General features: G+C 64.6%; 56 protein-coding genes and 1 tRNA gene (1 of these 57 cut by a window edge). 19 read left to right on the top strand and 38 right to left on the bottom strand.

Annotation, left to right across the window (positions count from 1 at the left end):
• Positions 1 to 119: 119 nt before the first annotated feature.
• From RT131_RS05915 to RT131_RS05925, 3 genes are all read right to left on the bottom strand, one after another.
• Positions 120 to 1,055: an MBL fold metallo-hydrolase gene (locus tag RT131_RS05915; protein WP_313171116.1), complete on the bottom strand. Its 936-nt coding sequence runs from the start codon at positions 1,053 to 1,055 to the stop codon at positions 120 to 122.
• A gap of 85 nt (positions 1,056 to 1,140) precedes the next feature.
• Positions 1,141 to 1,434: a hypothetical protein gene (locus RT131_RS05920; RefSeq protein WP_313171118.1), complete on the bottom strand. Its 294-nt coding sequence runs from the start codon at positions 1,432 to 1,434 to the stop codon at positions 1,141 to 1,143.
• Positions 1,435 to 1,456: 22 nt separating this feature from the next.
• Positions 1,457 to 2,758: a tryptophan--tRNA ligase gene (locus tag RT131_RS05925; RefSeq protein WP_313171120.1), complete on the bottom strand. Its 1,302-nt coding sequence runs from the start codon at positions 2,756 to 2,758 to the stop codon at positions 1,457 to 1,459.
• A gap of 121 nt (positions 2,759 to 2,879) precedes the next feature.
• On the opposite strand from RT131_RS05925, the gene RT131_RS05930 reads away from it, so the two are divergent.
• A complete protein-coding gene (locus RT131_RS05930; RefSeq protein ID WP_313171122.1) occupies positions 2,880 to 3,707 on the top strand; it encodes a hypothetical protein in 828 nt (275 codons plus the stop codon).
• Positions 3,708 to 3,906: 199 nt separating this feature from the next.
• Here RT131_RS05930 and RT131_RS05935 read toward each other — a convergent pair whose 3' ends face one another.
• The 5 genes from RT131_RS05935 to RT131_RS05955 all read right to left on the bottom strand — a co-directional run bounded on the left by RT131_RS05935 (position 3,907) and on the right by RT131_RS05955 (position 7,555).
• Positions 3,907 to 4,128, bottom strand: coding sequence for a CsbD family protein (locus RT131_RS05935; RefSeq protein ID WP_313171124.1), 222 nt, complete (start codon positions 4,126 to 4,128; stop codon positions 3,907 to 3,909).
• 191 nt (positions 4,129 to 4,319) lie between these two features.
• Positions 4,320 to 4,457: an entericidin A/B family lipoprotein gene (locus RT131_RS05940; protein WP_303748520.1), complete on the bottom strand. Its 138-nt coding sequence runs from the start codon at positions 4,455 to 4,457 to the stop codon at positions 4,320 to 4,322.
• A gap of 54 nt (positions 4,458 to 4,511) precedes the next feature.
• Positions 4,512 to 4,667 carry an entericidin A/B family lipoprotein gene (locus RT131_RS05945; protein ID WP_313171127.1) on the bottom strand — a complete coding sequence of 52 codons (156 nt, stop codon included), beginning with the start codon at positions 4,665 to 4,667 and terminating at the stop codon, positions 4,512 to 4,514.
• A gap of 141 nt (positions 4,668 to 4,808) precedes the next feature.
• Positions 4,809 to 5,729, bottom strand: coding sequence for an arginase (gene rocF, locus RT131_RS05950; RefSeq protein WP_313171129.1), 921 nt, complete (start codon positions 5,727 to 5,729; stop codon positions 4,809 to 4,811).
• Between the two features lie 182 nt (positions 5,730 to 5,911).
• The gene (locus RT131_RS05955) at positions 5,912 to 7,555 is read right to left on the bottom strand and encodes a mechanosensitive ion channel family protein (RefSeq protein WP_313171131.1); all 1,644 of its coding nucleotides are present in this window, start codon (positions 7,553 to 7,555) and stop codon (positions 5,912 to 5,914) included.
• Between the two features lie 389 nt (positions 7,556 to 7,944).
• Between RT131_RS05955 and RT131_RS05960 the strand changes: the two genes are divergently transcribed.
• Positions 7,945 to 9,153 carry an NnrS family protein gene (locus RT131_RS05960; RefSeq protein WP_313171133.1) on the top strand — a complete coding sequence of 403 codons (1,209 nt, stop codon included), beginning with the start codon at positions 7,945 to 7,947 and terminating at the stop codon, positions 9,151 to 9,153.
• Positions 9,154 to 9,196: 43 nt separating this feature from the next.
• Here RT131_RS05960 and RT131_RS05965 read toward each other — a convergent pair whose 3' ends face one another.
• The 19 genes from RT131_RS05965 to moaA form a co-directional block, all read right to left on the bottom strand.
• Positions 9,197 to 9,862 carry an ATP-binding cassette domain-containing protein gene (locus RT131_RS05965; RefSeq protein ID WP_313171134.1) on the bottom strand — a complete coding sequence of 222 codons (666 nt, stop codon included), beginning with the start codon at positions 9,860 to 9,862 and terminating at the stop codon, positions 9,197 to 9,199.
• The gene (gene modB, locus RT131_RS05970) at positions 9,852 to 10,535 is read right to left on the bottom strand and encodes a molybdate ABC transporter permease subunit (RefSeq protein WP_312915057.1); all 684 of its coding nucleotides are present in this window, start codon (positions 10,533 to 10,535) and stop codon (positions 9,852 to 9,854) included. Before modB ends, RT131_RS05965 begins: the two co-directional genes overlap by 11 nt.
• A gap of 2 nt (positions 10,536 to 10,537) precedes the next feature.
• Entirely contained in the window at positions 10,538 to 11,278 is a 741-nt protein-coding gene (gene modA / locus RT131_RS05975; RefSeq protein WP_197606660.1) for a molybdate ABC transporter substrate-binding protein, read from the bottom strand.
• A 21-nt stretch (positions 11,279 to 11,299) separates the two neighbouring features.
• Positions 11,300 to 12,076: a helix-turn-helix domain-containing protein gene (locus RT131_RS05980; RefSeq protein WP_197606663.1), complete on the bottom strand. Its 777-nt coding sequence runs from the start codon at positions 12,074 to 12,076 to the stop codon at positions 11,300 to 11,302.
• Between the two features lie 7 nt (positions 12,077 to 12,083).
• Positions 12,084 to 13,295, bottom strand: a complete 1,212-nt coding sequence (locus RT131_RS05985; RefSeq protein WP_313171136.1) for a coproporphyrinogen III oxidase — start codon at positions 13,293 to 13,295, stop codon at positions 12,084 to 12,086.
• 44 nt (positions 13,296 to 13,339) lie between these two features.
• A complete protein-coding gene (locus tag RT131_RS05990) occupies positions 13,340 to 14,671 on the bottom strand; it encodes a nitrate/nitrite transporter (RefSeq protein ID WP_313171138.1) in 1,332 nt (443 codons plus the stop codon).
• A 22-nt stretch (positions 14,672 to 14,693) separates the two neighbouring features.
• Positions 14,694 to 15,584, bottom strand: a complete 891-nt coding sequence (locus tag RT131_RS05995) for a peptidylprolyl isomerase (protein WP_313171140.1) — start codon at positions 15,582 to 15,584, stop codon at positions 14,694 to 14,696.
• Positions 15,585 to 15,587: 3 nt separating this feature from the next.
• Entirely contained in the window at positions 15,588 to 16,292 is a 705-nt protein-coding gene (narI, locus tag RT131_RS06000) for a respiratory nitrate reductase subunit gamma (protein WP_004146540.1), read from the bottom strand.
• Entirely contained in the window at positions 16,289 to 16,969 is a 681-nt protein-coding gene (narJ, locus tag RT131_RS06005) for a nitrate reductase molybdenum cofactor assembly chaperone (protein WP_099475674.1), read from the bottom strand. Before narJ ends, narI begins: the two co-directional genes overlap by 4 nt.
• Positions 16,966 to 18,510, bottom strand: coding sequence for a nitrate reductase subunit beta (gene narH / locus RT131_RS06010; RefSeq protein ID WP_253133744.1), 1,545 nt, complete (start codon positions 18,508 to 18,510; stop codon positions 16,966 to 16,968). Before narH ends, narJ begins: the two co-directional genes overlap by 4 nt.
• Positions 18,510 to 22,265, bottom strand: coding sequence for a nitrate reductase subunit alpha (locus tag RT131_RS06015; RefSeq protein ID WP_313171144.1), 3,756 nt, complete (start codon positions 22,263 to 22,265; stop codon positions 18,510 to 18,512). The genes narH and RT131_RS06015 overlap by 1 nt, the downstream gene beginning before the upstream one ends.
• Before the next feature lie 69 nt (positions 22,266 to 22,334).
• Positions 22,335 to 23,753: a NarK family nitrate/nitrite MFS transporter gene (locus tag RT131_RS06020; protein ID WP_313171146.1), complete on the bottom strand. Its 1,419-nt coding sequence runs from the start codon at positions 23,751 to 23,753 to the stop codon at positions 22,335 to 22,337.
• Between the two features lie 148 nt (positions 23,754 to 23,901).
• Entirely contained in the window at positions 23,902 to 24,273 is a 372-nt protein-coding gene (locus tag RT131_RS06025; protein WP_313171148.1) for a hypothetical protein, read from the bottom strand.
• Positions 24,270 to 24,842: a molybdenum cofactor guanylyltransferase gene (locus RT131_RS06030; protein ID WP_313171150.1), complete on the bottom strand. Its 573-nt coding sequence runs from the start codon at positions 24,840 to 24,842 to the stop codon at positions 24,270 to 24,272. Before RT131_RS06030 ends, RT131_RS06025 begins: the two co-directional genes overlap by 4 nt.
• The gene (locus RT131_RS06035; RefSeq protein WP_313171151.1) at positions 24,814 to 25,314 is read right to left on the bottom strand and encodes a molybdenum cofactor biosynthesis protein MoaE; all 501 of its coding nucleotides are present in this window, start codon (positions 25,312 to 25,314) and stop codon (positions 24,814 to 24,816) included. The genes RT131_RS06030 and RT131_RS06035 overlap by 29 nt, the downstream gene beginning before the upstream one ends.
• A gap of 1 nt (position 25,315) precedes the next feature.
• A complete protein-coding gene (locus RT131_RS06040; RefSeq protein ID WP_313171153.1) occupies positions 25,316 to 25,576 on the bottom strand; it encodes a MoaD/ThiS family protein in 261 nt (86 codons plus the stop codon).
• The gene (gene glp / locus RT131_RS06045) at positions 25,573 to 26,835 is read right to left on the bottom strand and encodes a gephyrin-like molybdotransferase Glp (protein WP_313171155.1); all 1,263 of its coding nucleotides are present in this window, start codon (positions 26,833 to 26,835) and stop codon (positions 25,573 to 25,575) included. Before glp ends, RT131_RS06040 begins: the two co-directional genes overlap by 4 nt.
• Positions 26,832 to 27,830: a bifunctional molybdenum cofactor biosynthesis protein MoaC/MoaB gene (gene moaCB, locus RT131_RS06050; RefSeq protein WP_313171157.1), complete on the bottom strand. Its 999-nt coding sequence runs from the start codon at positions 27,828 to 27,830 to the stop codon at positions 26,832 to 26,834. Before moaCB ends, glp begins: the two co-directional genes overlap by 4 nt.
• A gap of 8 nt (positions 27,831 to 27,838) precedes the next feature.
• The gene (moaA, locus tag RT131_RS06055; protein ID WP_313171159.1) at positions 27,839 to 28,819 is read right to left on the bottom strand and encodes a GTP 3',8-cyclase MoaA; all 981 of its coding nucleotides are present in this window, start codon (positions 28,817 to 28,819) and stop codon (positions 27,839 to 27,841) included.
• Between the two features lie 195 nt (positions 28,820 to 29,014).
• Between moaA and RT131_RS06060 the strand changes: the two genes are divergently transcribed.
• Positions 29,015 to 29,419 carry a ribonucleotide reductase subunit alpha gene (locus tag RT131_RS06060; RefSeq protein WP_313171356.1) on the top strand — a complete coding sequence of 135 codons (405 nt, stop codon included), beginning with the start codon at positions 29,015 to 29,017 and terminating at the stop codon, positions 29,417 to 29,419.
• Here the strand turns inward: RT131_RS06060 and RT131_RS06065 are convergent.
• Positions 29,416 to 29,742: a hypothetical protein gene (locus RT131_RS06065; RefSeq protein ID WP_313171161.1), complete on the bottom strand. Its 327-nt coding sequence runs from the start codon at positions 29,740 to 29,742 to the stop codon at positions 29,416 to 29,418. The two genes, RT131_RS06060 and RT131_RS06065, sit on opposite strands and share 4 nt — an antisense overlap.
• A 561-nt stretch (positions 29,743 to 30,303) precedes the next feature.
• Between RT131_RS06065 and RT131_RS06070 the strand changes: the two genes are divergently transcribed.
• On the top strand, positions 30,304 to 31,743 hold the full coding sequence (locus tag RT131_RS06070; protein ID WP_313171163.1) for an aldehyde dehydrogenase family protein: 1,440 nt from the start codon (positions 30,304 to 30,306) through the stop codon (positions 31,741 to 31,743).
• Positions 31,744 to 31,806: 63 nt separating this feature from the next.
• Here RT131_RS06070 and RT131_RS06075 read toward each other — a convergent pair whose 3' ends face one another.
• Complete coding sequence (locus tag RT131_RS06075; RefSeq protein ID WP_313171165.1) at positions 31,807 to 32,427, bottom strand: TetR/AcrR family transcriptional regulator; 621 nt, start codon at positions 32,425 to 32,427, stop codon at positions 31,807 to 31,809.
• 149 nt (positions 32,428 to 32,576) lie between these two features.
• On the opposite strand from RT131_RS06075, the gene RT131_RS06080 reads away from it, so the two are divergent.
• A complete protein-coding gene (locus RT131_RS06080) occupies positions 32,577 to 33,422 on the top strand; it encodes a universal stress protein (protein WP_313171167.1) in 846 nt (281 codons plus the stop codon).
• A 443-nt stretch (positions 33,423 to 33,865) separates the two neighbouring features.
• Positions 33,866 to 34,297: a CBS domain-containing protein gene (locus RT131_RS06085; RefSeq protein ID WP_313171168.1), complete on the top strand. Its 432-nt coding sequence runs from the start codon at positions 33,866 to 33,868 to the stop codon at positions 34,295 to 34,297.
• 56 nt (positions 34,298 to 34,353) lie between these two features.
• On the opposite strand, the gene RT131_RS06090 is transcribed toward RT131_RS06085, so the two are convergent.
• Together RT131_RS06090 and RT131_RS06095 are read right to left on the bottom strand one after the other, a co-directional pair.
• Positions 34,354 to 34,476 carry a hypothetical protein gene (locus RT131_RS06090; RefSeq protein ID WP_313171170.1) on the bottom strand — a complete coding sequence of 41 codons (123 nt, stop codon included), beginning with the start codon at positions 34,474 to 34,476 and terminating at the stop codon, positions 34,354 to 34,356.
• Positions 34,477 to 34,575: 99 nt separating this feature from the next.
• Positions 34,576 to 35,850 (bottom strand): glutamate carboxypeptidase, encoded by a 1,275-nt coding sequence (locus RT131_RS06095; RefSeq protein ID WP_313171172.1) that lies wholly within the window; start codon positions 35,848 to 35,850, stop codon positions 34,576 to 34,578.
• 615 nt (positions 35,851 to 36,465) lie between these two features.
• Between RT131_RS06095 and RT131_RS06100 the strand changes: the two genes are divergently transcribed.
• Together RT131_RS06100 and RT131_RS06105 are read left to right on the top strand one after the other, a co-directional pair.
• Positions 36,466 to 40,962, top strand: a complete 4,497-nt coding sequence (locus RT131_RS06100) for a PAS domain S-box protein (protein WP_313171173.1) — start codon at positions 36,466 to 36,468, stop codon at positions 40,960 to 40,962.
• A 5-nt stretch (positions 40,963 to 40,967) separates the two neighbouring features.
• On the top strand, positions 40,968 to 41,987 hold the full coding sequence (locus RT131_RS06105) for an HD domain-containing phosphohydrolase (protein WP_313171175.1): 1,020 nt from the start codon (positions 40,968 to 40,970) through the stop codon (positions 41,985 to 41,987).
• Positions 41,988 to 42,295: 308 nt separating this feature from the next.
• On the opposite strand, the gene RT131_RS06110 is transcribed toward RT131_RS06105, so the two are convergent.
• Positions 42,296 to 42,658, bottom strand: a complete 363-nt coding sequence (locus RT131_RS06110; RefSeq protein WP_313171177.1) for a hypothetical protein — start codon at positions 42,656 to 42,658, stop codon at positions 42,296 to 42,298.
• An 81-nt stretch (positions 42,659 to 42,739) separates the two neighbouring features.
• Between RT131_RS06110 and RT131_RS06115 the strand changes: the two genes are divergently transcribed.
• Positions 42,740 to 43,225, top strand: coding sequence for a TspO/MBR family protein (locus RT131_RS06115; RefSeq protein ID WP_313171179.1), 486 nt, complete (start codon positions 42,740 to 42,742; stop codon positions 43,223 to 43,225).
• Between the two features lie 41 nt (positions 43,226 to 43,266).
• Here RT131_RS06115 and RT131_RS06120 read toward each other — a convergent pair whose 3' ends face one another.
• Genes RT131_RS06120 through RT131_RS06130 form a run of 3 tightly spaced genes read right to left on the bottom strand, consistent with a single transcriptional unit; the run spans position 43,267 to position 45,265 of the window.
• A complete protein-coding gene (locus RT131_RS06120) occupies positions 43,267 to 43,953 on the bottom strand; it encodes an oxidoreductase (protein ID WP_313171181.1) in 687 nt (228 codons plus the stop codon).
• A 17-nt stretch (positions 43,954 to 43,970) separates the two neighbouring features.
• Complete coding sequence (locus tag RT131_RS06125) at positions 43,971 to 44,645, bottom strand: ChrR family anti-sigma-E factor (RefSeq protein WP_313171183.1); 675 nt, start codon at positions 44,643 to 44,645, stop codon at positions 43,971 to 43,973.
• Positions 44,642 to 45,265, bottom strand: a complete 624-nt coding sequence (locus tag RT131_RS06130; RefSeq protein WP_313171185.1) for a sigma-70 family RNA polymerase sigma factor — start codon at positions 45,263 to 45,265, stop codon at positions 44,642 to 44,644. Before RT131_RS06130 ends, RT131_RS06125 begins: the two co-directional genes overlap by 4 nt.
• 132 nt (positions 45,266 to 45,397) lie before the next feature.
• On the opposite strand from RT131_RS06130, the gene RT131_RS06135 reads away from it, so the two are divergent.
• The 9 genes from RT131_RS06135 to RT131_RS06175 all read left to right on the top strand — a co-directional run bounded on the left by RT131_RS06135 (position 45,398) and on the right by RT131_RS06175 (position 53,457).
• Positions 45,398 to 46,165, top strand: a complete 768-nt coding sequence (locus RT131_RS06135) for a hypothetical protein (protein ID WP_313171187.1) — start codon at positions 45,398 to 45,400, stop codon at positions 46,163 to 46,165.
• 83 nt (positions 46,166 to 46,248) lie between these two features.
• Positions 46,249 to 47,205 carry an acyl-CoA desaturase gene (locus RT131_RS06140; RefSeq protein ID WP_313171188.1) on the top strand — a complete coding sequence of 319 codons (957 nt, stop codon included), beginning with the start codon at positions 46,249 to 46,251 and terminating at the stop codon, positions 47,203 to 47,205.
• Position 47,206: 1 nt separating this feature from the next.
• Positions 47,207 to 48,484, top strand: coding sequence for an FAD-dependent oxidoreductase (locus RT131_RS06145; RefSeq protein WP_313171190.1), 1,278 nt, complete (start codon positions 47,207 to 47,209; stop codon positions 48,482 to 48,484).
• Complete coding sequence (locus tag RT131_RS06150) at positions 48,481 to 49,248, top strand: DUF1365 domain-containing protein (RefSeq protein WP_313171192.1); 768 nt, start codon at positions 48,481 to 48,483, stop codon at positions 49,246 to 49,248. Before RT131_RS06145 ends, RT131_RS06150 begins: the two co-directional genes overlap by 4 nt.
• The gene (locus tag RT131_RS06155) at positions 49,245 to 50,504 is read left to right on the top strand and encodes a cyclopropane-fatty-acyl-phospholipid synthase family protein (protein WP_313171194.1); all 1,260 of its coding nucleotides are present in this window, start codon (positions 49,245 to 49,247) and stop codon (positions 50,502 to 50,504) included. The genes RT131_RS06150 and RT131_RS06155 overlap by 4 nt, the downstream gene beginning before the upstream one ends.
• Position 50,505: 1 nt before the next feature.
• Complete coding sequence (locus RT131_RS06160) at positions 50,506 to 51,054, top strand: DUF2878 domain-containing protein (protein WP_313171196.1); 549 nt, start codon at positions 50,506 to 50,508, stop codon at positions 51,052 to 51,054.
• Positions 51,051 to 51,836 (top strand): DUF1295 domain-containing protein, encoded by a 786-nt coding sequence (locus RT131_RS06165; RefSeq protein WP_313171198.1) that lies wholly within the window; start codon positions 51,051 to 51,053, stop codon positions 51,834 to 51,836. The genes RT131_RS06160 and RT131_RS06165 overlap by 4 nt, the downstream gene beginning before the upstream one ends.
• Positions 51,833 to 52,909, top strand: coding sequence for a class I SAM-dependent methyltransferase (locus RT131_RS06170; protein ID WP_313171200.1), 1,077 nt, complete (start codon positions 51,833 to 51,835; stop codon positions 52,907 to 52,909). The genes RT131_RS06165 and RT131_RS06170 overlap by 4 nt, the downstream gene beginning before the upstream one ends.
• Positions 52,910 to 52,923: 14 nt before the next feature.
• Entirely contained in the window at positions 52,924 to 53,457 is a 534-nt protein-coding gene (locus RT131_RS06175) for a lipocalin family protein (RefSeq protein ID WP_313171202.1), read from the top strand.
• Positions 53,458 to 53,561: 104 nt separating this feature from the next.
• Here RT131_RS06175 and RT131_RS06180 read toward each other — a convergent pair whose 3' ends face one another.
• Entirely contained in the window at positions 53,562 to 54,032 is a 471-nt protein-coding gene (locus tag RT131_RS06180; protein ID WP_313171204.1) for a hypothetical protein, read from the bottom strand.
• Between the two features lie 240 nt (positions 54,033 to 54,272).
• Between RT131_RS06180 and RT131_RS06185 the strand changes: the two genes are divergently transcribed.
• Entirely contained in the window at positions 54,273 to 54,713 is a 441-nt protein-coding gene (locus RT131_RS06185; protein ID WP_313171206.1) for a GNAT family N-acetyltransferase, read from the top strand.
• 142 nt (positions 54,714 to 54,855) lie between these two features.
• Here RT131_RS06185 and RT131_RS06190 read toward each other — a convergent pair.
• Positions 54,856 to 54,931 (bottom strand) — tRNA-Thr (locus tag RT131_RS06190).
• Positions 54,932 to 55,038: 107 nt separating this feature from the next.
• Positions 55,039 to 55,736 carry the 3' portion of an SPOR domain-containing protein gene (locus RT131_RS06195; protein ID WP_313171208.1) on the bottom strand. Its footprint extends 118 nt past the window's final position, so the window shows 698 of its 816 coding nt (coding positions 119–816); its start codon lies off the right edge, out of view — the gene reads right to left on this strand; the stop codon is at positions 55,039 to 55,041.

Genomic DNA, 55,736 nt, shown 5'->3' on the forward strand with positions numbered 1-55,736 from the left:
GAGGGTTGGGGAGGGGTTGGCTTCACCGCCTCTGCTCTGGTCGTGGCTTCGCGGCTGACGCCGCTCCTGCATTGATCTTCGGCATTGTCGGGAAAGCCTCTGCCGAGCATGGCTCGGCACTACCGGCGTTTTTCGCGATCCAGCCAACAGGCCAGGCCTTGCGCGTTGAGCTCGATATCCATTGCCAGTACCCGCAGCACTTCAGATGCGTCCAGCGGGCTGCCCTGCAATCTCAAGCGCGCTACATACAGCGCACCCAGCGCATCCACCAGCAGTCGATGGCGCTCCGGTTCGCCGTTGCAGCGCTGTGCGATCGCCACCATTGCGTCGATCTGCGCGTGCAGTTCCTGCGCCAACCGCGCCGTGCCTTCGACCCGGCCGTAATGGGTCAGGTACATCCCCTCCGGTGACTCCTGCATCAAGCGCAGGATCGAGGCATGCATCGCCTCCGGCTCGAACTGCACCGGTGAGGAGGTGGGAATGATGAAAGCACCACCAGCGTGGTCCAGCTCGCGATACGACAGGCCAAAGGTGTCGCCGGTGAACCAGCTGCGACTGGCCGCATCCCACACGCAGAAGTGATGCCGTGCATGTCCCGGCGTATCCACGCAGACCAGCTCGCGACCCGCCAACAAAACCCGATGCCCGTCCTCGGCAACCACCACGCGCTCGGCCGGTACCGGCACGATCTGGCCGTAGCTGCGCGCCATCTCGGCTTCGCCATACACCGCCGTTGCACCGGCGATCAGCCGGGTGGGGTCGATCATGTGCTGGGCGCCACGCGGGTGCACGACCAAGCGCGCATTGGGCAGCTGCTGCATCAGCGCACCGGCACCGCCGGCATGATCCAGATGCACATGGGTGACGATCAGCCAGTCGATATCCGCAGGCGTCAGCCCCGCCTGGGCAACGCAGGCCAGCAGATTCGGCAGCGAATGTGTGGTGCCGCAATCGACAAACGCGCCGCGTCCATCCTGCACGATCAGGTAGGCCGCATCGAAGTGATCGCGCTGGAACGCGGTATCGATGGTGTGGATGCCATGGGCAAGGGACATGCGGCAACTCCGGCAGAAACTGGCTTCGATCCTGCCAGTCGCTGCTGCGTCACTCAACCCGGACTTTTGTCGCAGCCGCGTCAGCTCAGCGCTGCAGTACGCGCGGACGCAGCAACAATGCCAGCACCATTACCGCCAGAAAGCCGCCGTAGGCATACAGCACGGCCAGGATCTGCTTCCACAGGCCTTCGGCCACCTCGGTGGCGCCCACGTGGTAACCCCACAGCATGAAGCCGATGCTGGCCACCAGGGCCAGCACCAGCATCGCTGCATCAAACAAGGTGCGTGTGCGTGTGCGCGGCTGGCGCGGGAACCACCAGTACAGCGCCCCCATCACGCAGAACCAGGGGAGAAACAACAACAACGACAACCAGGCCATCGACGTGCTCCTCCGCAGGTGTTTACTCCTTCGCTGCAGCCTCGCGCAGTTCGCGCAACGCCGCCAGCACCGGCTCCACTTCCACTTCGACCTTGAACAACTCGCTCTGCAGCGCATCGCCCTGCTCGGCCTGCTTGAGCACGGCGATCAACTGGCCGGCATCGCGCGGCGAGTCAAAGCCCTCGCTCTGGATCAGCAGCGTGCCTTCGCCATCAAGCAGCTTGAAATAGAAGCGGCCGTCCTTCTCACGGTACTGCTTGAACAGCGGCAACGCCGCCTTGGCAGCGGCCGCCGCCTTGGGCTTGTCACCGGCGGCGGACAGGTCACGCAGGCCGACGGCGTGGCGCAGCTCCTTCAGCAGCGGGATGGCGAACTGCTCGCGCAGCTGCTGGCCACGCTTGCGCAGGATGGCTTCGATCTTCTCGGGCTCGGCCATCAAGGCGTTGTAGCGCTCGCGCAGCGGCGACAGCTCGGCGTCGATGCGCTCGAACAGCTGCTGCTTGGCGTCGCCCCAGCTGATGCCGTCGGCAAAGGCCTTGGCAAAGGCAGCGGTCTGCTCCGGGCTGGCGAAGGCCTGGTACATCTGGAACAGCGCCGAGCCCTCGGTGTCCTTGGGCTCGCCGGGCAGGCGCGAGTCGGTGAGGATGGAGAACACCAGCTTCTTCAGCTCCTCGCGCGGCACGAACAGCGGGATGGTGTTGCTGTAACTCTTGCTCATCTTGCGGCCGTCCAGGCCGGCCAGGGTGGCCACCTGTTCGTCGATGATCACTTCCGGCAGGGCAAAGTATTCCTTGCCGTAGACGTGGTTGAAGCGCTGGGCGAAATCGCGCGCCATCTCGATGTGCTGGATCTGGTCACGACCCACCGGCACCTTGTTGGCGTTGAAGATCAGGATGTCGGCGGCCATCAGCACCGGGTACATGAACAGGCCGGCGCTGACGCCTGCGTCGTCGTCCAGCTGCTCCTCGCGGTTCTTGTCCACCGCCGCCTTGTAGGCATGGGCGCGGTTGAGGATGCCCTTGCTGGCGACCACGGTGAGGAACCACATCAGCTCGGTGGTTTCCGGGATGTCGCTCTGCCGGTAGAACCACACCTTGTCCGGGTCCAGGCCGCAGGCCAGCCAGCTGGCCGCGATCTCCAGGGTCGAACGCTGGGTGCGCTCGGGCTCCTGCGCCTTGATCAGGCTGTGCAGGTCGGCCAGGAAGAAGAAGCTCTCGATATCCGAGGCCTGGCTGGCGGCAATGGCCGGGCGGATCGCGCCGACGTAGTTGCCGAGATGGGGAGTGCCGGAGGGGGTGATGCCGGTGAGGACGCGGGTAGTCATGTAAACCAAGCTGACGAGCGGATGAACCGGGCCAGTGTAACCGCCCCAGCCTGTCCCCGCCCTCAACCCCATTGCCCGCACCCGGCCGTTTGAGGTCATGTACCCCGCCAAGGAGCCTGCCATGTACCGTTTTCTAGCCAGTGTGTTGTCGGTTGTCGCGCTATGCGGGTTCAGCCCGGTACGGCCAGCAGATGATGGCCCGGTGCTGCTGTCGGTGATCGACCGTGACGACGGACGGGAGCTGGACCTGTACCCGCACCGCGGCCAGCAATGGGTGGCCGGCAGCCCGGGTCACCGCTACAGCGTGCGCATGCAGAACCGCAGCGGCGAGCGCGTGCTGGTGGTGCTGTCGGTGGATGGGGTGAATGCCATCACCGGCCAGACCGCCTCACCCAGCCAGTCCGGCTATGTGCTGGAGCCCTGGCAGAGCAGCGAGATCACCGGCTGGCGCAAGTCCAATGCCGAGGTCGCGCAGTTCGTGTTCACCGCCTCCAGCGACAGCTATGCCAGCCGCACCGGCCGCCCGGCCAATGTCGGGGTGATCGGCATCGCCGTGTTCAACGAGGCGCGCCGGCCGGTGTATGACGTGCGCCCACTGCCAGCGCCAAGGCCCATGCCGCGACCGATGCCGCAGTACGAGGACCGCGCCGAGGCAAGTGCCAATGCCAGCGGACGCGCCGCCGAAGCCGCTGCGCCCAGCGCGATGGCCAAGAGCGAATCGCGGCAGCGCCTGGGTACCGGCCACGGTGAGCGTGAGTGGTCAAGTTCGTCATTGACCAGCTTCGAGCGTGCCAGCCGCAATCCGATACAGGTCAGCGAGGTGCGTTATGACTCGCGGCAGCGGCTGGTGGCGATGGGCATCCTGCCGCGCGGTTATCGTCACGTGGACAACTCGCCACAGGCGTTCCCCAGTGGTTTCGTGCCGGATCCGCCGGCGCGTGGCCGCTGAGCGAGAAACCAGACAGCCATTGATTTGTGGGAGCGGCGTAAGCCGCGAAGCTGACGCTGCTCAAGCTCTCAACAACCATGTCATCTGATGATGCCCTTGCTTCGCGGCTTACGCCGCTCCCACAAAGGCAAAAAAAGAAACCGATGCCAGAGGCATCGGTTTCTTGTTGAGGCAAGTAGCTTCTCTCAATCACCCCACATCAGTGGTAATCCGGGTATTCCTTGTGCAGCGCCTTCTGGAAGTCGCGCACTTCGGTTTCGGCGCGGTCCTTGGCCCAGCCGTAGCGTTCCTGCAGGCGACCTGCGAGGTATTCGGCGTTGCCTTCGGCCACCTTCATGTCGTCGTCGGTGATGTCGCCCCACTTGGCCTGCACCTTGCCCTTGAGCTGGGTCCACTTGCCGGAAATGATGTCTTTATTCATTACGCTGCTCCTTTCGGGGGATACGCGGTTGATTCGCGTGGGACCACTTTCGTCGACCCCCCGTTGGCGTCAGGTCCAAGTTTCGTTGTGCGTTGCTGACCTTGGTGAACGTCGCTTCAGCTAACGGATTACGAGCATGAAAAAGGCCGGCATTGCCGGCCTCCTTCATTCATCTGCAGGACCCTGCCGGATCAATGACCCTTGGCAGCATCCTCGACCTTTTCACCGGCCTTCTGGACGTCCTTGCCTGCGCCGGCAACGGTATTGCAACCAGCCAGCACTGCGACCGAGAACAGCGACAACATCATCAGGGCAACCAAACGCTTCATGTGTTTCTCCTGTGGTGGTTCCATCGGTGCGGTCCACAGCGGACCGCGTGTTCATCAGCACTTGCCGTCTTTGCAATCCTGCGCCTTGTCTTCGACCTTCTCACCGGCCTTCTGCATGTCCTTGCCAGCGCCCGCCACGGTATTGCAGCCGCTGAGCATGCCAACCGAGAACGCGCCCACCAGGGCCAACATCAACAGTCGCTTCGTCATTCGTCTCCTCCTCCCTTTCAAGGCCGATGCCGTGGCCGGTAACCGGCGGCAGGCACTTCGTGTGTGAAGACGAATCTGGCGGCTGGGCCGTGTGCTCCGCGTGAAGCCGCGCAGAACACGTTCAGTGATGTCGCCCGATTGTTAATCCCGCATCAGGGTGGATTTGCCGAACAGGCTCTCCACCAGGTCCACGGCCAGCTCGGCGGTGCGGTTCTGGTGATCCAGCAGCGGGTTCAGTTCGACGATGTCCAGCGAGCCCATCAAGCCGGTATCGGCAATCATCTCCATCACCAGCTGCGCCTCGCGGTAATTGACCCCGCCCGGCACCGTGGTGCCCACGCCCGGCGCGATACTGGGATCGAGGAAATCCACGTCGAAACTGACGTGCAGGTGGGTATTGGCGTCGATGCCATGCAGCGCCGCTTCCACCGTACGCTTCATGCCGGCTTCGTCGATATGGCGCATGTCGTAGACATCCACCCGGTGCTGCTTGATCAGGCGCTTTTCTTCCGGATCGACCGAGCGGATGCCGATCTGGTGCACCTGCCACGGCGCGATCGCCGGGGCGCTGCCACCGAGATGGGTCAGCCCTTCCGGGCCCAGGCCACACAGGCAGGCCACCGGCATGCCATGGATGTTGCCGGACGGGGTGACATCGGAAGTGTTGAAGTCCGAATGGGCGTCCAGCCACAGCACGCGCAGCTGCTTGCCCTGCTCACGGCACCAGCGCGCGACCGCGGTGATCGAGCCCACCCCCAGGCAGTGGTCGCCACCGAGCATGATCGGCAGGCGGCCATCCTGCAGTTCGGCATAGGTCGCTTCCATCAAGGCGTGGTTCCAGGCCACCACCTCGTCCAGATGGCGATAACCTTGCACCGGACCGGTCCACGGATTGCGCGGGCCATCCAGGTTGCCGACATCACGCACCTCCACGCCGCGTTCGGCCAGGGCCTCGGGCAGGCCGGCAATGCGCAGCGCCTCCGGCCCAAGACGCGCACCGCGCGCACCCGCGCCCACATCGGTAGGCACGCCAATCAGCGACACCGGACGAAAACCAGCCATACCACCTCCGTTGCAAATGAAAGCAGTTTAGCGAGCGGCACCTGAAAGACCTTGCGGCAGCGCGGCAAACCCTTGTGCTGCCTGCGTTCCGGCCCTTCCCCGCGGATCAGGGCCAGCGTAGCTGGGCGACATTGCAGCCGTGCACACGCCCGCGTTCAGTGCCTACCGTTCCCGCACGCAGCTCACGACACCGGCGGCTTGGGATCCCAATTGTCCGGCGTCACGATCTTGGGCAGCTCGGGGTCGGCGATGTAGTTGGGCGACATGATCTGTACCCCGGCCGCATTGAAGGCATCCTGGATGTTGGCGTGCAGCGCGCTGAGTATGTCCGCGCGCAGCGGCAGTTCAACGATGTGTACGCGCAGCACATAGGCTACGTAGAAGTCGTTGAGCGCGGTCTGCAACACGTAGGCAGGCGGTGCGTGCTGCACATGCCCGGTCCTGCCAGCCGCGTCCAGCAGCAGCCGATGCACCTGCCGCCACGGCGTGTCATAGCCGATGGTCACGCCGGTTTCCAGCCACATGCCGGCCGCCTGCGGGTCGCGCGAATAGTTCAGCAGCTTGCCGCTGAGCACATGCATGTTGGGCAGGCTGACCTCCACCCCGGTAAGGGTGCGGATGCGGGTGGTGAACAAACCGATCTGTATCACCTGCCCTTCCACATCCGCCACCTTGACCAGGTCGCCGACCGACATCGTCCTTGAATACAGCAGGGTGAAGCCCGCCGCTGCCTGGCCGACGATGCTCGATCCGCCCAGCGAAATCATCACGCCGAGCAGCACCGTCAGGCCCTTGAACGCATCACTGCCCGAGCCGGGCAGATAGGGATAGGCCATCACCAGCGCAAACAGCCAGATGCCCGCGACGATCAGCTTGCGGCTGGGTTCGGCCAGTTGGCGGTCGATGCCGAACAACTGGAAACGCCCATGCTGCACGCCGCGGAACAGGATGCCGATGATCTGGCTGGCCAAGCGTGCCAGCAGGAAAATGATCAGCGCCGTCACCAGCCCCGGGATCGCCGCCACACCCGCCCACAACCAGGCTTTGGCCTGGGCAGCGAGCCATAACGTCATCGTCGTTGCCCACGGCTGGGTGTAGTCGAACTGATGGAATACATAGCGCAGCCATTCCTCGGCCAGCACCAGCAGCGCCACCAGCAGCAACGCGCGCGACAACCAGTCGGCCAGCGCATTGGCCCCATGCAGCATCTGCCGTACCGGCACGCTACGCAGCGTCCCCGCCTTTTTACCCACCCAGGCCAGCATCGCCGCCCGCAGCTGACGTGCCAGCCAGGCCATCACCCAGGCCAGTGCGGCGGCCAGTGCCGTGGCGACAAGGCTGTGCAGCACACCGCGAAGCACCCGTCCCGGCGCACGCTCGCGCTCGGCGGCGGCGACCGCCTCGCCCAGCCGGCTGCGCACCTCCTCGCGTACCTGGGCCAGACTCTGGCCTTGCGCGGTATCCACATCGGCAGGCGTGATGAGGGTGACGACTTCCCCGCCGAGCAGCAGGATCGCACCGGCGGCTGTGTCGTTGAAGGTGACGCCGGGCGTACCCGGCTCCTCGACGATGCGTTTGATGTTGAATTCGGCAACCTGCGCCCGCTGCAAGGGCGAGCGGCCCATGAACGCGCTGCGGAAAGTCAGGATGTCGCGGTTGTAATAGCGCACCGTCGCCGGGGCCTGCGCCTGGGCGGTGCCTTCTTCGGTTGCAGCCAGCAGCGGCGCAGGTGCAAGCAGCAGCGAGGAACACAGCACAAGCAGCAGCCATGCCATCAAGGTGAACCCGCGTGCCAGTAGTGCTGTTTCGAGGCTGCTCCGGAACATCTTTCTGCTTCCCCGCAAGAAGAGATGACTTGCCGCTGGCGTGTTGCGTCGACCCGCTGCCAATCAGCCCCCACAGGCCGCAGGGTACGCCAGCTACGCCCGTGCTACATCATCGCACCGCGGCAGGCGGATTGCCTGCCATCACGATCTAGCCACTATCGTCCAGGGTGCACCACACTCGCCCGCAGCAACGTAGCCCGGGTAAGCGCAGCGCACCCGGGAAGAACGGTCCAGGCATCCGTATCCGCACCAACCGCCCCGGGTGCGCTGCGCTTACCCGGGCTACGGCCAGCCATTGATCTGGCGATGCTTGCCGCGGCTTTCTGCTGATGTTGCTGGCCTTGATATTGGTCAGTACCGGCGGCGACGGATGGGCGGATACTCGCTGCGTGGACACTTCCAGGACCCGCGTGCAGCTGTTCAATGCGCCACACCGGCTGCTGTTCTTCATTGGTGTCTGCAATCTCGGCCTGGCGATGGCTTGGTGGGCGCTCTGGCTGGCCGGCTTGCAGCTGGGCAGCCCCCTGCCCGTACCCGCCGTGCCGCCTGCCTGGCTGCATGGGCTGTGGATGCAGTACCTGGTGCTGCCCAGTTTCATCTTCGGCTTCCTGTTGACCGTGTTCCCGCGCTGGATGGGATTGCCTGCACTGCCGCGGTGGCAATACGCAGGCGTTGGTAGCGGACTGTTCGGCGCGCAGATCGCGCTGCTGACCGCCAGCAGCGGTTGGCAACCCGGGATGTGGTTGGCCCTGTTGCTGGCGGCGCTGGGATGGGCATTCGGGCTGGTCGTACTCGGCCGCCTGCTGTTGCAGGAGAAAGGCCGCACCTGGCATGCGTGGTCATGCTGGTCCGGCTTGCTGATGGGCTGGATCGGCCTGCTCGGTTTCGCCGCCGCTGCCACAGGCGCTGATATCCGCTGGCAGGCACTGAGCGTGTCGCTTGGCACCTTCGGGCTGTTGCTGCCGATCTACGCAAGCGTCGCCCACCGCATGTTTCCGTTCTTCGCCGGCAACGTGGTGCCGGGCTACCAGGCATGGCGGCCACCACAATGGTTGGCGATCCTGTGGGGACTGTGCCTGCTGCATCTGGCCGGGGAACAGCTGCAGCAGCCACTGGCGACGCTGCTGGCCGATGCGGGCCTGCTGCTGTTGTCGCTGTACTCGCTGTGGCGTTGGTGGCCGCGCGGACCCAAGCCGCCGCTGTTGAGCGTGCTTTTTTACGGACTGGCGTGGTGGCCACTGGCGATGCTGCTGTATCTGCTGCAGGACATAGCCGCGCTTGCCGGCCATACCGGCTGGCTGGAACGCGCACCGCTGCACGCCTTGGCGATCGGCTTGTTCGGCAGCCTGCTGGTGGCGATGGTCACCCGCGTTACCCAAGGCCATTCCGGGCGTGCACTGGTGATGCCGGTGGTCGCATGGGTCGCCCTGCTCGGCCTGCAACTGGTTGCAGTGCTGCGCATCCTGGCGGCGCTACTGGATGATCCCTGGCATTGGCATGCCGTCGCCGCCGCAGGCTGGCTGCTGGCGCTTGCGCCGTGGTTGCTGCGGTTGGGATGGATCTACTGGCGCCCGCGTGCGGATGGCAAAGCGGACTAAGCAACTGCATCCAACAAGCCGCACAGATCGCGCGGCACCGCGCTCAGACCTGCACGCGGCCATCAGCCAGATGCACCACCTGCTGGCCGAACATGTCCACGTCCTCCGGATCATGGCTGATCAGCAGCAGCGGGATGCCGGTCTGGTCCAGCACCGTTTCAAGCTCCTGGCGCAGATGCGCACGCAGGGCGTGGTCGAGTGCGGCGAACGGCTCATCCAGCAGCAGTGCCTGCGGCTTGGTCACCAGCGCCCGCGCCAAGGCGGTGCGCTGACGTTGGCCGCCGGAGATCTGCGACGGCAGCAGGTCACCGAGGTGATCGATGCGGAACGCCTGCAGCCATTGTTCCACTGCATCAACGCGGCGGGCGCGCGACGGATTCAACAGACCCTGCTGCAGGCCGAAGCCGACGTTCTGCCGCACCGTAAGGTGCGGGAACAAGGCGTAGTCCTGGAACACATAGCCGATGCGGCGCCGTTGTGGTGACAGATTGATGCCGGCAGCCGCATCGAACAGCGCTTGCCCGTGCATGCGGATCACGCCGGCGTCCGGCCGCAGCAATCCGGCCACTGCCTTCAAGGTCAAGCTTTTGCCCGCACCAGACGGGCCGAACAACACAACGTTGGGCTGTGTGCAACGCAAGGCCGCCTGCAGCTGGAACTGCTGTCCAGCCGCACTCAGTTGGCGCTGAACATCGAGCTCAAGCCACATTGCGCGCCCCTTCCTGCCGCCGCCCGACCAATCGCGCGGCAAGCAGCAGCACGCTGATGCAGACCAGCGAGGACAGCAGCACCAAGGCGTTGGCGCGACCGTCATTGCCGGCCTGCACCGCCTCGTAGATGGCGATGGACAAGGTCTGGGTGCGGCCGGGAATGCTGCCGGCGACCATGATGGTGGCGCCGAACTCACCCATCGCACGGGCGAACGCCAGCAGCAGGCCGGCAAGAATGCCGCGCCATGCCAGCGGCAAGGTCACCCGGAAGAACAGCGCCAGCTCGGACACGCCCAAGGTACGCGCGGCCTGCTCCAGCTGCCCATCCACATCCTCGAAGGCCGCACGCGCCGGCTTGAACACCAACGGAAACGACGCGACTGCGGCAGCAATCACCGCCGCCTGCCAGGTAAACACCAAATTGATGCCGAAGCTGTTTTCCAGCCATGCACCAAGCGGGCCCTTGCTACCGATCAGCACCAGCAGGTAATAGCCCAGCACCGTCGGCGGCAACACCATCGGCAGGGTGAATACCGTGTCCAGCAACTCACGGCCGGGAAAGCGCCGCCGCGCCAGCAAGGCACCAAATCCAACACCGAGCACGAGGTTGATCGCGGTCGCCCAGCCGGCCACCTTCAGCGACAACCACAGCGCGCTCCAGTCCAGATCCACCATCAAGGGCTGCCGAAGCCGTGCCTGTGCAGGATGGCCTGGCCCTGCGCCGAGCGCACGAAGGCGATGAAGCGCTTGGCTTCGGCGGCGTTGCGGCTGGTCTTCACCATTGCCAGCGGATAGCTGATGCCGCCTGCAACCGGCACCTGGAAGGCGCGCTGCACGCGCTCGCTCATCGCCTGCGCGTCGGTGGCGTAGACGAAGCCGGCATCCACTTCACCACGCGCCACATAGTCCAGTGACTGACGCACGTTCTGGGTGCTGATCATCTTGGCCTGCACTGCCGGCCACACACCGGCCTGCTGCAGCGCGCCGCGTGCGTAGCGGCCGACCGGCACGCTGTCGGGGTTGCCGATGGCAACGCGCTTCACATCGGCCCTGGCCAGTGCCGCCAACGTGGTCGGCTTGTTGCTGGCCTGCGGCGGCACTACCACCCACAGGCTGTTCTGCGCGAACACGTGCTCGGTCGTTGGATCAATCAGGCCTTCGGTGTTGGCCTGCGCCATCGTGGCCTGGTCGGCCGAGGCCAGCACATCGACCGGCGCGCCGCGTGCGATCTGCTGCAGCAAGGTGCCAGAGGCGGCAAAATTCAGGTCGACCTTCGTGCCCGGATTGGCCTTCTCGTACGCGCTGGATATCTCGCGGAAACTCTCGGTCAGGCTGGAAGCCGCCGAGACCGTCAGGTCAGCCGCGCCTGCCGGCAGTGTGGCGGCCAGCAACAACAACGCCCACAGCTTGTTCATGCATGCATCCTCGGTTGGGCGTCACTCGCTTGCGTCATCGGTGGCCGCCATCAGCGCCAGGCGCTCCGGTTGCAGCAGGATGATCTCGCGCTGCTTCACCGCGATGACTTCTTCGTCGCTCAAGCGCCGCAGCACCCGGCTGGCGGTTTCCGGGGCCATGCGCAGGTAGTTGGCGATCTCGGTGCGGGTCATGGTCAGGTTGAAGCGGTGTGCGGAAAATCCACGCCGCGCGTAGCGGTTGGAGATATCCAGCAGGAACGCGGCCATGCGCTCCTCGGTACGGTAATTGGCGGCCAGCAGCGCCGCCTTGCCGATCTCGGCGCTGAGCAGGCTGAACAGCTTGGCCTGCAAGCCAGGCATGCGACTGGCCAGCATGCTGATGCGCGGAAACGAGATGCGGCACAGATGCACGGTATCCAGCGCCACCGCATTGCAGGGATAGCGCGAACCGTGGATGGCATTCAGACCGATCACTTCGCCCGGCAGCGAAAAACCCAGCACCTGTTCATTGCCCAGGCTGTCGTCGACAAAGGTCTTGACCATGCCCGCACGCACCGCGGCGATTGCATCGAAGGGCTCACCCGCGCGGAAGATGTAATCACCGGCGTGGTACGGCCCGACGTGGTCGACCATCACGTGCAGCTCGTTCAGCGCGGTCTTGTCATAGCCCTGCGAGCTGCAGGCATCGGAGAACGCACAGGTCGTGCAGAAATGCAGCGCGTCACCGTCGCCGGCAGCGGCTGGATTGGGCGTCGCGGTTCCCAGAGGACCGCGCGGTGGGGGGGTGGGTGACGTCATTCCGTTTTCAAGCAACAGCGGCCAAGGGGCGGAAGCACGCTGCGATCATACGCCACAGCAGCTCACCTTCGTTCTGGATCAGCAGCATATCGCCGTCACGGCGCACCCAGCCGCGGTCGATGAACATGCCGACACGCGCCCATGCGTGCTCGAAACAGGCGTCGAATGGCTGCGCGTTGCGCCATTCGAAGGCGCGCATGTCCAGCGCGTGATCGCAGGCCAGGCTCTGCACCACCTCATCGGTCATACGTTCATGCTCGGAAAGAATAAGTCCGGAGGATATGCCAGGCTGGCCAACCACCAGGCAGGCGCGCCAATGGCTAGGCTCCGGCTCGATGCGGCAGATGACATCGCCGATCTGGCTGCAGGCGCCCACACCGATGCCGAGCAGGTCATGGCGCTCGCGCCGCGGTACCCCGAGCAGGTCGCAATGGCGCTGGCCGTCACCGTTGCGCAGCGGCATTGGCAGGTCCGGCCGCTGGTAGTGGTCGCCACCCAACGGGCGGTAGCCGGCCGCCCGCAGCAGCCGCCACGCCTGCAGCCAGTCCGCCGGCAACGGGTATTCGGGCAGCAAGGCAGGCGATGGCAGGATGATGCGTTCGGGTGCCAGCTCCAGCACACGCTGCAGCCGCTGCAGGAACGACACATCGGCGTAGCAGGGCACGCGCAGCTGGTAGTAACACGCGGTGAACGCGGCCTGCTGGGCTTGCGCCAGCATCGCCGGGCCATCGATGCCGGCATGGTCGATCACCGTCATCCGGGTACAGCCGACCTCGCGCAATGCAGCCGGTGCGACATCGCTGGCCGCATCCAGCCGCACCTCGACCTGCGGTCGGGCGATGGTGCACAGCTGCTCCGGCACCGCGTCCAACAGGCGGCCCAGCAGGGAGGGTGGCAGGTGCTCGACAATACCCGGCTGCAACACCATGGCCGCCACTTCGCGGTCGCTGGCCAGCATGTTGGCATGCAGGCGCAGGCATACCAACAAGGCATCCAGCACGTTCTCTGCGCGTTCCAGCTCATGTGGGGGTGCGCAGAAACCCAGGGTCAACGCACGTGGAATCAGATGCTCGTTGCTGGCCTGCATGGCCGCACGCCAACCCGCCTCGGCGAAGCCCGGGCTCAGCTCCGCCGGCGCCGGGAACAGCACGTGCGCGGGTTGTTGCAGCAATGCAACATGCAATGTGGCGTCATCCATCCCGGCGGTCTCTACTGACATGCAAGCATCCTCGCGCAGCGACCGCCGGGTTTCACTGATCTGGATCAAGCCCGCCGCTGTTTCTCCGCTGCGGCGGCATCGATGGCTTCGGGCAGGTCGGTCTCGCGATCGAGCTGCGGGAAGTTGCGACGCTCCATCCGGCGGATGGCGAAATGCATCCAGGTCAAGGAAATGCTGACCAGCACGAACAGCAGCATGAAGCAGCTGCTCCAGATGCCGAGCGCATCATTCAGGGCGCCAAACACGATGGGCAGGATGAAACCACCGAGCCCCCCGATCATGCCGACCACGCCGCCCACCGAACCCACGTGCTGGGGGTAGTAGACCGGGATGTGCTTGTAGACCGCGGCCTTGCCCAGCGACATGAAGAAGCCGAGAACGAATACCAGCACGGTGAACAGGGTCACGCTGATCGCCAGGTGGAAGCTGATCTCGCCGTGTATGCCCTGCACGATATAACGCGTATCCGGATAGGCCAGGATGAAGGTACAGATCGACGACACCCCCAGCGTCCAGTACATCACCCGCCGCGCACCGATGCGGTCGGACAGCCAGCCGCCCACCACCCGGAACAGGCTGGCCGGTATCGAGTAACAGGCGGCCAGCACGCCAGCCGTGCCGACGTCCATGCCGTAGGCGCCGACCAGATAATGCGGCAGCCACAACGCCAGCGCGACGAAGCCGCCGAACACGAAGAAGTAGTACAGCGAGAAGCGCCATACCTGCAGGTTCTTCAGTGGTGCCATCTGCTCGGCGAAGGACATCGGCTTGACGCCGCTGCGGCGACGGTCCTCCAGCGAGGGATCTTCCTTGCTGAACAGATAGAAGATGATGGCGGTGACGGCCAACCCGACCGCCCACAGCTTGGCCACCATCATCCAGCCCGAGGCCACCATCACCAGCGGTGCCAGCAGCTTGGTTACCGCCGAGCCGATATTGCCGGCACCGAAGATGCCCAGCGCGGTGCCCTGCTTCTCGGCCGGGAACCACTTGGACACATAGGTGACGCCGACCGAGAAGTTGCCACCGGCGATGCCGACGAACAAGGCCGCCAGCAGGAACTGCGGGTAGGTCTGCGCATAGGTCAGCAGCCAGGTCGCCACCGCGCCGCACAGCATCACCAGGGTCATCACCTTGCGCCCGCCGAACTGGTCGGACCAGATGCCGAGGAAGACGCGGATCACCGAGCCGGTCAGTACCGGGGTGGCGATCAGCAGACCAAACTGGGTGTCGTTCAAGCCCAGCTGCTCGCTGATCTGGATGCCGATGATGGCGAAGATCATCCACACCGCGAAACACACGGTGAAGGCGAAGGTACTCAGCCACAGCGCACGTTGTTGTTCGCCGCTGCTGATGTTCTGCAAATTCTGGCTCATTGCCGCTCCTGGGGATTACGTCTTACTCAGCCTGTGCTTCGATGTCTTCCAGCCCACGCACCGGGTAGCGCTCGCGCAGTTCCAGCAGGAACTGCTGCACGTCGCGCTGGCGCACCTGTAGCTCCAGGTAGTCGCTGATCTGCGGCTGCACCTGCTCGAAACTGAGCGCCGTACCGGCTTCCAACGCATCGATGCTGACCACGTGGTAGCCCCAGCGCGATTCCACCGGGAAACCTGCCAGGCCCTGCCGCAGGCGGAATACCTGGCGGTCAAACTCGGGCGTGGTCTGGCCGCGTTGCAGCCAACCCAGCTCGCCGCCTTCGCTGCTGGACGGGCATTGCGAGTGGCGCGCGGCCAGATCGGCGAACAGGTGTGGCTGCTCCAGCAGTTCGCCGATCAGCTTCTCGGCCTGGGTGCGTGCCTTCAGCCGGCCGGCGATATCGTCAGCCGGCGCCGCCAGCAGGATGTGGCGTACACGGATGCGGTCCGGTGAGCGGAAGCGCTCGGGATTCTGCGCAAAGTAACGCTGGCAGTCATCCTCGCTGGGCACCCGGTCTTCCAGCGTCTGTTCGATCAGCAATTGGATGCGCGCTTCCTCGCTGGTCTCCTGGCCAACGCCGGGGGCATCGGCCAGGCCAAGCCGCTCGGCTTCCAGCCGCAGCAGCTCGCGTACCACCAGCGCACGCGCCGCATCGGCACGCGACTGCTCCGGGCGCATCGCCCGGTGGTATTGCATCTCGCGGGCGATATCGGCCTCGCTGATCGGTGTGTCCTGCACGTACAGGCTGCACGGTGCCGGTTGGCCAAGGCTGCGCGGGCCGTCATCGGCGTCGTGATGGTGGCCGGCCTCGGCCGGCACCGGTGTCTGCGAGTCGATGACGGTGATGGGGAGAATGCGTGGCAGGCTGCCCATGGCTTACTCCCGCGGACCGTAGCGCAGCGTGGCCTGGCGACGACGCACCACCTGATACGGGCGCCACAGGTAGCTGATCGGCACACTCCACACATGCACCAGGCGGGTGAACGGGGCGATCAACACCAGCGTCAGGCCGAGGAAGATGTGCGCCTTGTAAACCCAATGCACGCCTTCGACATAATCGGCCGCGCCGGCACGGAAGGTGACGATGTGCTGTGCCCACTCGGCCAGCATCACCATCACCCCGCCATCGAGATGGCCGGCGGAGACCTTGATGCTGTACAGGCCAAGACAGAGCTGGGCGAACAGCAGCACCAGCACCAGCGTGTCACCGAAGCTGCCGATTGCGCGCACCCGCGCATTGGTCAGCCGGCGCACCAGCAGGATGGTGATGCCGACGAAGCACAGCGCGCCGAAGAAGCCACCCACCACCATCGCCAGCAACTGCTTCTGCGAAGATGTGATGAAGGGCTCGTACAGCGCGTGCGGGGTCAGCAGGCCGACGAAGTGGCCGCCGAGGATGGCGATGATCCCGATGTGGAAGCAGTTGCTGCCGAAGCGCATGCCGCGGTCGGACAGCAACTGGGTGGAGCCGGTACGCCAGCTGTACATGGCCTTGTCATAGCGCGCCCAGCTGCCGATCAACAGCACCGCCACCGCGATGTAGGGATAGAACTGGAAGGCGAACTGATTGAGGTAATTCATGGCTGGATCTCCCGCGGCTGCGCGCGTGCCGGTGAACGATGGGGTGGATCACAATCCTGCGAAGGTGCATCGGCGCCAAAGCGCACCGCTTCCTCTTCCCACAGGCGGTCCATGGCTTCGACGGTGTCGTCGCGCACTTCTTCGCTGGCCCGCTGGCGCAGCACGGCCAGGTTGACCTTGCCCTCGCCCGCCTCGACCAGGATCTCCAGCAGCACCGCATGCGGCAGCTGCCGCTCGGCCGCGCGTGCGGCGAGCATGCCGGCGATGTGGCCGATGTGGTGCAACCAGTCCTTGGCTTCGGCCTGCGGCCGGTGCGCAAGGTATTCCAGCAGTAGCGGCAGATAGTCCGGCAGTTCGCGCGCATCCAGCTCGAATCCGTTCTTGCGATAGGCATCGATCAGGTCAACCATGGCCTGGCCGCGATCACGCGACTCGCCATGGATGTGTTCGAACACCAGCAGGCTCATCGAGCGGCCACGGTCGAACGTGGCCAGCCAGCGGTCCTGCGCGTCCAGCGGGTCGGTGGCGAGCAGGTCACGGACGAAGGCCTGCAACTGCCTGCGACGGGCCGGCGACAGTGCCGGATCGTCGCAGGCCTCGAGCAGCTCCTCGCCATGCTGCCAGAGCTCGTCACGCGGATAGTCCAGCAATACACCAATCAGCTTGAGCACACTCATTTCACCACCTCATGCCGGTGCTGGCGGTTGGGATGTACCGCGAAGGTGGTGCTCTTGCGCTGGGTGAACAGGTCAGCCGGGCTGTCGCCGTTGCAGCCATTGCCGAAGGTGAAACCGCAGCCGCCACGTTCGCCGAAGGCGTCGTTGGCGTACTCACGATGGGCGCTCGGAATGACGAAACGGTCCTCGTAGTTGGCGATGGCCAGGTAGCGGTACATCTCTTCCACCTGCGCCGGGGTCAGCCCCACCTGTTCGAGCACGCGCATGTCTTCCACGCCATCCACGTTCTTGGCGCGGCGCCAGGCGCGCATCGCCATCAGCCGCTCCAGGGCACGGATCACCGGCGCTTCGTCACCGGCGGTCAGCAGGTTGGCGAGGTAACGCACCGGGATGCGCAACGAAGCGATATCCGGCAGCTCGCCGCTCATGCCGACATGGCCACGCTCGGCCGCCGATTGGATCGGCGACAACGGCGGCACGTACCAGACCATCGGCAAGGTGCGGTATTCCGGGTGCAGCGGCAGCGCCAGCTTCCAGTCGATGGCCAGCTTGTAGACCGGCGACTGCTTGGCCGATTCCAGCCAGCTGTCGGGTATGCCTTCGGCACGCGCAGCGGCGATCACCGCCGGGTCGAACGGGTCCAGGAAGATGTCCAGGTGCGACTGGTACAAGTCCTTCTCCGCCGCCACCGATGCGGCCTCGGCAATGCGGTCGGCGTCGTACAGCATCACCCCCAGGTAGCGGATGCGGCCCACGCAGGTTTCCGAGCACACGGTGGGCTCGCCCATCTCGATGCGCGGGTAGCAGAAGATGCACTTCTCGGATTTGCCGCTCTTCCAGTTGTAATAGATCTTCTTGTACGGGCAGGCCGACACGCACATGCGCCAACCACGGCACTTGTCCTGGTCGATCAGCACGATGCCGTCTTCCTCGCGCTTGTAGATCGCGCCGGAGGGGCACGCAGAAACGCAGGCCGGGTTGAGGCAGTGCTCGCATAGCCGCGGCAGGTACATCATGAAGGTCTTCTCGAAGGCGCCGTAGATCTCCTTCTGCACCTTGTCGAAGTTGTAATCGCGCGAACGCTTGGAGAACTCGCTACCGAGGATTTCCTCCCAGTTCGGGCCCCACTCGATCTTCTCCATGCGCTGGCCGGTCAGCAGCGAGCGCGGCCGTGCGGTCGGCTGATGCTTCAGCTCGGGCGCGTCGTGCAGGTGCTGGTAATCGAAGTCGAACGGCTCGTAGTAGTCGTCGATCTGCGGCAGGTCGGGGTTGGAGAAGATCTTGGCCAGCATGCGCCAGCGGCCACCGGCGCGCGGCACCAGCTTGCCGCTGCCGTTGCGCACCCAACCGCCGTTCCACTTCTCCTGGTTTTCCCATTCCTTGGGATAACCGATGCCGGGCTTGGTCTCGACGTTGTTGAACCAGGCGTACTCCACGCCTTCGCGCGAGGTCCACACGTTCTTGCAGGTGATCGAGCAGGTGTGGCAGCCGATGCACTTGTCCAGGTTCAAGACCATCGCAATCTGGGCACGTACTTTCATCACACCACCTCCCGTGCGGCGCCGGTTGCACTCGAATTCGCGTCCTCACCATCCAGCCAATCGATCTTGTCCATCTTGCGCACGATCACGAACTCATCGCGGTTGGTACCGCAGGTACCGTAGTAGTTGAAGCCCCAGGCCAGCTGCGCGTAGCCGCCGATCATGTGGGTGGGCTTGAGCACGATGCGGGTCACCGAGTTGTGGATGCCGCCACGGGTGCCGGAGATCTCCGAACCCGGCACGTTGATGATGCGTTCCTGGGCGTGGTACATCATCGCCATGCCCGGCATCACCCGCTGGCTGACCACCGCACGTGCAGCAATCGCACCGTTGACGTTGAACAGCTCGATCCAGTCGTTGTCCTCGATGCCGGCATTGCGTGCGTCGTCCTCGCTCAACCAGACGATGGGGCCGCCACGCGACAAGGTCTGCATGATCAGGTTGTCGCTGTAGGTGCTGTGGATGCCCCACTTCTGGTGCGGGGTGATCCAGTTCAGCACGATCTCCTTGTTGCCGTTCTGGCGCTTGTTGAGCAGCGGCTCCACCGTGCGCGTATTGACCGGCGGCCGGTAGCTCATGAAGGCCTCACCGAAGTCGATCATCCACTCGTGGTCCTGGTAGAACTGCTGGCGGCCGGTCACCGTGCGCCACGGAATCAGTTCGTGCACATTGGTGTAGCCGGCGTTGTAGCTGACGTTGTCGTCTTCCAGCCCGGACCAGATCGGCGAGGAAATGATCTTGCGCGGCTGCGCCTGGATGTCACGGAAGCGGATCGCCTCGTGTTCCTTGCCCACCGCCAGATGGGTGTGCTCGCGGCCGGTGAAGGTGCCCAGCGATTCCCAGGCCTTGACCGCGACATGGCCATTGGTTTCCGGTGCCAGGTGCAGGATCACTTCGCAGGCATCGATGGCGGTATCGATCGCCGGCCGGCCCTGGCTGATGCCTTCGTCCAGCACGGTGTGGTTGAGCTTGCCGAGGAATTCCACCTCGTGCCTGGTATCCCAGCTCATGCCCTTGCCACCATTGCCGAGCTTGTCCAGCAGCGGGCCCAGCGAGGTGAACTTGCGATAGAGGTTGGGGTAGTCACGCTCGACTACCGCCATGCTCGGCATGGTCTTGCCGGGAATGGCCTCGCACTGGCCCTTCTTCCAGTCGGCGACGCCGAACGGCATGCCCAGTTCATTGGGCGTGTCGTGCAGGGTCGGCACCAGCACCAAGTCCTTCTCGACACCGAGCACGCCCGGTGCCATATCGCTGAGCGTACGCGCGACGCCCTTGAAGATTTCCCAGTCGCTGCGCGATTCCCAGGCCGGGTCCACTGCCTTGGACAGCGGGTGGATGAAGGGATGCATGTCCGAGGTGTTGAGGTCGTCCTTCTCGTACCAGGTGGCGGTCGGCAGCACGATGTCCGAGTACAGCGCGGTGGTGCACATGCGGAAGTCCAGCGTCACCAGCAGGTCGAGCTTGCCTTCCGGTGCCTCGTCACGCCACTTCACGCCCTCGGGCTTGAGCGCGCCCATCTCGCCCAGGTCCTTGCCCTGCAGGCCGTGACGCGTGCCGAGCAGATGCCGCAGCATGTACTCATGGCCCTTGCCGGAGGAACCAAGCAGGTTGGAGCGCCAGATGAACATCATGCGTGGGTGGTTCTGCGCGGCATCCGGATCGGCGAAGGCGAAGTCCAGCGAACCGTCCTTGAACTTGGACAGCGCGTAGTCGGCCGGTGCGATGCCGGCCTGCTCGGCCTCGCGCACCAGCTGCAGCGGATTGCGGTCCAGCTGCGGCGCGCTCGGCAACCAGCCCATGCGCACCGCGCGCAGGTTGAGGTCGGCCAGGCTGCCGCTGTACTTGGAGGCATCGGCCAGCGGCGACAGCAGTTCTTCCACCTGCAGCTTCTCGTAACGCCACTGCCCGGTGTTGAAGTAGAAGAACGAGGTACCGTTCATCTGCCGCGGCGGGCGGCTCCAGTCCAGGCCGAAGGCCAGCGGCTGCCAGCCGGTCTGCGGGCGCAGCTTTTCCTGGCCCACGTAATGCGCCCAGCCACCACCGGTCTGGCCCACGCAGCCACACATGACCAGCATGTTGATCAGGCCGCGGTAGTTCATGTCGTTGTGGAACCAGTGGTTCATGCCGGCGCCGACGATGATCATGCTGCGCCCATGGGTCTTGTCGGCGGTGCGGGCGAACTCACGGGCGATCTCGATCACCTCGGCGCGTGACACGCCGGTGATGCGTTCCTGCCAGGCCGGCGTACCCGGCACGTTGTCATCGAAGCTCTTGGCGACATTGCCGCCACCGAAGCCGCGATCAACGCCGTACTGCGCCAGCAGCAGGTCATAGACCGTGGCGACCAATGCTTCGCCGCCATCGGCCAACTGCAGGCGGCGCAGCGGGATGTTGCGCTCCAGTACGTCCTCGGCCGGTGCGGCGGTCCAGCCATCGCTCTCGATGCCGCCGAAGTACGGGAAGCTCACCGCCTCGATGCCGTCGTGGATATCGGCCAGGCTCAGGCGCAGACGCGTGTCATGGCCATCGCTGGCCTTTTCCTCGATGTTCCACTTTCCCTTCTCGCCCCAACGGAAGCCGACCGAGCCGTTCGGCACAGTGATATCACCGCTGTTCTCGTCGAACGCCAGCGTCTTCCATTCCGGATTGTTGCTCTCGCCCAGCCCGCCCAGCTCACTGGCGCGCAGGAAGTGACCCGGCACCAGCCGGCCATCGGCGCGGCGCTCGATGCGCACCAGCATCGGCATGTCCGAGTACTGGCGGCAGTAGTCCTGGAAGTACTGCGAAGGCGTGTCGACGTGGAACTCGCGCAGGATCACGTGGCCGAAGGCGAACGCCAGCGCCGCGTCGGTGCCCTGCTTGGGATGCAGCCAATGGTCGGTGAGCTTGGCCAGCTCCGAGTAGTCGGGGCAGATCGCCACCGTCTTGGTGCCGTTGTAGCGCGCCTCGGTGAAGAAGTGCGCATCCGGCGTACGCGTCTGCGGCACGTTCGAGCCCCAGGCGATGATGTAGCGGCTGTTGTACCAGTCGGCCGATTCCGGCACGTCGGTCTGCTCGCCCCACACCTGCGGCGAGGCCGGCGGCAGATCGCAATACCAGTCGTAGAAGGAAAGACAGGCACCACCGAGCAGCGACAGATAGCGCGCACCGGCCGCATAGGACACCATCGACATCGCCGGGATCGGCGAGAAGCCGACAATGCGATCCGGGCCGTATTCCTTGGTGGTGTAGAGGTTGGAGGCGGCGATGATCTCGTTGGCCTCGTCCCAGTTCAGCCGCACGAAGCCGCCCATGCCGCGGCGACGCTTGTACTCACGCGACTTGGCCGGGTCCTGCACGATGCTGGCCCAGGCCTCGACCGGTGACAGGGTCTTGCGGGCCTGCCGCCACATGCGCAGCAGCGTGCCACGGATCAGCGGGTACTTCAGCCGGTTGGCGCTGTACAGGTACCAGGAGTAGCTGGCACCACGCGGGCAGCCACGCGGTTCGTGATTGGGCAGGTCCGGGCGGGTGCGCGGGTAGTCGGTCTGCTGGGTTTCCCAGGTGACCAGGCCGTTCTTGACGTAGATCTTCCAGCTGCAGGAGCCCGTGCAGTTCACGCCGTGGGTGGAACGTACGATCTTGTCGTACTGCCAGCGGGCGCGATAACTGTTTTCCCAGTCCCGTCCTTCGCTCTTGCTGAACCCATGGCCGTCGGCGAAGGGTTGTGGATCCCGCTTGAAGAACTGCAAGCGATCAAGGAAATAGCTCATGGTGAATCTCCGTTCGCAAACTGCTGCATCGTGGCTGTGTGTTGCATCTGGCTGCGGTGCATTGCTTTCTCAGCAGGGGGTTTCAGCCCCGCGCCGGTAGTACCACCACCAGGTAACCGCCAGGCAGGTGATGTAGAACGCAATGAAGCCGTACAGCGCCATATCCGGGCTGCCAGTCAAGGTGATGGAAGAGCCATAACTCTTGGGGATGAAGAAGCCGCCGTAGGCACCGATGGCACCTGAGAAGCCGACGACCGCGGCCGACTCGATGCTGGCCTGGTGCGCGGCGGCCTTCTTGCCTTCGGCGCCTTCATTGGCCGACAGGCGCTCGTGCAGCGTGCGGAAGATCACCGGAATCATCCGGAAGGTGGTGCCGTTGCCGATACCGCTGAGCACGAACAAGGCCATGAACGACAACAGGAAGCCGTAGAAGTTGCCACCCTGTCCATCATTCGGCAGGAAGTGCAGCACGCCGAATACGGCGGCAATCATCAGCGCGAACACCCAGAAGGTCAGGCGTGCTCCACCCCAGCGGTCAGCCATGCTGCCGCCCACCGAGCGCATCAGCGCGCCCAGCAGCGGGCCAATGAAGGCATAGGCCAGTGGATTCACGTCCGGGAACTGACTCTTGACCAGCATCGGGAAACCAGCAGAAAAGCCGATATAGGAACCGAAGGTGCCGATGTACAACCAGCACATCAGCCAGTTGTGCTTGCGGCGGAAGATCACCGCCTGCTCGGAGAACGACGAGCGCGCACTGGTCAGGTCATTCATGCCGAACCAGGCGGCCAGCGCGAAGAAGGCGATGAACGGCACCCAGATGAAGCCGGCGTTCTGCACGAACAAAGGCGCTCCGCCGTCGACTACTGCCTGAGGGGCACCGCCCATCGCACCAAACACACCAACGCTGATCACCAGCGGTACCACTGCCTGCGAGACCGATACGCCGACATTGCCCAGGCCTGCATTCAAACCCAGCGCCATGCCCTGGCGCTGCTTGGGATAGAAGAAGGAGATGTTGGACATCGACGACGAAAAATTCGCGCCGCCGAAACCACACAGGATGGCGATCAACACGAACACCCAGTACGGCGTGGCCGGGTTCTGCACCGCGAAGCCCAGCCACAAGGTCGGCAGCAGCAGTGATGCGGTCGACAACGCGGTCCAGCGGCGGCCACCGAAGATCGGGATGACGAAGGAGTAGAAAATGCGCAGCGTGGCGCCGGACAGACTGGGCAGGGCCACCAGCCAGAACAGCTGGTCAGTGGTGAAGGCGAAACCGATCTTGGGCAGGCTGATGGTGACCGCCGAGAACAGTACCCACACCGAGAACGCCAGCAACAGCGCCGGAATCGATATCACCAGGTTGCGGGTGGCGACCTTCTTGCCGGTGCGTTCCCAATAATCGGGATCCTCGGGCTTCCAATCGCTGATGACGCGACCGGGACCGGCACTGCTCTGCTTTACGACATCGCGACTGGCACTCATGCATCGCTCCAAGGCTGTTTTATACGGCGCTGGCTTGCTGTGCGGTTGCTTGCCCAGTCGCCACGGCGTCATTAAGCCCGGCGCCCCCTGGGGCAGTCTTGATCTTGATCAATCCAATGGCGCTCTCGTGCCACCTACCTGACAAATATCAACCGATGCTTACGGCGTCGGCGTGATTACGACGTTGAACGCCACGTTGACGCACGCTGTCACGTACATCCACATCGAACTGAAGCTGCAGCGGCAGTGCCTGCGTCGGCAGCGCGAAGCTCAGGCCGTCACGGCAAGGCAAACGTGCCTGCAGCGCCAGCACGTCTTCGCGCGGCAGCTTGATCACCAACGTGGTTGCATCACCATCCAGCAGCGCCTCCGCCGTGTCGTGCAGCTGCAGGCGCTGCGACACGGCTCCGGGCGTGCCCAGCCAGGTCTGGTTCTCCAGTACCTCGCCAGCGAGCAGGCGTGCCAGCTCGCTTTCATCAATGCGCAGCCGTAGCGACTGCGACTGGATCTGGACTTTCATGACGCAACTTCCTCCCATTGGCGGGGGGTATTGCAATTCACAAGGCGGGCACCGGCACCGGCTGGCAGCGGCAGCTCCAGGCCGCCGAGACGGCGTTGGAACATGCGTAGCGAGCGTGGCCCGTCTGTACCCGTGACCATTTCAAACAGCAGACTGCGGCAAGCGCCGTCGATGTTCAAGTACATTGGCACCGGTTCGCCTGAATACGTCACACAAGGCGCTGTTCCATCACACAGCTGTCGCAGCAGTGACACATCCAGCAAGGGCATATCCACCGGCACTACCCATGCCGGTCCGTCGGCTAGCGTCTCCACTACGCTGTAGAGGCCGCCCAGCGGGCCGCAGCGCGGCACCGCATCGGGGACCGAATCGAAGCCCGGATAGTCACCACTCACCTTCACGGGCTGGGCACCAAGCGCACTGAGCAGCGCACAACTGTGTTCAAGCAAGGTCCGTCCACGCCACCGCAGCAGCGCCTTGTCCTGGCCCATGCGACTGGAAAGCCCGCCGGCCAGCACGATGCCGGCGACCGGCGCTGGTTCAATGCGAGTGGTCGTGGACATGCCCATCGATATGCGCGTGCTCGGTATCGGGCTGGCACAGGCTGCAGCCTTCGCTCCATTCACTGTCGCCGTCCTGGTAATGCTCCTGCTTCCAGATCGGCGAACGGTGCTTCACCCCTTCGATCAACTGCCGGCAGGCGCGGAACGCTTCGTCACGGTGCGGGCTGCCGGCGGCGACGACCACGGCGACATCGCCGACTGCCAGCCGGCCCTTGGCATGGGCCACATAGAGTTTTATGCGCGGGCCGAAATCGGCAGTGATCTCGGCGATCTGTCGCTGAAACTCGTTCAACACCAGCGGTTCGAACAGGTCATAGGTGATGCCCAGCACTGGCCGGCCCTGGTTCAGATCGCGCACCTTGCCGATGAAGACATCGATGCCCCCGAAGCCCGGATCGGACACGGCGGCGATGCCTTCGGCCGGATCAATCACCGCATCGGCACGGTCCACCACTTTCCATACACTCTCGAAGCTCATTTCAGCCTCCACTCACTGGCGGCAGGATGGCAACGCGCCCGTCGCCGGGCAGCACATCGTTGTCGCGCAGAACGCGTTGTTCATCGGCAAATGCCGAGTAATCGACCAGGCCGGCACGGAACTGCGGGTAGCGCTGCTGCAGCAGCGCGCGCAGCGCCCTGCGCAGGTCGATGACTTGCCCGCCTTCAACCGGCACGCTGATCTCACGCTGCGGGTCCAGTTCCGAAAATGCACCAAACAGCTGCACGACTATCTCTTTCATGACATCTCCAACGGGCTGAGCTGCACCGGCTCGCGGTGGCCCCAGCCCTGTACGCGTACCAGACTGCCAGCCGTGGCCAGATCACCCTCGCCTTCCAGCACCACCCACGCATTGGCGCGCAGCATGGTCTTGAGGCGGAATGACTCCTGCCCGGCCAGCACACTCACTCGCAACTGCCCGCTGGCATCGGCCTGCACGCGTGCGCGCGCATGGAAACGCAGGCCCGGTGGCTTGCGCACGTCGGCCTGCAGCGGCAACTGCAATACCTTCTCTTCTGCGAGGCCAAGCATTTTTCGCAGCACCGGCTCGACGAAGAAGCGCAGGCCTACCGCAGCGGAGATCGGGTTGCCCGGCAGGCCAAAATACAGCGTGCCATCAGCCAGCCGCGCGAACAGCAGCGGCTTGCCCGGGCGAATGGCGACTTTATGGAAGATGATCTCGGCGCCACGCGCGCGCAGCGCATCGGGAATGAAATCGTAGCGCCCCTGCGATACCGCGCCGGTGCTCAGCACCACCTGCGCACCGGCGCCCAAGGCCGCGTCCAGCGCGGCGTCAAAGGCTGCCACGTCATCGCTGACCACGCCATTCCAGACCACATCAGCACCCGCAGCACGCAGGCGGCTGACCAGGAACGGGCGATTGCTGTCGCGGATCTGCCCGGATTGCAGTTCCGCAGTCGCATCGCTGACCAGTTCCTTGCCGGTGCTGATCACCGCAACCTGCGGTTGCTGCTGCACCTGCACGCTGGCAACGCCGAGTGCATGCAGCAAGGTCATCGCATTGACGTCCAGCAGCGCTCCCGCAGCCAGCACGGTTTCACCCTGTTCCACATCCTGGCCACGCAGTCGCACGTGCTGCCCGGGCTTCACTGTTGCCTGCAGACGCACCCGGGTGGGACGGCCTTCAACGGCCTCCAACACTTCCACCTGTTCAACCGGAACCACGCTGTCCAGGCCCGACGGCATGCGCGCGCCGGTCATGATCTCCCAGGCCTGCGCGGAATCGCCGTCTGCAGCGGCGGTATCGCCTGCGGCCTGCCAACCCTGCACCTGCAGCACACTGCCCGCCACCACCGGTTGCCCGTTCGCGCACAGCGCGAAGCCATCCATCGCGGCGTTGTCGAACGGCGGCAGGTCCTGCGCGCTGTTTACCGGTGCAGCCAGTATCCGGTCGGCGGCAGCAACGATCGCGACCTGTTCACTACGCGCTGCCGGTGCGGCTGCCAGCAACTGCTGCAGCGCCTGCGCATAACTGATCATGCGTGCGAGCCCCCATCCATCATCGCCAAGGCATGGCCGAGCACGGGGGTGAGGATGTTCATGCACTGTGCGGCGGCACGCGGACTGCCCGGCAGGGCGATGACCAGCAGATAGTCCAGTTGCACGACTTCGGCGCGGCTCAGCCAGGCCATCGGCGTGTGCTGGGCACTGAGTCCGCGCAGCATCTGTGCCAGTCCGGGCACCGGGCGCCCGCCCAAAGCCTGCAAGGCCTCGGGCGTCAGATCACGCGGGCCCAGGCCGGTACCGCCAGTGCACAGGCAAAGACGCACACCATCGGCAGCCAGCGCGCGCAGACGCGCGACCAGCGGTTCGATGCCGTCCGCCAATACTTCATTGCTGACCACGTCACCGCCCAGCGCTTGCAAACCCTGGACCAATACCGGCCCGGATTCGTCGACGTAATCGCCACGGCTTGCGCGGTCGCTGAGGGTGATCACCGCACAGCGCGCGGCCCCCAGAGTCTTGGGCGGGCGTGGCCGGAAACGTTCGAGCTCGCCGGCATCCATGCCCTGCGGGTGTGTCCACACGCCGCTCTTGCCGCCTTCCTTGAACAACAGGCGGATCCCACTGATCTCCAGCGCAGGCTCGACCGGCTTGCTCAGGTCATACAAGGTCAGCAGCGCCGCGTTGACGCCGGCCAGCGCTTCCATTTCCACGCCGGTGCGCGCTTCGCTGGCACACTCGCACCAGACCCGGATCGCCTGGCGTTCTGGCACCGGCGCGCAGTACACCCGCACCAGCTCCAACGGCAGCGGATGGCACATCGGCATCAATGCCGAGGCCATCTTGGCGCCCTGCAGGCCGGCGATCTCGGCCATCACCAGCGCATCGCCCTTGGGCAGGCGACGCTCGACGATCAACGGGTAGGCAACAGGCCCTGCAATCAGCTCACCTACCGCCACCGCGCGGCGACGGGTGATGCGTTTGTCGCGTACATCGGCCATGTGGAATGCCGCACTAATCTGCCCACTCATTGCGTGTTTCATCCTCCAATCGAGGCCAGGTGCGGGGTAAGCCCGGTCTGGCCGAAATGCAGTCCATGCCCGGCTGCCTTGAGCCCAAGCTGGGTGGTGATGCGCGCCAGCAGCGCGTCCTGGTCGTCGTCGGACTGCAACAGCGGGCGCAGCGCCACGCCGAAGTCTCCGAACAGGCACAGCCGCAGATCACCACGCGCGGTGATCCGCAGGCGGTTGCAGCCTTTGCAGAAATCCTTTGAATACGGCGCGATGATGCCGATGCTGCCGCGATAGTCAGGGTGGGTGAACTCGCGCGCCGGGCCGGCATCGGCACCGCGTTTGCGCTCACTCCAACCGGCCATCAACAGTTGCTCGATGACCACGTCGGCGCGCAGATGATGGCGCTCGAAATACTCGCGGTTGTCACCGGTGCGCATCAACTCGATGAAGCGCACGCTGATCGGCCGGTCGCGCAGGAATTCCATCCATGCCGGCAGCTCGTCATCGTTCAGCCCGCGCAGCAGCACTGCGTTGAGCTTGATCGACTGCAGGCCCAGTTCCTGCGCCAGGGCGATGCCCTCCATGATTTCAGGCAGGCGGTCGTGGCCAGTGATGGCGTGGAAGCGTTCACGCTGCAGGCTGTCCATGCTCACGTTCAGCGCGGTCAGGCCGGCGCGATGCCAGCCGGGCAGGTGCCGCGGCAGCAGGCAGCCATTGGTGGTGATGGCGACCTTGCGGATGCCCGGCACCTTCGCAACCGTGGCGATGATCTGGGTCAGGTCCTTGCGCAGGCTTGGCTCGCCGCCGGTCAGGCGGATCTTGTGCATGCCCAACGCGGCAAACGCACGCACCAGCCGCTCGATCTCATCCACCGCCAGGAACTGCGGCCGGCCATCGGCCTGGTAACCGTCGGGCAGGCAATAGCTGCAACGGAAGTTGCAGGCTTCGGTCAGCGACAGGCGCAGATAGGGAAAGCTGCGACCGAAGCCGTCGGTGAGTTGGCTCATGGCTGTTTCACCTCCTGACTCCACGTTTCCACGCTCGCCCGGCATGCCGGGATGCCCTCGCCTGTATTGAATGGCTGTCAGCGTACGTGGGCTATTGCGACGATGGCATGACTTAAATCAATCCGGACTCCCGCCAGACCTTCGGCAGCTGTGGCAGCATGAGCTCTCAACGGCTTCCTCCTTGTGAACACCACCATGATGCTGAGTGATTTCGACGACCTGTTGCGTGCCGCGCTTGAGCAGACCGAGCCACAACGCCTGTTGTTCGTATTCGTCAAAGCCGAACTGCCCGAATCCCCCACCGCCGATCAGCATGCCCGCCACAACAGCGGCGAAGGCGGCACCCTGAGCCCGGTGCTGTGCGTGGACAAGGCCCCGCAGGAAGTCGCCTCGTTTGCCGCACTTGCCGCGGAGTCTGCCAACACCGGCCTGGCCTGGGACCTGGTGTTCGTTGCTTCGCTGGACGGGCGTGCCGGCGTTGCTCCTTCCAGCGATGAAGCCGCGCAGCCGCTGCGGCTGATGGTCAACGCCATCAACGACGGCCAGATCAGCCGCTTCGCCGCATTCGACCGCGACGGCGCCCCCGTGCAGTTCTACTAGGTGGCCAACTGCAGAAGAAGGAAGAACACCACCAATACGGTATTCAGGCCCCAGGCCACAGTCAGGCCGCGCGCGGCCATGCCGTAATTGGGATTGCGTGCACTGGGGGCCGCCCGCCATACCGTCGGGATGATCCAACCGGTATAGAGCAGCAGCACCGCGAACAGACCAAGCAGCAGGGGCGTCCTGCCCTGCGCCAGCGCCCACAGCGCAGCGCCCCATAACAGGTTGCTGGGAATCACCCCCTGCAGCCAGAACACCCGCCACAGACGTGAGGGCGGCAGCTTGTCGCCCGGGGCAGTCATCGAACCTACAGCAGTCATGATCGGGACTCCTGAGTTGCGCAGCACTGTACCCGAGCTTGCACCTGTGGAGCGGGCGGGTCAAATCCGCTGACGTTCCACAGCTGTCAAGCGCACTGTCAGGCGCCTCGGCGATGTTGCCGCCGACGACGTCCGCCCCGCTGCGCTCCGACAGCCGACCTACCTTCCAGGTGCCCGGCACACGGATGCCGGTTACGCCGGCTGCCCAGGCCAGCGCTGCATCTGTCGCGACGTCGCGATAGCCCCGCATCAGCGCCCCATCTACGCCATCTAGTCCGAACAGTCGCGACAGATCGCGCGGGCTGGTTCGCCTTACCCTCGCTACCCATAAGCACCGACGGGGGTGCTGGCCGCAGACCGCTGCAGCCAAGCGCAGGCAGCGCAGGAATGAAAGCGCCGCCACAGGACAGCCGTGTGTCCCGCCGTGCAGGTTGCCACAGACACTCGCCGCCCGGCAGGTGCGCCGCCCGCCCTGGCAATAGCAGGCGCGGAAGGCCGCCGGCCTGCGCGTGCAGCCGCGAAAGACGAGCTTCCGCACCAACTAATGATGGAGATGAACCCATGTATGACCAGCACGAGCTGGAACGGGTATTGGCCCTGCAACGGGAAAGCTTTCTGCTGCAGGGCGATCCCAGCCTGCAGGAACGCAGCGCGCGTACCAGCCGGCTGGCGCTGGCGCTGCTGGAGAACATAGATGCCCTCAGCGACGCCCTTTGCGCGGACTATGGCTGGCGCGCGGCGGTGGTTTCCAAGGCTTTCGAAGGACTCAGCTGGGTACAGGATATCGAACAGTCATTGCACGAGCTTGCGCAATGGATGGCCCCGCGCGAAGTACCCGGGGGCTTTGTGCAGGCCAAGCCAAAGGGTGTTGTCGGAGTCATGGGTGCATGGAACTTCCCCTTGGCCTTGACCCTTCAGCCCGCCATGGCGGCGTTGGCTGCAGGTAATCGGGTGATGTTGAATTTCCCCGAGCAACACCCGCGTACCGGTGCCCTGCTGCGCGAAATAGTCTGCGCGCGCTTCGACGAGAGTGAAGTAGCGGTCTTCAATGGCGATATCGACACCGCGCGGCAGTTCTCCGCGCTGCGCCTGGATCACCTGTTCTTTACCGGTTCCCCGCAGGTAGGCGCCTTGGTGTCACAGGCGGCGGCAAAGAACCTGGTGCCGGTGACGCTGGAGCTGGGCGGCAAGAACCCCGTCGTGGTGGCGCGTGACGCCGACCTGCTGCTGGCGGCGACCCGTATCGTCTCGAGCCGCCTGCTGAATGGAGGCCAGGTCTGCCTCTGCCCCGACTATGTATTCATCCCCGATGAGAAGTTCGAGGAATTCGTTGGCCACCTCAAGGCCAGGATCCGCAGTATTGCAGGTGACTACCTGCACAACCCGGCGATCGTGCCCAGCGTCGATGCGCGCAACTATGCACGCGTACTGGCCCTGATCGACAACGCCGTCGCGCTGGGGGCACAGAAACTGGAGCCTCTGGCAGACACCCAGCTTCGTTATCTGCCCGACCCTGCTTCACGCCGGATCGCGCCTACCCTGTTGGTCGACGTGCCCGAGGCCGCCGAGGTCAACCACCATGAAATATTCGGCCCGGTACTGGTAGTGAAGCGTTATCTCGATGTGCAGCAGGCCATCGATTACATCGCACGTCATCCCGCCCCCCTCGCCGCCTATTGGTTTGGCGGCGACGGCGTCGATTTCCGCCACTTCCTGGACCATACGACCAGCGGCGGGGTAAGCCGCAACGATGGCTTCCTCCATGGCCTGCTGCCTGGAGTGCCGTTCGGTGGCATAGGCAACTCCGGCTCGGGGGCCTACCACGGCCGCGCTGGCTTCGACACCTTCACCCATTACCGCGCGGTCGCCAACGGCGCCGGCGAACAAGGTGTCGCCGACGGCTTCGTCAGTGGCGCGATGCTCGGCCCCGCCGCGTTGGCCGGGGTGGACCGCAGCATTGCCGCAGCCATCGCCGGATTCAGAAGGTCTGCTGGGTTCTGAGGCACGCCGCGTTTGCCAACCGCCAATGTCCGCTGGCGCACTCAACCGCGCAGTGCGGGTGACTCAATCCGCATCATCCAGAAGACAGCGCACCAGCTTCTCGACCAGCCGGCTCACCTGCTTGCGATCGATCTCGGCCCCCACCGCACTGCGCACCATCACACCGTTGAAGATGGCCGAAATCATGTTCATCCGCAGCTCGACCTCGGCCGCATGCATGCCCGCCGGCAACCCGACCCGGTTGGACAGCGCCATGAACTCGCCGGTCACCACCTTGTCGGACTGTCGCAGGATGCGCTGGATGGCCGGGTTGCGTGCGGCTTCGGCGGCCAACTCCAGTTGCAGTTCCAGATAGGCGGGGTCCAGGCAGCGATCGACCGAATCGGCGACCTGCCGCGTTACCCGGGTTGCCAGGCTGCCGCCGCTCTCGTCTTCCTGGAGCTTGCGCGCAAGCTCGGAGATGTTCTGCTCCTCGCGCTTGGCAATGGCCTCGACGATGGCTTCCTTGTTCTCGAAGTAGTGGTAGATGTGCCCCGGGCTCATCCCGGCCGCTTTCGAGATCTTGGCGATGCTGGTGCCGTGGAAGCCATTGCGGCGGAAGCAGGCACTGGCGGCATCCAGCACCTGCTGGCGGCGCGCCTCGCCTTTTTCCTGACCTGACGCAGCGCTGCTGCTCGCATTCATGAAGTGCACCTTGGGATGACGTGACCAGATTTGCGCATGACCGCAGCCAGGTTGTGTAGTACGATCATTCTAGTTAGAACAATCATTCTAATTCAGTTCGGCATCCGGACCCACGCCGGCCGTCGAGGCAAGCACAACGGAGCCTGTCCATGACCACCTTGCTGAAAGACATCGCGGTACTGTTCGACGCCAGCGAAGCCGGGCAACAGATCCTGGATACGGCAGCGCGGTTGGCCGGCGGCCATGCCGCACATCTGATCGGCATTACCGCCCTGGCCCAGCAGCCAGCCTCCCTGCAGGCAGGCTTTGCCAAGGGCGAGGCATTGCATGAGGTGATCGTCCGCCACCAGTCGGTGATGGCCGCGCGGGCGTTGCAGCTGGGGCAGCGCTTGAACGACACGCTGGGGCGCCATGCTGTCAGTGGCGAACTGCGGGTGATCTCACACGCCGAATCCAGCAGCGAGTCTTCGCTGCATGCCCTGTACTGCGACCTGCTGGTCGTGAGCCATCCGAACATCCCGGCCTCGCCGCTGACCTGGTCCGCTCCACAGATACTGCAGCAATCCGGCATCCCGATCCTGATCGTGCCGCGCGACTGGGGTGACAAACCCATTGGCAAGAACCTGCTGGTCGCATGGAATGGCAGCAGGCAGTCACGCCGCGCCATCGCCGATGCCATGCCGATGCTGGTCAATGCGGCCGAAGTCACCCTGTTGATCATCGACCCGGAACGCAAGGCCGACCTGCACGGCGACGAACCCGGCGCGGACATGGCCGCGTATCTCGCCCGCCACCAGGTCAAGGTCAACCTGCAACGGCTTTCCTCGTCGGGCACGCCGGTGGCGGATGTGATCGTCGCACAGGCAAAGGCGGCGCACTGCGACATGGTGGTGCTCGGTGCCTATAGCCGGCCCAAGTTGAGCGAGGTGCTGTTTGGCGGCGTGACCCGAACCCTGTTGAGCGAGGTGCCCGTACCGTTGTTCGTCTCCCAATAGCCCCACGTTTGCTTCCCCACACCAAGTAGCGTCTGCCACATGCATGCAAGTCTGTATGCCCAGCCACCGAATCTCCTGCTGACTCTCCTTCAGCAGGGATGCCTCCCGGTCTCTCCCCCGGCCGCGGAGTGCTGCAGTCCACGGACTGCGCGAATGTCGCGATGACATCCGCGCCGGGAGGCGGTAGAGCCCCGCCTCCCGGCTTTTCTTTACCGCAAGCGTCCGCTACCTGCCTGAGGACGGCCGTGTTCAGCGCCGGTTTTGGCGCAACTGAGATGCTGCAGATCAGCGTTGCATGCATGACGATCCATCCCATCCACGCAGGTAGCAACCAAGCTCCCGACTCCTAGAATCAAAGTGCCGAGATCATCGCGGCAGGGCTGCCGTCTCCGGGTCAGCCAGGCGAACCATTCCGTTTGAGTAACCTGCAACAGGAAACATCAATGAACGTCCGCGAACTCCTGCAGTCCAAGAAGCAAACCGTTGTCACCATCGATGCGGAAGACACCATCGGTGCCGCCGCGCACAAGATGAGCGCGCACAGGATCGCCGCACTCGTGGTGATGAAGGACGACGTACCGGTAAGCATCATTTCCGAAAAGGACATCGTACGCAGCGTGGCCGACGATGGCCCCCAGGCGGGACGCCGGGTCATTTCCAGCCTGCCGTCGACGGGCCTGGAAGGCATCGCCCCCGAGGCCAGCCTCAAGCAGGCGATGGCCTTGATGACGTACTCGCGCCACCGTCACCTGATGGTGACCGAAGATTCAAGACTGATCGGCATCCTCAGCCTGGGCGATATCGTCAAGAACCTGCTCAGTGAACTCGAACTTGAGAAGGCCGTGCTGCAGGACATCTACACTGCCGCGCACTGAACCGCGCATACGCTCAAACCGGGGCCCGCGTGGCTGAGACGCGCAGGCTCCACCCTTCACTTCGGCCGGATCGACAGCAGCGGCATGCCAGCGATTGCACCGCCACCTTCGCGACGCAGCGCGAACTGCTTGCGGTATCGCGGTTCAAACCCGCATTCAACGCGATCCTGCGTCGCCATCTGCAACGGCCACGCGCTGGAGAGAACCGCTGTTCTCCAGCGCTGTCGACCGTTGCCGGCGAGGCAACACACATGCCCCCAATCAGGGGGGGGCCGCGGTTATCGACGCTGCGCGCGCTTGGCCAACTCGATGAGCATCCGCGACGCCAGGTACAGGCGTGGCGGGATGGAATCAATCTCGATGTACTCATTGCGTGCGTGGTAACCCCAGCCTGCCAGGCCCAGGCCTTCCAATACCGCGGCATGGCCCGACCGCCCTGCGAAACCGGCATCGGTGCCGCCGTTGGTGGTGGGATGCATCAGCAACGTGCGGCCGTCGAGTTCGGCATAGATCTCCTGTGCCAGGTCCGCCAACTCACGACCACGTTCACCCGCCACGTAGATCGGCCGCAGGGGCTCCAGCGTCACCGTGGTGGTGGTATCCGGCACCGCGTGGCTTTCCTTGACCTTGGCCTGCAGTGCCGCCAGCAGATTGGCATTGCTGTCGGTCTGCGTGACACGTGCATCACCCCCCACTTCGGCGCGTTCCGGAATCTGGTTCCGCGCCGTGCCGGCATTTGCCGTGGTCCAGTTGAGCTGCGCACCCGGCACCCCGGTGGCGACGTCCTTGGTCTGGATGATCTGATGGGCCAACTCGACGAGTGCGTTGCGGCCCTGCTCCGGAGCCGCGCCCGCGTGTGCGGACAGACCCTGCACCGTCATCCGCACCTGCGAAGTGCCGGCGGCACTGAGCAGCACGCCTTCGCTCTCGATCACCGCCTTGGCCGGCGATGGCTCGAAGGACAACACCACGTCATGTTCGTCGGCCAGCTTGGCAATGGTTTCGCCTGAGCCCGGCGAGCCGATCTCTTCGTCTGGATTGAACAACACCGTGACCGTCGCGTAATCATTCCAGCCGCGCGCCTTGAGCAGGGCCAGTGAGTGCAGGATGACCGCGATCCCGCCCTTGTCGTCGGCAATACCTGGCCCGTACAGCAGATTGCCCTTCTGCTGGAAGGGCTCCTTTTCCAGGATGCCGCGGTCATAGACCGTATCGGCATGCGCGATCAGCATGACCTTCAGCTTGCCGTTGCCGCTGAAGGTACCGCGGACCAGATCCGGTCCCCCGGCAGCCGACGCAACCCGCTCCACCTTCGCATCCAGCGCGCTCAGCCGCTTGTCCAGATAGGCCATCAGCTTGCCAACGCCCTCGTGGTCGGTCGAACCCGATTCCACCGTCACCAGATCGCGCAGTGTCTCGATCACCGCCGGTTGTTGCGCCATGGCCGCGGACCGCAGCTGTGCATCGAGCTGCGCCGCTTGCACCTGTGCCTGCGGCCCCATGACACCTGCCAGCAACATGCCGCTGAAAATCGCCGTACGTAGAACGCTCATGCATCACTCCTGTGGCAACGATTCGACGCGATGATAACCGCCGCAATCGGCGGTTCACCCCACTGCGCACTTGCAGGCTGGTGCTCGGACAGCGTCCCGGCCGGTCGCGGCTCCCGGGCAATCGCGCCCCAACGCCGCCCTGATCCGCATTGCCAGCGCACGCCGCCACAAAGTGCCAGCGCCCAGGACGGCTCAGCTTCGCGCAAGTCAGCAAGGTTCCGGCCCGGAGCTTGCCGTTTGCACGATGAAGGCTGCGGGTCTGCATCCAGACCCGACCTGGACAGGCTTGGTCTCGCTGCCCACGGAACGTAAGAGCCCACCATGGAATGCCTGCACCGGGCTCCTGATCCGTCCTCGACACCCTTCACCCGAAACACGTCCGGCCGAACCGATCGGCCTTCCTCCCGCGGCCGGCCAGCCATGGCCGACGGCCCCGCCCGCCGTCAGCCGGCTTCCCGTCGCTGGAAGACCTTCGCATCGCATCGGCCGCGGCCTTGGAGGTTCCCGACCGCATCTCTTGAGGCCGGTTGCGGACTGTCATAGAGTGCGCGCAGCGTGCTTGCCGTGCCCTTGGCGTCAGAAGGGCCACTGTCTTGGAGACATGTGGGGGAGTACATGGAAGAGGGAGATGCCTACGAAGCTTCCACCCGGCGATCGCTGGACCGCCGGTGGCTTGCGTTCGGCCTGGGCCTGTTGGGCATTGCACTGGCCGTACTTGTTGGCATCACGCAGCATCGCGACAACCAACAACACCAGCGCATCCGCTTCGACCAGGTTGCCAATGCAGCTACCACTACGCTGCAGACACAGCTGACGATGTTCGACCAAGGGCTGCGTGGCGCCAGGGGAGCGATCATTGCCGCCGGCCCACAGCTGGACCGCGACCGTTTCCGCGCCTATAGCGCATCGCGTGACTATGCACGTGAGTTCCCGGGCATTCGCGGCTACGGATACATCCAGCGCGTCGCCGCGGAGGACCACGACGAATTCATCGAGGCCGCGCGCAGCGACGGCATGCCGGATTTCCAGGTGCATACGCTGGCGCCCAACGATGGCGAGCGCTTCGTCATTCGCTACATGGAGCCGATGACCAACAACGAGGCCGCCCTCGGACTGGACATTGCTTCCGAACCGGTGCGGCGTGCGGCGGCGGAATACGCCGCGCGCAGTGGCCAGGCCTCGTTCACACCACCCATTACCTTGGTGCAGGAAGCTGGCCTGAAGCGGCACGGCTTCTTGCTGCTGCTGCCAATCTACGCCTCCCACACACCTCCGCCCACCGCTGAAGAACGATGGATGGAAACGCGTGGTTGGGTGGTCGCGCCGCTGACGATCGATGCCGTGCTTGATCGGCTGGAGCATGAGGAACGTTCCTACGCGATTGCACTCACCGATGTAGGCGAAGACGCCAGCAGTGGCCCCTTCTACACCAGCCCCGATTTCGACTCCCTGGATCCCGCCGCGCCGCAGTCGGAACGCCACATGAGCATCTATGGCCGCAACTGGCGCGTGCAACTCAAGGCGCGCCCGACCTTCGTCCCAGGTCTGGGGTTGCCTACGCCGTGGCTGGTCTCGCTGGTGGTCGCCGGGCTGGGCTTGCTGAGCGTCGCGGTCTGGTATCTGGTGACTACCGCACGCGTGCGACGGCGTGCGGCGTTCCTGGATCACGCACAGCTGCTGGCACTGGTGTCAGGCTCAAGCGAGACCATCATCGCCTGCAACCCTGTTGGCCGTATCACCTTGTGGAATGCGGCTGCGGAGAAAACCCTCGGTTACGCAGCGAGCGAAGCGCTCGGCCGCCGCATCGACAGCATGCTCGTTGACGAGGCCGGCACCCCCGCTTTCGATGATCTGTCCACCGACATCATCGGCGAACCGCACCAGCTGCGCCGCAAGGATCACGGACTGGTCGATGTGCTCGCCAGCCTCTCGGTGATCCGCGACCCCGCCGGTCATATGCAGGGCGCATCATTTTTCCTGCATGACATCTCCCACCATCTGCGTGCCGAGGAGCAGTTCAGGCGCGTGGTGGAGGCTTCGCCCAGTGCGATCCTGATGGTCAATGAAGCCGGCAGCATCCAACTGGCCAATGCGAAGGCCGAAGAACTCTTCGGCTACCCGCGGGAAGAACTACTGGGCAAGACCATGGATCGCCTCCTGCCATTGGAGACGCGTGGCCACCACGCCGGCTACATCGAACGCTACTTCCAACAGCCCCAGGCGCGCCCGATGGGCGCCGGCCGCGATCTCTACGGGCTGCGGCGCGATGGTGCGCGCGTACCGGTGGAAATAGGCCTGAACCCGATAAACACCGCGGAAGGACGTTTCGCGCTCGCCTTCATCATCGACATCACTGAACGCAAACGGCATGAGGAAGGCATCATGCGCCTCAATGCCACCCTCGAGCAGCAGGTACTGGATCGGACCGCGCAGATACGCACCTACTCCTCCCGCCTGGGCGCCATCCTGCAACATGCCGGCTACGCCATCATCGTCACCGACCTGCGGGGCCGGATCACGCTTTTCAATCCCGCGGCGGAGCGCATGCTGGGCTATGACGCCAATGAGATCACCGCCAGCGATACCAATGCCGATCGACTGCACGACGGAGAAGAGCTGCGCTCGCGCGCGTCCGCGTTGTCGACGCAGCACCACAACAACGTCGGTGCATCCTTTGCGCAGATTGCCGCCCTCACTACCTGCAAGGGCAGCGACATCGCCGAATGGACGTATGTATGCGCCGACGGAGAGCGCCTTCCCGTCGCGCTGAATGTAAGCACCCTGCAGGACGATCAGGGAGAGGCATCCGGCTACCTGGTAATGGCCTCGGACCTCACCGAGCAGAAGCAGCGTGATTCGGCACTGCACCATGCCATCACCGCCGCCGAACAGGCCAATCGCTCCAAGAGCGACTTCCTGGCAAACATGAGCCATGAAATCCGCACGCCCATGAATGCCATCCTGGGCATGCTCTACCTGTTGGACCGCGCTGACCTGCCTGCTTCCGCGCAGGACATGACCCGCAAGATCAATGTGGCGGCACGGTCGTTGCTGAGCATCATCAACGATGTGCTGGATTTCTCGAAGATAGAGGCCGGGCGGATCGAAGTGGAGCACGCTCCCTTTGATCTGGCCGAGGTGCTCGACAACGTCGCCACCCTCATGGCCTCGGCAGTGGATACGCGTGCGGTGGAAATGCTGGTTTCGCCGACACCGGAAGGTGCGCGCTACCTGCGCGGCGATGCCCTGCGCCTGGGCCAGGTACTGGTGAACCTGGTCAGCAATGCCATCAAATTCACCGAGCGCGGTGAGGTAGGGTTGCACGTCGCTCGCCAGCCCTGCGCGGATGAGCGCAAGATCCGCCTGCGCTTCTCCGTCTTCGATACCGGAATGGGTATCCCGCAGGAGAAGCAATCCATGGTCTTCTCCCCGTTCTCGCAGGTCGACTCATCGACCACACGACGTTTCGGCGGCACCGGCCTGGGCTTGAGCATCTGCCGGAAGCTGGTGGCATTGATGGGAGGCACGCTGGAGGTAGAGAGCAGCCCTGGCCAAGGCAGCACGTTCTTCTTCACCCTCGACTTTCCGCTGGCCAGCGCGCCTGGCGAAAAGCTGCCCATACAGGGCCCGTGGCATGTACTGGTCGCGGATGACCATGATCTGGCGCGCGAGCACCTGAATACACTCATCCGCGGCTTCGGCTGGACAACCGAGGAAGTCGAATCCGGCCTGCAGGCCGTCGAGCGTGTCACCACGTCCACCGCCAGGCATTGTGATGTCGTCCTGATGGATTGGCAGATGCTGGGAATGGACGGGCTTGCCGCCGCCGCGGACATCCGCCGCCGGGTACAGACCGCACAGCAACCCATCATCATCATGGTCACGGCTTTCGAGCGGAAGCTGGTTGACGACGAGGCCAACCGGGCCGCGGTTGATGCCGTGCTGACCAAGCCGGTCACCGCATCCGTGCTCTACAACGCCATCAACGAAACGCTGGCCCTGCGAAATCCTGCGTTGCGCACGCGAAGCAGCGCCGTGCCCTCGAGCCGCCGACTGGAGGGCTGTCGTCTCCTCGTGGTCGACGATAGCGAGATCAACCGGGAGGTTGCACAACGCATCCTGGAAGACGAAGGCGCCGTCGTGGAGCAGGCCTGCGACGGTCGCGCAGCCCTGGACCTGCTGCGCGACAAACCCGATCGTTGCGATGCCGTGTTGATGGATGTGCAGATGCCGGTGATGGACGGCTACGAAGCTACCCGCCATATCCGGGCATCACCCGAGCTCCGGGCATTGCCAGTCATCGCACTTACCGCAGGGGCGTTCAGAACGCAGCAGGATGCGGCGTTGACGGCAGGCATGAATGCCTTCGTCGCAAAGCCATTCGAAGTGCCCGACCTGGTTGCGGCCATCCTCCGGTGCACGCGTGCTGCGTCGGAACCACGCCCGTCACAACCGGATCTGCTGCAAACACATTCAGAGCATGCGGTTACATCAGCGCTTGAGTTGAGCAGCATGCCGCTGCTCGACGTCGACAAAGGGCTGGCCTACTGGCGGGAGGACGGCCCTTACAAGCGGAACCTCGCGCTGTTCGCGAGGCGCTACGAACGTGCGGTGGAGGGAGTCCAAGCCAGCCTGGCCCGGCATGACACACCACAGGCACGCGCCGACCTGCACCGCATGCGCGGTGCAGCTGCATCGCTTGCGTTGTCGCGCCTGGTTGCCGCCTGCGCCGACGTCGAGGAATGCCTGGCACTGGAATTGGACGCCGCCGACGCGCTCCGGCGAATGGCATCCGTGCTTGAGGGAACATTGGCAAGCCTGCATCACTACTCGCAGGCCGATGAAGGCGATCAGCGCCCTGCCACTGCCCCTCCATATGCCGATCCGATCAATGCGCTTGAAGAATTGCTCGCCGCCTTGGACAGCGCCAGCCCGGAGGCAATTGAGCATGCCCTCCACCGCCTGCCGGCCGGGCTACCTGACGATGTCCGGCGCCGCATCGTGCTGTGTATCGAGGAGTTTGATTACCGCACGGCCGAACATGAGGCCCGCGCCTTGTTGGAGAGCCTCAACACCCATTCCCCCCCTGTCCAATCATCAACCCAGGATTGACGGACATGCCCAGCGGCCCGATCCTCTGCGTGGACGACGAGCCCAACAACTTGGCGCTTCTTCGCCAGATTCTTGGAAACGACTACACGCTGGCCTTCGCACGCGACGGCGAACAGGCGCTGCGCGTCGCCGCAAAACACACGCCAAGCCTGGTTCTGCTGGATGTGGAGATGCCTGGCATGGATGGTTACCAGGTGGCGGCCGCGCTCAAGGCCAATGCTGCCACCGAGCACATTCCGGTCATCTTTGTCACCGCGCTGAACCGGGAAGTGGACGAACGTGCCGGCTTCGCCTGTGGCGGGGTGGACTACATCACCAAACCCGTTTCGCCCTTCATCCTGCGCGCGCGGGTGAACACGCATCTGTCGCTTGTTCGCGCCTCTGCGTTGAACAGCAGCTACCAGGATGCCATCCAGATGCTCAGCGTGGCGGGGCATTACAACGATTCGGATACCGGCGCGCATATCTGGCGCATGGCCGCCTATGCCCGCGTTCTGGCCGAAGCAGTGGGCTGGGAGCTCCCCAGGGCGAAACTGCTGGAGCAGGCCGCGCCGATGCATGACACCGGCAAGATCGGGATTCCCGACGCCATCCTCAAGAAGCCGGGCAAGCTGGACGCAGGCGAGTGGGAGATCATGCAGCGTCACACGCTGATCGGCTTCGAGATTCTCAGCCGCAGCAAGGCGCCCTTGTTCGAACTGGCAGCCGAGATCGCCCTCAGTCATCACGAACGCTGGGATGGAACAGGCTATCCACACCGTCTGGCTGGCAGCCGCATCCCGGAATCGGCGCGCATCGTGGCGATCGCTGATGTGTTCGATGCCCTGGCAAGCCGGCGTCCCTACAAGGAGCCGTGGCCGGTGGATGCCGTCGTCGAAAAGATAAGGGAAGGCCGCGGCAGCCACTTCGATCCGCAGATGGTGGATGCCTTCGGAAACTGCTTGCCGGGCATCCTGGAAGTAAAGCGTTACTGGGATCAGCAGGAAGCCGGACCGGCCGCGGCTACTGACCCGCCAGCACATTGAGCTGAGGCGGTGCGCGGGCCGCACGCCGACCCGCCGGAGTGACAATGCCACCGGGACAGATAGGCGGATGTCCAGAAGCAGCAGCGGTGTGCTTATCTGCTCCCTCTAGCCGCACAAGCATTTGCCTTGACTGTCCGGGGTTCAATTACCAAACAGAACACCCATTCATTCCCTCTGGTCGAATGGCTCCTTCTGGGCGTTGGCGGTAGGTAGCGCGCCTGCTGAGCCGCCGACGCTATCCCAGACACTTTTCGCCCCTTCAATGCTTAGCCCGCGCATGAGCGGACTATCCGCCCGATTCGCTGCCACTACCCGAAGCTGCGACGACGCTGCGTGCGCTGGAGCGGATCCACCAGCACCCGATTCCATTGGCGGTGGGGTTCAACCAATACGGCAGCAAACAGTATCTGCTCACCGCCAACGATCTGCTGGCGGCGATTGCGAGCCGTATCGCTGGCGATCTTGCCAATACCAGTGACGCCGAGTTCGGTGCTGAACAGAGGGACGGCAGCTGGATCGCGGATGCATGAATGTCGGTCGACGACTTGGAGCGCATCAGCGCCCATTCCACTGGCCTGCGGTGACGCCTGCTCACCGCCTCCCAGGTTCAGGTCGGATGCAAGGCAGGCGCATCGGCCTGTCGGGTTGAACCAGACACCAATCAGTACCATTGGCTGCCGGCGCTGCATCCAAACCCTGCAGCACCGCGTATAAGCGACACATGACCAAGCCGAAAAGGACCAGCAAGCGCCATGCAGATACGTAGACAGCTCCTCGGCTTCTCTGGCTGGTTCCTGGTCACCTTTCTCGCCGCAGCGCTTGGTGCGCGGGCCTCCATCTCCGCCTCCAGTTTCTACGCCGACCTTGTACTACCCACATGGGCGCCACCGGCGAGCCTGTTCGGACCGGTGTGGACCGCCTTGTATGCGCTGATGGCGCTGGCGGCATTCCTTGTCTGGCGAGAGCGCGGCTGGCGTGCAGCTGCCTCTGCGTTGACCCTTTACCTGCTGCAGTTGGGCCTCAACACCTTGTGGAGCTGGCTGTTCTTCGGCTGGAAACAGGGCGGGTTGGCCTTCGCCGATATCCTGTTGCTCCTGGTGTTGATCGTCGCCACGCTGGTTGCGTTCTGGCGTATCCACAAGGTCGCGGCCTGCATGTTGCTGCCCTATCTTGCCTGGGTGGGCTTTGCCAGCGTGCTCAACTACGCGGTCTGGCAGGCAAATCCCGGGCTGCTGTAGGCAGCCCAAACCCTTGCTGCCGCGGTACCGCGGCAGCCGGCTTACCCCGCGTCGGCATTCCCAAGCTGATTGATCTGCCTACATTCCACAACGGCAGGTGGATCAGGCATGCCTGCCAACGCGATCATCGCGCGGCCCAGAACCAGGTTGCTGGTGAACATCGACGGCAGGACAGCCGCTGTCAGCTGCATCATTGGCCCGCCAACCACATACAGCGGCTTCAGCAGCGCATGCCGGCTGCCGGTGCCGGCAACCGGTCGCACCCCGCCTGGCCGCAGCATCACCGTACGTCCCGGCAGCCGGGCCAGTGCCCGCTCCGTTTCGCCCTTGATGCGCAATGGCATGAGGTGGCTTTCAGGATTGGCGTGCGCACCCGACACATACAGGAACATTCCCTGTGGATTGGCTGCAAACCAGGTCTGCGCAACTGCCAGTGTGGTGTCCAGCGTGACCCGCCGGTAAGCGTCTTCCGCTGTGCCCAAGGGCGGGGCGCCGGCGCAATAGAAGCAGGCATCGAAGCCCACCAGGTCGGCCTGGCGACGATGGGCCTGGAGGAAGTCATCCAGCACCAACTCCTCGGTTGCCGTGACCAGGCCGCCGGCGTGTCGCACCAGCGCGACCGTGCGTCTTACATGCACGGAGCCAGCGCAGGCCAACGCGACGCCTTGACCAACCAGCCCACTGGCTCCGGTCAACACGATCTTCAGCCGCCCGCCATCGTTCACCATTGCCCTCTCCATGCGAACTAGAGTTTGACGAAGCGCTGCACCTTGCGTGCCAACCAGCCACTGAATACCAGCGGTGCATCCAGTGCCGAAACACAGATGCACGGCACACCGGGCGCGGTCACCGGCTGGTGTTCCACCTCGGCATCCAGGTCCGCCACATCGCCGGGAGCAAACAGCCCCAGCGCGTCGTTGTACGAACCACGCAGGACCTGGGTGAGTTCACTGCGGCCATGGCTGTGCATGGGCAGGCATTTGCCCGGCGCGATCTTCAACATGATCAGCGACGGCATCTGCCGTGCACGGATGCAATGCACGCCCGGCGCCATCCAGCGCCAGCGCAGGCTCGCCAGCGAGTCGCCGAAATACGGATGCAGCGATGCCGGTAGATACTCCGGGTCGGCCTGCGGTCGCTCCGGCGGTGACTGCCGCTCCAGTGGCGGCATCGCGGGCGGGTCCACATCCATCAGCTGCGCCAGCATGGCGGCGCGCAGTGTGTCGCGCCGTGTATCGTCGAGCACGGGCTGGGTCTGTTCGAGCAACGCCGAGCCAAGCGCTTCGGCATCACGCAGACGCTGGCGGCAGTGCGGGCACTGCTCAAGGTGGGTACCGGCAACAATGCTCAACGGTGCCTGCAGCGCGCCGGCGGCGTAACTCATCAAGGTGGACTCATGCAGGTGGTGGTGCGGATTCATGACGCACCCCCGACCTTGGACTGCAGCAACAGGAAGGCCCGCCGCAGATGTGATTTGACCGTACCCAATGGCATTCCCAACGTCTGCGCGATCTCGCCGTGGCTCTTTGCTTCGAAGTAGGACATCCGCACCAGCCGCGCCTGCACCGCCGACAACTCGTTGATGCGCTGGCGCAATCTCGCATGATCGGCGAACTGCTCGGCGCTGCTGCGATCAAGCACATCGGCCGCGGCCGCGTTCTCCACCGCCGCCTGCACCAGCGTCCAGCTGCGCTCGTGGCGGACACGATCGATATGCAGGTTGCGCGCGATGCGGTACAGCCAGGTACTCAGCGCGCCCTGTGCCGGATCGAATTCCGCGGCCCGCAGCCACAAGCGCAGCAGGCACTCCTGCGCCAGTTCCTCGGCCACCGCCTCCGGAGCACCCAGGCCACGCAGGTATACGCACAGGCGCGGCATGAAGTGGTCGTAGATGCGCATGAAGCAGTCGCGATCGCGCAGCCGCGCCACACCGTCCATGTCACCGGCCCAGTTCATTGGCTCTTTGCTCAGCTGCTGTGAACTGGACACGATCCGGGCGGTGTCTAAGGGGGAAGGGAGGTTGCGGGGATCAGGGTACATCTGCGTGGGCAGGGCTGCAGTGAATGTGTTGTCCTTCCTACGCGCGGTGGCGGCGTTTGGATGCACCGCCGTGCCTGCATCCAGCGGCTGGCCTCGCCCGTAGGCAGGGAGAGCTCATTCCGGGATGCCCCCATGCGCATGGCCTGCCTGTTGCTGTTCCTGCCCTGCATGGCGTCGGCAGCGCCGTTGCTGCGCGGTGAAGGCGTTGCCACGACCCGCGACGGGGCCGTGGCCTACCGCGAGGTACATTGGCAACGCGGCGCCGGCGACGCAGCCGAGCGCTGGGTGCACTACCTCTGCCCCGACGGCCAGCCCTTCGCGCGCAAGCACATGCAGGTCAACGGTACCGCCCAGGCACCCAGCTACCGCTGGGAGGATCGCCGTAGTGGCCAGGCCGCCAGCGTGGCAACGACGGGAGGCGTCGTACAGCTGAACTGGAAAGAGGATGCGGCGGCGAAAACACGGGCGCAGCGGCTTCCGCTTCCGGCCGATGCGGTGATCGACGCCGGGTTCGACGCCGCCGTGCGCGCGCACTGGCAGCAATTGATGCAGGGCGAGCGGCTCAGCCTGCGGTTCCTGGTCCCCAGCCGCCAGCGCTACTACCCGGTACAGGTGCAGCGTGTCGGCGCGGTCCGCTGGCAGGGGCTGGATGCCCAGTCGATCCAGGTGCAGCTGGATGCCTGGTACGGGGTGGTCGCGCCGCGTCTGGCGCTGGTCTATGCCGATGCCGATCGGCGCCTGCTGGAGTTCCACGGTACCAGCAACCTGCGCGATGCCCGCGGCGACTACCCGGTGGTGACCGTGCGCTTTGCGCAGAAGGCAGTGGAACGTCCACTTGCGCAATGGCAGGCCGAGCTGCAGCAGGCACTGGTGCCGCGCTGTGCCGCCATGCGGGGCTGATTCGAATGGAATCTTCATTACGCTGCATCCAATCAGCGCCGCGCGCCGTAGAGAAGGGCAGGAAACCTCTCGAGATACGCGCCATGGCACCCGCTGCGCCCCTTCCCCGCCGACGCGTGGCCCTGCTGCTTACGATCCAGCGCTGGTTCGACACCGCCGGTAGCGCTGACGTCGTTGGCGAGACGCAGGCGGGCGATCGCATCGATTGGATGCGCGCCCTGCCCTTCGCGCTGCTGCACATCGGCTGCCTGGGGGTGATCTGGACCGGGTCGTCGTGGACGGCAGTTGCTGTCGCGCTGGCCTTGTATGCGGTGCGGATGTTCGCGATCACCGCGTTCTATCACCGCTACTTTTCCCACCGCACCTTCCAGACATCGCGCGCGGTGCAGTTCCTGTTCGCCCTTGTCGGCGCCTCCAGCGTGCAGCGCGGGCCGCTGTGGTGGGCGGCGCATCACCGGCACCACCACCGGCACGCCGACCAGCCGCTGGACCCACATTCTCCGCAGCAGAAAGGCTTCTGGCGCAGCCATGTTGGCTGGTTTCTGACCCGTGACGCCTTCGCCACCGACCTGCAGCGCGTGCCGGATCTGGCCCGCTTCCCGGAACTGCGCTGGCTGGACCGCTTCGACACCGTGGTACCGCTGCTGCTCGCCGCTTCCCTTTATGCACTGGGCGCGGCGCTTGAACGCTGGGCACCGGGCCTGCAGACCTCCGGCATGCAATTGCTGGTCTGGGGATTCTTCATTTCCACAGTGATGTTGTTCCACGCCACCGTCACCATCAATTCACTGGCCCACCGCTTCGGTCGCCGTCGCTTCGACACCCGCGACGACAGCCGCAACAATTTCTGGCTGGCGCTGCTCACCTTCGGTGAGGGCTGGCACAACAACCACCATTTCTTCCCCGGCACGGTGCGCCAGGGATTCCGCTGGTGGGAGATCGACCTGACCTGGTATGGCCTGCGGTTGATGGCGATGCTGGGCCTGGTCAAGGAGCTCAAGCCAATCCCGGCCTGGGTGCTGGCCAAGGCGAGGAACTGACATGCGTATCGCCGTCATTGGTTCGGGAATTGCCGGGCTGGCCAGCGCCTGGTGGCTGGATGGCGCGCATGAAGTCACCTTGTTCGAGGCCAATGACTACCTCGGCGGCCACACCCATACCCATGCACTGCAGGTGGACGGGATACCGATGGCCGTGGATACCGGCTTCATCGTCTTCAACCCGCAGCACTACCCGCTGCTGAGCGCGCTGTTCGATGAGCTTGGGGTGGAATCGCAGCCGACCACGATGAGCTTTTCCATGCACAGCGAGCGCAGCGGCGTGGAGTACAACGCGACCTCGCTCGACGGCCTGTTCTGCCAGCGTCGCAACCTGCTGTCGCCACGCTTCTGGGGCATGCTGCGCGACCTGCGCCGCTTCTACCGTGATGCGCCGGCGCTGCTGGATGGCGGCGCCGGCCCCACGCTGGGCGAGTACCTGCGCAGCCAGCGTTACGGCGAGGCCTTCGTCGAGGAACACCTGCTGCCGATGGCATCGGCGTTATGGTCCTCGCCGACCGCCACCGTGCGCGATTTCCCGGCACGCTACCTGGTCCAGTTCATGGCCAACCACCAGATGCTGCAGGTCAGCGGACGCCCGCAATGGCGCGTGGTGAATGGCGGCTCGGCACGCTACATCGACGCCCTGCGGGCACGCTGGCAGGTGCGCGAACGGCTTGAATGCGCGGTCTGGAAGGTTGAGCGCGAAGCGGACGGGGCGTGGGTCCACAGCGCCGCAGGCGTTGAAGGCTTCGATGAAGTGATCATGGCCTGCCATAGCGACCAGGCCCTGCGCCTGCTCGATGACGCGGACCCGCTTGAGCAGCAGATACTGGGCGCCATCAACTACCAGCACAACGACGTGGTGTTGCATACCGATGCCTCCCTGCTGCCACGCAGGCGCAAGGCGTGGGCGGCCTGGAATGCGCACGTACCGGACGCAACCGACGCACCCTGCACGGTCAGCTACTGCATGAACCTGCTGCAGGGACTTCCAGGCGATACGCCGCTGGTGGTGACGCTCAACGACAGCGCACGGATCGATCCGGCCAAGGTGCTGCGCCGCATGCGCTACGCGCACCCGGTGCACGACCACGCCGCGGTGGCGGCACAACAGCGCTGGGCCGATATCCAGGGCCAACGCCACACCTGGTTCGCCGGCGCGTACTGGGGCTGGGGCTTCCACGAAGATGGCATACGCAGTGCCCGCCGCGTGGTGGATGCATTGACCACGCGCAGGCCAAACGCCTTCTGGCTGCCGCAGCCGGAGGCAGCCGCATGACCAACAGTGCGATCTACCTCGGCCATGTGCTGCATCGCCGCCATCTGCCGCATCCACATGCGTTCCGCTATCCCATCGCCCAGCTGCTGCTGGACCTGGACGAACTGGAGCAGGTATTTGCCGGGCGCTGGCTGTGGTCAGTGAACCGTCGCAACCTGGCCGAATTCCGCCGCAGCGACTATTTCGGCGATCCGGCGCGGCCGCTGGCAGATGCGGTGCGAGACCACGCTGCAACCGTGCTTGGCCATCGGCCGGCCGGACCGGTGCGCCTGCTTACCCATCTGCGCGTTGCCGGCCACGTGTTCAATCCGGTCAGCTTCTACTACTGCTACCGGGCCGATGGCGTCAGCCTGGACTGCATCGTGGCGGACATCACCAACACGCCATGGAAAGAACGCCACGCCTATGTACTGCCTGCGGCAACCGCGCTCAGCAACGGCCGGGCACTGCGCTGGCAGTTCGACAAGTGCTTCCATGTTTCGCCGTTCATGGCGATGGATTGCCGCTACGACTGGCGCCTCACCGCGCCCGGCGACGACCTGCAGGTGCATATGCAGGTATGGCGCGAAGGCCTGCGCCAGTTCGACGCCACCCAGTCCATGCAGCGCCACCCGCTCAATGGCGCCGGTTTGGCGCGGGTGCTGGCCTGCTACCCGCTGATGACGCTGCAGGTGGTCGCCGCCATCCACTGGCAGGCATTGCGGCTGTGGCTCAAGCGCAATCCGGTCCATGACCATCCTTCCCTCGCCGAGAAAACGCGATGAACCAGATGACTTCCTCGGTGGCCCTGCCCCGGCCCGGTGCGCTGGATGCACTGCTGCGACGCCGGCTGCTGGCCGAGCTCGCACCACTGCGTGAGGGTTGCCTGCGTGTGCGCGACGTGCTCGGCGAGGTAGTGCTCGGCGATGCTTCCGCCCAGCTGCAGGCCACGGTGACCATTGATGATCCCGCGTTCTATCGCAAGGTTGCCGCACAAGGCAGCGTCGGCGCTGGCGAGAGCTATATCAACGGCGACTGGCGTTGCGATGACCTGGTCACGCTGGTGCGCATCCTGGTGCGCAACCGCGACCTGCTGGACGGCATGGAACGCGGCCCCGCGCGTATTGGTGGCTGGCTGCTGCGTGGCTGGAACCGGCTGCGGCGCAACAGCCGCGAAGGCAGCCGCCGCAACATCGCCGCGCACTATGACCTTGGCAACGATTTCTTCGCGTTGTTCCTGTCGCCAGACCTGATGTATTCGTCGGCATTGTTCGCCGACGAGAGCACCTCGCTGGAGCAGGCCTCGCAGCGCAAGCTCGATCGCATCTGCCAGCAGTTGCAGTTGCAAGCCGGCGACCGCGTGATCGAAATCGGTACCGGCTGGGGTGGTTTCGCCCTGCACGCCGCACGGCACTACGGCTGCCATGTCACGACCACCACGATCTCGGCCGAACAGCACGCACTGGCCGTGCAACGCGTGCACGAGGCGGGGCTGCAGCACCGGGTCACCCTGCTGATGCAGGATTACCGTGATCTTGAGGGCCAGTTCGACAAGCTGGTCTCGATCGAGATGATCGAGGCCATTGGCGCCGAGTACCTGGACACCTACATGGCCACGCTGCAGCGCTTGCTCAGGCCCGATGGCGTCGCGCTGCTGCAGGCGATCACCATCGAAGACCATCGCTACGAACAGGCCCGGCGTAGCGTGGACTACATCAAGCGCTTCGTGTTCCCCGGCAGTTTCATCCCCTCGATTGCGGCGATCCTGGCGGCGAAGACCCGCGCCAGCGACCTGCAGCTGGTGGCCCAGCACGACTTCGGCTACTCCTATGCTTTGACCCTGCGCGCCTGGCGCCAGCGCTTCATGGCGCAGCTGCCTGCGGTGCACGCACAAGGCTTCGACGCGCGCTTCTGCCGGCTGTGGGAGTTCTATCTCGCCTACTGCGAGGGCGGCTTTCTGGAACGTTCGATCGGCGTCTCCCACCTGTTGCTGGCGCGGCCCGGCCATCAACCCGCCGCCAACGCCGGGCTGATCAGCTGACATGCGTCGGACCCTGCTCAACCTGCTCGGCAACCAACTGGTCTGGCTGTGCGCCGTGGCCGGTGCCGGACGGGGTTGGCAATGGCCGGCGCTGCTGGCCTCCGCCCTCTACATCGTCAGCCAGCTTTACAACGCCGCGCAGCCGCGGACCGAATTTCGCCTGCTGCTGCTCGCACTGGTGTGCGCCTGGCTGGTCGATGGGCTTGCGGCAGCAAGCGGTCGTGTCGGCTACGCCGCTGCGCCGTTCGGCTGGGCACCACCGCCATGGATCATGGCGCTATGGGCCGCGTTCGCGATGACACTGACCTGCTCGATGGCCTTCCTGCAACGGCACTGGGCGCTGCCAGCAACGTTCGGCCTGCTGTTGGCGCCGCTGGCCTATCTATCCGCTGCACGCGGCTTTGACGCCGTGCATTTTGCCGCGCCCGCCTGGCATGGTTTGCTGCTGCTTGGCATCGGCTGGAGCGTGGCGCTGACGCTGCTGGTCACGAATGCGCGCAGGTGGAACCGCAGTTCAACACAAGGGCAACCAACAGGTGCTTGCACATGAACAATCTGGGCTGGGTGCTGTTGTACGCCGTGGCGATCATGCTTTGGGGCTGGGCTTGGCAGCGCCGCCATCGCAATATCGGCATCGTCGATGTGCTCTGGGCCAAGGGCCTGGCTGCCGCTGCGCTGCTGCTCGCGTGGTTGGGCGACGGCGCAGCATTGCCGCGCATCAGCTTGGCCGTGCTCGGCGGATTGTGGGGAAGCCGGCTTGCCCTGCATCTATGGCAGCGCGTGCGACACGAGTCCGAAGATGGTCGCTACACGTATCTGCGCGAACATTGGCACAGCCATCAGGGCAAGATCTTCGGCTTCTTCATTGCCCAGGCATTGCTGATAGTTCTGTTCGCGCTGCCGTTCGTCGCGGTGGCCGGCAATCCGCACACCGATGGCTACATCTGGGTGATAGCAGCAGGTTTGGTTTGGCTGCTGAGCGTGCTCGGCGAGTCTATTGCCGACCGCCAGCTTGCGCGCTTCCGTGCTGTGCCAGCCAACAAAGGCCGCACCTGTCGGCAGGGGCTTTGGCGCTACTCCCGGCATCCGAACTATTTCTTCGAATGGCTGCATTGGTTCACCTACGTGTTGCTGGCCGTTGGCTCACCACTGTGGTGGCTGGCATGGACCGGCCCGGTACTGATGTACCTGTTCCTGCGCTACCTGAGCGGCGTGCCCTTCACCGAGAAGCAGGCGCTACGCAGCCGCGGTGAAGACTACCGCGCTTACCAACGCAGTACCCCGATGTTCTTCCCCTGGTTTCCTCGCACCGCCAAGGAGCAATCGCCATGAATGCAGCCACGCAACTGGATTCCGCCATCCATGCCGAGCCCGGCCTGACCGGCTGGGCCGAGCGCGGTTGGCTGCCGGATGCCGCACTGCGCTGGGGCATCCGCCGCCTGTGCGCACAGCGCCTGGAGGAGGAATCGGAGGAAGGCCTGCAAGCGCAATCGGAGCGGTTCAGCCGGCGCATCGCCGAGTTGTCCAGCAGTCCGCTCGCCCTGCATGTGGATGCTGCCAACCGCCAGCACTACGAAGTACCTGCGGCGTTCTTCCAGGCCTGCCTTGGCCACCGCTTGAAGTACAGCAGCTGCTACTACCACACCGGCACCGAGACCCTGGATCAGGCCGAGGACGCCATGCTGGAGCTGTACGGGCAACGCGCCGGGCTCGCCAATGGCCAGCACATCCTTGAGCTGGGCTGCGGCTGGGGCTCACTGACCTTGTGGATGGCCGAGCGCTATCCTGGCGCGCGCATCACTGCAGTCTCCAACTCACACAGCCAGCGCAAGCACATCCTCGCCCAGTGCAAGGCACGCGGCCTGGACAACGTCGAGGTGCTGACCATCGACGTCAACCAACTGCAGCTGCCTGCCGCCACGTTCGACCGCTGTGTATCGGTGGAGATGTTCGAGCACATCCGCAACTACGAACGCCTGCTTGGCCGCATCTCGCGCTGGCTGAAGCCGGACGGCGCCTTGTTCGTGCATATCTTTGCCCATCGCACGCATATGTATCCGTTCGACACGATGGGCGAGGACAACTGGATGGGGCGTCATTTCTTCACCGGCGGGTTGATGCCGGCTGCCGATACCCTGCTGCATTTCCAGGGTGACATGCAGCTGCTGCAGCGCTGGCTGCTGGATGGCCGCCACTATCAACGCACCGCCAACCATTGGCTGCAGCGCCAGGATGCCGCCCGCGAACAGCTCATGCCGCTGCTGGTGCAGACCTACGGCAGTGATGCCGCGGCACGTATCTGGTGGCAGCGCTGGCGCATGTTCTGGATGGCCTGCGCGGAGCTGTTCGGTTACGACGACGGCCAGCAATGGCTGGTGGCGCACTACCTGTTCCGTCCCCGCTGAAAAAGGACGCGCGCATGCGAACCTTGCCACTGCTGTCGATGCTGTCCATCGCCTTGTTCGGCGCTGGCTGCAGCAATCTGGATACGCGCCCGATCCCGCGCCCGGCATCGGTGGATGTTCCGCGCTTCATGGGCGACTGGTATGTGATCGCGCATATTCCGTCGCGACCGGAACGCGAAGCCTTCGATGCGGTGGAAAGCTATGCACCGCGGCCCGACGGACGTATCCAGACCACCTTCACCTACCGCAAGGGCAGCTTCCAGGCGCCGCTGAAATCAATGCACCCCATCGGCAAGGTCGAAGCCGAAGGCAATGGCGCAGTCTGGGGCATGCAGTTCATCTGGCCGATCCAGGCCGAATACATCATCGCCTGGGTGGACGAAGGTTACAGCCAGACCATCGTCGCCCGCAGCAAGCGCGACTACGTCTGGTACATGGCGCGCACCCCGCAGGTTTCGGAAGCGGACTATCAGAACGCGGTGAAGCGCATCAAGGCCATGGGCTATGACGTCAGCAAACTGCGGCGGGTGCCGCAGTCGGCCCGGTGAGGCACAAGAGCTAGCATCGAAACAAGGATGTTGGTGACAGTGATCTACTGCTGACGAAGGATACGGTCCAATACGCAGCCGTCATCTCCTGATTTGGATTGCACTCATGGACGTGCCGGATCGCATCGCGGGATAAGAACCCCGCCGTCGACGGTCGCAATCAACGGCGCACCGCCCTTGGCCTTGCTCCAAACCTTGCCAGCATACCGGCCGGCAAGCGGACGCCAGCCCTGTGGGACGAACACGAAGGTCCAGGCACCCGCTTCGCCCTGCACGATCCTGGCGTGGCAGGTCACCACGTCGCTCCATTCCCGCAGCTCAATGACCACCTCGCAGGGCGTCGGCGTGCCCATATCGTAGGCAGTGACCGCGGCGGCAATGTTACGACCCGCGCCGCGATCAGACAGCGCGACGACGCAGAAGAAGACTGTGAACAGCAGTGGCAGTGGATGCCAGAGCAGCAGCGCGGCAATCGCACACAGCACGGCGATGGCCAACAACCAATAGTGGAAACGAGCAATGATTCCATTCGCCAGTCCACGCCGAAACCTGGCTATCTGTTCCTCGACGGACAAGTCTCTCAACGCCACTCCTCCCGAGGCAGGCGCGCAACAAGTGCGCTCTTGACCACCAGTGCCAAGTTTGCCACGTGCCGCCCCAAGCCAGGCAAAGGTATGACGCGACCGCCTGCCGACCAGCCACAATTCGGCGTGCGCTGGATCGATCAGTTCCTGCGTTGGAGGTTGGGACACGGATCATTGGCCGGGCATGCAAGAAGCGTTGCATCATGTCCGCCGAAGTTGAAGGAGCAGTTCGTGAAGGGAAGAGCAATAAGGCTGGCCACCCCGGCCGACATCGACGCCATTTTCCACATCCGTACCAGCGTTCAAAAGAATCATCTGTCGCTTGACCAACTTGCCGAGGTGGGAATTACCCATCAGGCGATTCAACAGGCGATTCTGGAGGCTCCATGCGCCTGGGTCGCCGAGGTAGATGGCGTACCGGTTGGCTTCTCGATGGCGGATGTCGTAGACGCTTGCGTGTTTGCCGCCTTCGTCCTGCCGGAGTTCGAGGGGCTGGGCCTGGGCCGTAGCCTGATGAACAAGGCGGAGGAGTTCCTGTTCCAGCACCACCAGACGATCTGGCTGGAAACAGCTGAAGCCAGTCGCGCCAGCGGTTTCTATAGAGCCCTGGGCTGGCAGCACGTAGAGGACTTGCCGGAAGGTGATGTCCGGTTTGAAAAGCACAGGAGGTAGTCAGGGACGCCTGCGCTGCAAATCCGCAGTTCGGCGCTGAACGGCGCTGACGAAATGCCTGGGCCCGTACGCACAAAAGCCCGCATCTCTGCGGGCTTTTTCATGAATTCCGGACGTGCCTGGACGCCATGGGATCAGGCGATGGTGCCGCTTATCCGAATCGAACGGATGACCTACTGTTTACAAGACAGTTGCTCTACCAACTGAGCTAAAGCGGCAAGGCGTGTTACGTGCTGCGGTTGCGCGATGGTAGCGCTGCAACCCGAAGAAAGCGCAATCAGACAATGCGCGCTTCCTGACCCCCGCCGTGGCGGGGCGCGCCATTCTACCGCAGACGCGCACAATCCAACGACTGTTGTTGGGCCGCAGCGGCACGCTGCTTCAGGCTGGCCGGGGTGGCGGCACCGGCGGTAGCGGTGTCCACCCACCAGCTGGGGGCGATTTCGGTGCCACTGGCGGCCAGTTTGGCCGGGAAGCCGGCAGCGGTCAGGCTGGCCAGGCGGCGTTCGGCGCCTTCGCGGTTGCGGTACTGCCCCAAGGCAACGGCATTGGCTTCCTCGCCCTGGGAGACGATGAAGTAATCGCTGAAACCGGCCTCGACGATGCGCTTGGCCGTGGCCTGGGCCTCCTCGCGCGAGGCGGCCGGGGCGATCAGCACCCGGTAGCTGCTAGCTGCCTTGCCGGGCACTTCGCGCAGGCGCGGGCGTGCGGCATCAGTGCCCAGCGCGCTCATCGCCGCCTGCGCCTGCGCCTGCGTGGCGTAAGGACCCAGGCTGGCGCATTGCACGACGGCTGGCGGCCTGATCTCGGCAGGCTTGTTCTCGGCGGGCTTGGCCGGCTCGGGCTTGGCTTCGACCGCTGCAGTGGCTGCTGGCGGCTGTGCGGCCGGCTTGGCTTCCGCAGCTGCAGCCGGCGCAGGCGTCGCGATCAGCGCTGCAGACGCGGAAACCTCGGTTCCAGCAACGACCGGGGCTGCTGGACCGACCTTGCCTGGCGCCGGCGAAGGAAGCACTTCCAGGCTGG

The organism is Stenotrophomonas sp., assembly GCF_032066555.1.
Lineage (GTDB): Bacteria > Pseudomonadota > Gammaproteobacteria > Xanthomonadales > Xanthomonadaceae > Stenotrophomonas.

Excerpts from the sequence above, each read along its gene's own strand:
- RT131_RS05915 (WP_313171116.1), bottom strand. The coding sequence starts at position 1,055 with ATGTCCCTTGCCCATGGCATCCACACCATCGATACCGCGTTCCAGCGC.
- RT131_RS05920 (WP_313171118.1), bottom strand. The coding sequence starts at position 1,434 with ATGGCCTGGTTGTCGTTGTTGTTGTTTCTCCCCTGGTTCTGCGTGATG.
- RT131_RS05925 (WP_313171120.1), bottom strand. The coding sequence starts at position 2,758 with ATGACTACCCGCGTCCTCACCGGCATCACCCCCTCCGGCACTCCCCAT.
- RT131_RS05930 (WP_313171122.1), top strand. The coding sequence starts at position 2,880 with ATGTACCGTTTTCTAGCCAGTGTGTTGTCGGTTGTCGCGCTATGCGGG.
- RT131_RS05935 (WP_313171124.1), bottom strand. The coding sequence starts at position 4,128 with ATGAATAAAGACATCATTTCCGGCAAGTGGACCCAGCTCAAGGGCAAG.
- RT131_RS05940 (WP_303748520.1), bottom strand. The coding sequence starts at position 4,457 with ATGAAGCGTTTGGTTGCCCTGATGATGTTGTCGCTGTTCTCGGTCGCA.
- RT131_RS05945 (WP_313171127.1), bottom strand. The coding sequence starts at position 4,667 with ATGACGAAGCGACTGTTGATGTTGGCCCTGGTGGGCGCGTTCTCGGTT.
- rocF (WP_313171129.1), bottom strand. The coding sequence starts at position 5,729 with ATGGCTGGTTTTCGTCCGGTGTCGCTGATTGGCGTGCCTACCGATGTG.
- RT131_RS05955 (WP_313171131.1), bottom strand. The coding sequence starts at position 7,555 with ATGTTCCGGAGCAGCCTCGAAACAGCACTACTGGCACGCGGGTTCACC.
- RT131_RS05965 (WP_313171134.1), bottom strand. The coding sequence starts at position 9,862 with ATGTGGCTTGAGCTCGATGTTCAGCGCCAACTGAGTGCGGCTGGACAG.
- modA (WP_197606660.1), bottom strand. The coding sequence starts at position 11,278 with ATGAACAAGCTGTGGGCGTTGTTGTTGCTGGCCGCCACACTGCCGGCA.
- RT131_RS05980 (WP_197606663.1), bottom strand. The coding sequence starts at position 12,076 with ATGACGTCACCCACCCCCCCACCGCGCGGTCCTCTGGGAACCGCGACG.
- RT131_RS05985 (WP_313171136.1), bottom strand. The coding sequence starts at position 13,295 with ATGTCAGTAGAGACCGCCGGGATGGATGACGCCACATTGCATGTTGCA.
- RT131_RS05990 (WP_313171138.1), bottom strand. The coding sequence starts at position 14,671 with ATGAGCCAGAATTTGCAGAACATCAGCAGCGGCGAACAACAACGTGCG.
- RT131_RS05995 (WP_313171140.1), bottom strand. The coding sequence starts at position 15,584 with ATGGGCAGCCTGCCACGCATTCTCCCCATCACCGTCATCGACTCGCAG.
- narI (WP_004146540.1), bottom strand. The coding sequence starts at position 16,292 with ATGAATTACCTCAATCAGTTCGCCTTCCAGTTCTATCCCTACATCGCG.
- narJ (WP_099475674.1), bottom strand. The coding sequence starts at position 16,969 with ATGAGTGTGCTCAAGCTGATTGGTGTATTGCTGGACTATCCGCGTGAC.
- narH (WP_253133744.1), bottom strand. The coding sequence starts at position 18,510 with ATGAAAGTACGTGCCCAGATTGCGATGGTCTTGAACCTGGACAAGTGC.
- RT131_RS06015 (WP_313171144.1), bottom strand. The coding sequence starts at position 22,265 with ATGAGCTATTTCCTTGATCGCTTGCAGTTCTTCAAGCGGGATCCACAA.
- RT131_RS06020 (WP_313171146.1), bottom strand. The coding sequence starts at position 23,753 with ATGAGTGCCAGTCGCGATGTCGTAAAGCAGAGCAGTGCCGGTCCCGGT.
- RT131_RS06025 (WP_313171148.1), bottom strand. The coding sequence starts at position 24,273 with ATGAAAGTCCAGATCCAGTCGCAGTCGCTACGGCTGCGCATTGATGAA.
- RT131_RS06030 (WP_313171150.1), bottom strand. The coding sequence starts at position 24,842 with ATGGGCATGTCCACGACCACTCGCATTGAACCAGCGCCGGTCGCCGGC.
- RT131_RS06035 (WP_313171151.1), bottom strand. The coding sequence starts at position 25,314 with ATGAGCTTCGAGAGTGTATGGAAAGTGGTGGACCGTGCCGATGCGGTG.
- RT131_RS06040 (WP_313171153.1), bottom strand. The coding sequence starts at position 25,576 with ATGAAAGAGATAGTCGTGCAGCTGTTTGGTGCATTTTCGGAACTGGAC.
- glp (WP_313171155.1), bottom strand. The coding sequence starts at position 26,835 with ATGATCAGTTATGCGCAGGCGCTGCAGCAGTTGCTGGCAGCCGCACCG.
- moaCB (WP_313171157.1), bottom strand. The coding sequence starts at position 27,830 with ATGAGTGGGCAGATTAGTGCGGCATTCCACATGGCCGATGTACGCGAC.
- moaA (WP_313171159.1), bottom strand. The coding sequence starts at position 28,819 with ATGAGCCAACTCACCGACGGCTTCGGTCGCAGCTTTCCCTATCTGCGC.
- RT131_RS06060 (WP_313171356.1), top strand. The coding sequence starts at position 29,015 with ATGATGCTGAGTGATTTCGACGACCTGTTGCGTGCCGCGCTTGAGCAG.
- RT131_RS06065 (WP_313171161.1), bottom strand. The coding sequence starts at position 29,742 with ATGACTGCTGTAGGTTCGATGACTGCCCCGGGCGACAAGCTGCCGCCC.
- RT131_RS06070 (WP_313171163.1), top strand. The coding sequence starts at position 30,304 with ATGTATGACCAGCACGAGCTGGAACGGGTATTGGCCCTGCAACGGGAA.
- RT131_RS06075 (WP_313171165.1), bottom strand. The coding sequence starts at position 32,427 with ATGAATGCGAGCAGCAGCGCTGCGTCAGGTCAGGAAAAAGGCGAGGCG.
- RT131_RS06080 (WP_313171167.1), top strand. The coding sequence starts at position 32,577 with ATGACCACCTTGCTGAAAGACATCGCGGTACTGTTCGACGCCAGCGAA.
- RT131_RS06085 (WP_313171168.1), top strand. The coding sequence starts at position 33,866 with ATGAACGTCCGCGAACTCCTGCAGTCCAAGAAGCAAACCGTTGTCACC.
- RT131_RS06090 (WP_313171170.1), bottom strand. The coding sequence starts at position 34,476 with ATGGCGACGCAGGATCGCGTTGAATGCGGGTTTGAACCGCGATACCGC.
- RT131_RS06095 (WP_313171172.1), bottom strand. The coding sequence starts at position 35,850 with ATGAGCGTTCTACGTACGGCGATTTTCAGCGGCATGTTGCTGGCAGGT.
- RT131_RS06100 (WP_313171173.1), top strand. The coding sequence starts at position 36,466 with ATGGAAGAGGGAGATGCCTACGAAGCTTCCACCCGGCGATCGCTGGAC.
- RT131_RS06105 (WP_313171175.1), top strand. The coding sequence starts at position 40,968 with ATGCCCAGCGGCCCGATCCTCTGCGTGGACGACGAGCCCAACAACTTG.
- RT131_RS06110 (WP_313171177.1), bottom strand. The coding sequence starts at position 42,658 with ATGGTACTGATTGGTGTCTGGTTCAACCCGACAGGCCGATGCGCCTGC.
- RT131_RS06115 (WP_313171179.1), top strand. The coding sequence starts at position 42,740 with ATGCAGATACGTAGACAGCTCCTCGGCTTCTCTGGCTGGTTCCTGGTC.
- RT131_RS06120 (WP_313171181.1), bottom strand. The coding sequence starts at position 43,953 with ATGGTGAACGATGGCGGGCGGCTGAAGATCGTGTTGACCGGAGCCAGT.
- RT131_RS06125 (WP_313171183.1), bottom strand. The coding sequence starts at position 44,645 with ATGAATCCGCACCACCACCTGCATGAGTCCACCTTGATGAGTTACGCC.
- RT131_RS06130 (WP_313171185.1), bottom strand. The coding sequence starts at position 45,265 with ATGTACCCTGATCCCCGCAACCTCCCTTCCCCCTTAGACACCGCCCGG.
- RT131_RS06135 (WP_313171187.1), top strand. The coding sequence starts at position 45,398 with ATGCGCATGGCCTGCCTGTTGCTGTTCCTGCCCTGCATGGCGTCGGCA.
- RT131_RS06140 (WP_313171188.1), top strand. The coding sequence starts at position 46,249 with ATGGCACCCGCTGCGCCCCTTCCCCGCCGACGCGTGGCCCTGCTGCTT.
- RT131_RS06145 (WP_313171190.1), top strand. The coding sequence starts at position 47,207 with ATGCGTATCGCCGTCATTGGTTCGGGAATTGCCGGGCTGGCCAGCGCC.
- RT131_RS06150 (WP_313171192.1), top strand. The coding sequence starts at position 48,481 with ATGACCAACAGTGCGATCTACCTCGGCCATGTGCTGCATCGCCGCCAT.
- RT131_RS06155 (WP_313171194.1), top strand. The coding sequence starts at position 49,245 with ATGAACCAGATGACTTCCTCGGTGGCCCTGCCCCGGCCCGGTGCGCTG.
- RT131_RS06160 (WP_313171196.1), top strand. The coding sequence starts at position 50,506 with ATGCGTCGGACCCTGCTCAACCTGCTCGGCAACCAACTGGTCTGGCTG.
- RT131_RS06165 (WP_313171198.1), top strand. The coding sequence starts at position 51,051 with ATGAACAATCTGGGCTGGGTGCTGTTGTACGCCGTGGCGATCATGCTT.
- RT131_RS06170 (WP_313171200.1), top strand. The coding sequence starts at position 51,833 with ATGAATGCAGCCACGCAACTGGATTCCGCCATCCATGCCGAGCCCGGC.
- RT131_RS06175 (WP_313171202.1), top strand. The coding sequence starts at position 52,924 with ATGCGAACCTTGCCACTGCTGTCGATGCTGTCCATCGCCTTGTTCGGC.